The 54902-nt window shown below is 64.0% G+C and carries 58 protein-coding genes and 2 tRNA genes (1 of these 60 running past the window's edge); 33 read left to right on the forward strand and 27 right to left on the reverse strand.

Features of this window, described 5'->3' with window-relative positions; all coding sequences use genetic code 11:
- Positions 1-431 precede the first annotated feature (431 nt).
- A tRNA-Thr gene (locus tag VK804_RS18590) sits at positions 432-507 on the forward strand.
- A 213-nt stretch (positions 508-720) separates the two neighbouring features.
- Here VK804_RS18590 and VK804_RS18595 read toward each other — a convergent pair.
- Positions 721-1068 carry a hypothetical protein gene (locus tag VK804_RS18595; protein WP_325372900.1) on the reverse strand — a complete coding sequence of 116 codons (348 nt, stop codon included), beginning with the start codon at positions 1066-1068 and terminating at the stop codon, positions 721-723.
- Between the two features lie 224 nt (positions 1069-1292).
- Here VK804_RS18595 and VK804_RS18600 point away from each other — a divergent pair, with 224 nt between their 5' ends.
- A complete protein-coding gene (locus VK804_RS18600; RefSeq protein WP_325372902.1) occupies positions 1293-1742 on the forward strand; it encodes a hypothetical protein in 450 nt (149 codons plus the stop codon).
- A gap of 676 nt (positions 1743-2418) precedes the next feature.
- Here the strand turns inward: VK804_RS18600 and VK804_RS18605 are convergent.
- The 3 genes from VK804_RS18605 to VK804_RS18615 are packed head-to-tail and all read right to left on the reverse strand — an operon-like array spanning position 2419 to position 4177.
- Positions 2419-3162: a di-trans,poly-cis-decaprenylcistransferase gene (locus tag VK804_RS18605; protein WP_325372904.1), complete on the reverse strand. Its 744-nt coding sequence runs from the start codon at positions 3160-3162 to the stop codon at positions 2419-2421.
- Positions 3163-3192: 30 nt separating this feature from the next.
- Positions 3193-3573, reverse strand: coding sequence for a transcriptional regulator (locus VK804_RS18610; protein WP_325372906.1), 381 nt, complete (start codon positions 3571-3573; stop codon positions 3193-3195).
- A complete protein-coding gene (locus VK804_RS18615; RefSeq protein WP_325372908.1) occupies positions 3560-4177 on the reverse strand; it encodes a hypothetical protein in 618 nt (205 codons plus the stop codon). Before VK804_RS18615 ends, VK804_RS18610 begins: the two co-directional genes overlap by 14 nt.
- Before the next feature lie 216 nt (positions 4178-4393).
- Between VK804_RS18615 and VK804_RS18620 the strand changes: the two genes are divergently transcribed.
- Together VK804_RS18620 and VK804_RS18625 are read left to right on the forward strand one after the other, a co-directional pair.
- Positions 4394-4792: a hypothetical protein gene (locus VK804_RS18620; protein ID WP_325372909.1), complete on the forward strand. Its 399-nt coding sequence runs from the start codon at positions 4394-4396 to the stop codon at positions 4790-4792.
- 146 nt (positions 4793-4938) lie between these two features.
- Entirely contained in the window at positions 4939-5157 is a 219-nt protein-coding gene (locus VK804_RS18625) for a hypothetical protein (RefSeq protein ID WP_325372910.1), read from the forward strand.
- 106 nt (positions 5158-5263) lie between these two features.
- Here the strand turns inward: VK804_RS18625 and VK804_RS18630 are convergent, their stop codons facing one another.
- Positions 5264-6280 (reverse strand): polysaccharide deacetylase family protein, encoded by a 1017-nt coding sequence (locus VK804_RS18630; RefSeq protein WP_325372911.1) that lies wholly within the window; start codon positions 6278-6280, stop codon positions 5264-5266.
- A 244-nt stretch (positions 6281-6524) separates the two neighbouring features.
- Here VK804_RS18630 and VK804_RS18635 point away from each other — a divergent pair, with 244 nt between their 5' ends.
- The gene (locus tag VK804_RS18635; RefSeq protein WP_325372913.1) at positions 6525-6803 is read left to right on the forward strand and encodes a hypothetical protein; all 279 of its coding nucleotides are present in this window, start codon (positions 6525-6527) and stop codon (positions 6801-6803) included.
- Between the two features lie 106 nt (positions 6804-6909).
- The gene (locus VK804_RS18640; protein ID WP_325372915.1) at positions 6910-7119 is read left to right on the forward strand and encodes a hypothetical protein; all 210 of its coding nucleotides are present in this window, start codon (positions 6910-6912) and stop codon (positions 7117-7119) included.
- Positions 7120-7232: 113 nt separating this feature from the next.
- Here VK804_RS18640 and VK804_RS18645 read toward each other — a convergent pair whose 3' ends face one another.
- Positions 7233-8918 (reverse strand): MFS transporter, encoded by a 1686-nt coding sequence (locus VK804_RS18645; RefSeq protein ID WP_325372917.1) that lies wholly within the window; start codon positions 8916-8918, stop codon positions 7233-7235.
- Positions 8919-9071: 153 nt separating this feature from the next.
- Here VK804_RS18645 and VK804_RS18650 point away from each other — a divergent pair, with 153 nt between their 5' ends.
- The 7 genes from VK804_RS18650 (at position 9072) to VK804_RS18680 (ending at position 16804) form a co-directional block, all read left to right on the forward strand.
- Entirely contained in the window at positions 9072-10445 is a 1374-nt protein-coding gene (locus VK804_RS18650) for a hydrolase (RefSeq protein WP_325372919.1), read from the forward strand.
- Between the two features lie 83 nt (positions 10446-10528).
- On the forward strand, positions 10529-11869 hold the full coding sequence (locus VK804_RS18655) for a cytochrome P450 (RefSeq protein ID WP_414642811.1): 1341 nt from the start codon (positions 10529-10531) through the stop codon (positions 11867-11869).
- Positions 11870-11915: 46 nt separating this feature from the next.
- Positions 11916-13325 carry an adenylate/guanylate cyclase domain-containing protein gene (locus VK804_RS18660; RefSeq protein WP_325372923.1) on the forward strand — a complete coding sequence of 470 codons (1410 nt, stop codon included), beginning with the start codon at positions 11916-11918 and terminating at the stop codon, positions 13323-13325.
- A 125-nt stretch (positions 13326-13450) separates the two neighbouring features.
- Positions 13451-13927, forward strand: a complete 477-nt coding sequence (locus VK804_RS18665) for a TerB family tellurite resistance protein (protein ID WP_325372925.1) — start codon at positions 13451-13453, stop codon at positions 13925-13927.
- 273 nt (positions 13928-14200) lie between these two features.
- A complete protein-coding gene (locus VK804_RS18670; protein ID WP_325372927.1) occupies positions 14201-14983 on the forward strand; it encodes an SDR family oxidoreductase in 783 nt (260 codons plus the stop codon).
- A gap of 116 nt (positions 14984-15099) precedes the next feature.
- Positions 15100-15903: a glutamine amidotransferase gene (locus VK804_RS18675; protein WP_325372929.1), complete on the forward strand. Its 804-nt coding sequence runs from the start codon at positions 15100-15102 to the stop codon at positions 15901-15903.
- Between the two features lie 88 nt (positions 15904-15991).
- Positions 15992-16804 (forward strand): enoyl-CoA hydratase, encoded by an 813-nt coding sequence (locus VK804_RS18680; protein ID WP_325372931.1) that lies wholly within the window; start codon positions 15992-15994, stop codon positions 16802-16804.
- 108 nt (positions 16805-16912) lie between these two features.
- Here VK804_RS18680 and VK804_RS18685 read toward each other — a convergent pair.
- Positions 16913-16988 (reverse strand) — tRNA-Ala (locus tag VK804_RS18685).
- 193 nt (positions 16989-17181) lie between these two features.
- Here VK804_RS18685 and VK804_RS18690 point away from each other — a divergent pair.
- The 3 genes from VK804_RS18690 to folD are packed head-to-tail and all read left to right on the forward strand — an operon-like array spanning position 17182 to position 18707.
- Positions 17182-17472 (forward strand): YggT family protein, encoded by a 291-nt coding sequence (locus VK804_RS18690; protein ID WP_325372933.1) that lies wholly within the window; start codon positions 17182-17184, stop codon positions 17470-17472.
- A 28-nt stretch (positions 17473-17500) separates the two neighbouring features.
- Positions 17501-17821: a DUF167 domain-containing protein gene (locus VK804_RS18695; protein ID WP_325372935.1), complete on the forward strand. Its 321-nt coding sequence runs from the start codon at positions 17501-17503 to the stop codon at positions 17819-17821.
- Between the two features lies 1 nt (position 17822).
- On the forward strand, positions 17823-18707 hold the full coding sequence (gene folD / locus VK804_RS18700; RefSeq protein WP_325372937.1) for a bifunctional methylenetetrahydrofolate dehydrogenase/methenyltetrahydrofolate cyclohydrolase FolD: 885 nt from the start codon (positions 17823-17825) through the stop codon (positions 18705-18707).
- Positions 18708-18835: 128 nt separating this feature from the next.
- On the opposite strand, the gene VK804_RS18705 is transcribed toward folD, so the two are convergent.
- The 3 genes from VK804_RS18705 to VK804_RS18715 form a co-directional block, all read right to left on the reverse strand.
- Positions 18836-20317: a M20 family peptidase gene (locus VK804_RS18705; protein ID WP_325372939.1), complete on the reverse strand. Its 1482-nt coding sequence runs from the start codon at positions 20315-20317 to the stop codon at positions 18836-18838.
- Between the two features lie 145 nt (positions 20318-20462).
- A complete protein-coding gene (gene ppa, locus VK804_RS18710) occupies positions 20463-20993 on the reverse strand; it encodes an inorganic diphosphatase (protein WP_325372941.1) in 531 nt (176 codons plus the stop codon).
- Positions 20994-21083: 90 nt separating this feature from the next.
- Positions 21084-21593: a GNAT family N-acetyltransferase gene (locus VK804_RS18715; RefSeq protein ID WP_325372943.1), complete on the reverse strand. Its 510-nt coding sequence runs from the start codon at positions 21591-21593 to the stop codon at positions 21084-21086.
- A 287-nt stretch (positions 21594-21880) separates the two neighbouring features.
- Between VK804_RS18715 and VK804_RS18720 the strand changes: the two genes are divergently transcribed.
- Positions 21881-22780: an alpha/beta hydrolase family protein gene (locus tag VK804_RS18720; protein ID WP_414642810.1), complete on the forward strand. Its 900-nt coding sequence runs from the start codon at positions 21881-21883 to the stop codon at positions 22778-22780.
- Positions 22777-23199: a thiol-disulfide oxidoreductase DCC family protein gene (locus VK804_RS18725; protein WP_325372945.1), complete on the forward strand. Its 423-nt coding sequence runs from the start codon at positions 22777-22779 to the stop codon at positions 23197-23199. Before VK804_RS18720 ends, VK804_RS18725 begins: the two co-directional genes overlap by 4 nt.
- A 6-nt stretch (positions 23200-23205) precedes the next feature.
- Here the strand turns inward: VK804_RS18725 and VK804_RS18730 are convergent, their stop codons facing one another.
- From VK804_RS18730 to VK804_RS18750, 5 genes are all read right to left on the reverse strand, one after another.
- Positions 23206-24039, reverse strand: coding sequence for a DUF3883 domain-containing protein (locus tag VK804_RS18730; RefSeq protein WP_325372947.1), 834 nt, complete (start codon positions 24037-24039; stop codon positions 23206-23208).
- A gap of 18 nt (positions 24040-24057) precedes the next feature.
- On the reverse strand, positions 24058-24276 hold the full coding sequence (locus VK804_RS18735) for a hypothetical protein (protein ID WP_325372949.1): 219 nt from the start codon (positions 24274-24276) through the stop codon (positions 24058-24060).
- A 73-nt stretch (positions 24277-24349) separates the two neighbouring features.
- The gene (locus tag VK804_RS18740) at positions 24350-25597 is read right to left on the reverse strand and encodes an NAD(P)/FAD-dependent oxidoreductase (protein WP_325373006.1); all 1248 of its coding nucleotides are present in this window, start codon (positions 25595-25597) and stop codon (positions 24350-24352) included.
- A 132-nt stretch (positions 25598-25729) separates the two neighbouring features.
- Positions 25730-27556: a translational GTPase TypA gene (gene typA / locus VK804_RS18745; RefSeq protein WP_325372951.1), complete on the reverse strand. Its 1827-nt coding sequence runs from the start codon at positions 27554-27556 to the stop codon at positions 25730-25732.
- Positions 27557-27798: 242 nt separating this feature from the next.
- Entirely contained in the window at positions 27799-28557 is a 759-nt protein-coding gene (locus VK804_RS18750) for a Crp/Fnr family transcriptional regulator (RefSeq protein ID WP_325372953.1), read from the reverse strand.
- A gap of 188 nt (positions 28558-28745) precedes the next feature.
- On the opposite strand from VK804_RS18750, the gene VK804_RS18755 reads away from it, so the two are divergent.
- On the forward strand, positions 28746-29129 hold the full coding sequence (locus VK804_RS18755) for a response regulator (RefSeq protein ID WP_325373008.1): 384 nt from the start codon (positions 28746-28748) through the stop codon (positions 29127-29129).
- A gap of 73 nt (positions 29130-29202) precedes the next feature.
- On the opposite strand, the gene VK804_RS18760 is transcribed toward VK804_RS18755, so the two are convergent.
- Complete coding sequence (locus VK804_RS18760; RefSeq protein WP_325372955.1) at positions 29203-30552, reverse strand: TAXI family TRAP transporter solute-binding subunit; 1350 nt, start codon at positions 30550-30552, stop codon at positions 29203-29205.
- Positions 30553-30821: 269 nt separating this feature from the next.
- Here VK804_RS18760 and VK804_RS18765 point away from each other — a divergent pair, with 269 nt between their 5' ends.
- Both VK804_RS18765 and VK804_RS18770 read left to right on the forward strand, forming a co-directional pair.
- The gene (locus tag VK804_RS18765; protein ID WP_325372957.1) at positions 30822-31127 is read left to right on the forward strand and encodes a 4a-hydroxytetrahydrobiopterin dehydratase; all 306 of its coding nucleotides are present in this window, start codon (positions 30822-30824) and stop codon (positions 31125-31127) included.
- 345 nt (positions 31128-31472) lie between these two features.
- Positions 31473-31847 carry a YkvA family protein gene (locus VK804_RS18770; RefSeq protein WP_325372959.1) on the forward strand — a complete coding sequence of 125 codons (375 nt, stop codon included), beginning with the start codon at positions 31473-31475 and terminating at the stop codon, positions 31845-31847.
- A gap of 21 nt (positions 31848-31868) precedes the next feature.
- Here VK804_RS18770 and VK804_RS18775 read toward each other — a convergent pair whose 3' ends face one another.
- Positions 31869-33047, reverse strand: coding sequence for a TAXI family TRAP transporter solute-binding subunit (locus tag VK804_RS18775; protein WP_325372961.1), 1179 nt, complete (start codon positions 33045-33047; stop codon positions 31869-31871).
- Positions 33048-33070: 23 nt separating this feature from the next.
- On the reverse strand, positions 33071-33940 hold the full coding sequence (locus VK804_RS18780; protein ID WP_325372963.1) for a hypothetical protein: 870 nt from the start codon (positions 33938-33940) through the stop codon (positions 33071-33073).
- A 280-nt stretch (positions 33941-34220) separates the two neighbouring features.
- On the opposite strand from VK804_RS18780, the gene VK804_RS18785 reads away from it, so the two are divergent.
- Positions 34221-34685 (forward strand): hypothetical protein, encoded by a 465-nt coding sequence (locus tag VK804_RS18785; RefSeq protein WP_325372965.1) that lies wholly within the window; start codon positions 34221-34223, stop codon positions 34683-34685.
- A gap of 243 nt (positions 34686-34928) precedes the next feature.
- Here the strand turns inward: VK804_RS18785 and VK804_RS18790 are convergent, their stop codons facing one another.
- Positions 34929-35903, reverse strand: a complete 975-nt coding sequence (locus tag VK804_RS18790) for an NADPH:quinone oxidoreductase family protein (protein ID WP_325372967.1) — start codon at positions 35901-35903, stop codon at positions 34929-34931.
- A gap of 199 nt (positions 35904-36102) precedes the next feature.
- On the opposite strand from VK804_RS18790, the gene VK804_RS18795 reads away from it, so the two are divergent.
- The 6 genes from VK804_RS18795 (at position 36103) to argG (ending at position 42098) form a co-directional block, all read left to right on the forward strand.
- A complete protein-coding gene (locus tag VK804_RS18795) occupies positions 36103-36945 on the forward strand; it encodes an SDR family oxidoreductase (protein WP_325372969.1) in 843 nt (280 codons plus the stop codon).
- A gap of 180 nt (positions 36946-37125) precedes the next feature.
- Positions 37126-37695: an invasion associated locus B family protein gene (locus tag VK804_RS18800; protein WP_325373010.1), complete on the forward strand. Its 570-nt coding sequence runs from the start codon at positions 37126-37128 to the stop codon at positions 37693-37695.
- A gap of 168 nt (positions 37696-37863) precedes the next feature.
- Complete coding sequence (rlmN, locus tag VK804_RS18805; protein ID WP_325372971.1) at positions 37864-39063, forward strand: 23S rRNA (adenine(2503)-C(2))-methyltransferase RlmN; 1200 nt, start codon at positions 37864-37866, stop codon at positions 39061-39063.
- 143 nt (positions 39064-39206) lie between these two features.
- Positions 39207-39734 (forward strand): hypothetical protein, encoded by a 528-nt coding sequence (locus tag VK804_RS18810; protein ID WP_325372973.1) that lies wholly within the window; start codon positions 39207-39209, stop codon positions 39732-39734.
- A gap of 140 nt (positions 39735-39874) precedes the next feature.
- Positions 39875-40651 (forward strand): phosphatase PAP2 family protein, encoded by a 777-nt coding sequence (locus VK804_RS18815; RefSeq protein ID WP_325372975.1) that lies wholly within the window; start codon positions 39875-39877, stop codon positions 40649-40651.
- 109 nt (positions 40652-40760) lie between these two features.
- Complete coding sequence (gene argG / locus VK804_RS18820) at positions 40761-42098, forward strand: argininosuccinate synthase (protein WP_325372977.1); 1338 nt, start codon at positions 40761-40763, stop codon at positions 42096-42098.
- A gap of 261 nt (positions 42099-42359) precedes the next feature.
- On the opposite strand, the gene VK804_RS18825 is transcribed toward argG, so the two are convergent.
- From VK804_RS18825 to sdhC, 7 genes are all read right to left on the reverse strand, one after another.
- Positions 42360-44003 carry an OmpA family protein gene (locus tag VK804_RS18825; RefSeq protein WP_325372979.1) on the reverse strand — a complete coding sequence of 548 codons (1644 nt, stop codon included), beginning with the start codon at positions 44001-44003 and terminating at the stop codon, positions 42360-42362.
- A 199-nt stretch (positions 44004-44202) separates the two neighbouring features.
- Positions 44203-44493, reverse strand: coding sequence for a hypothetical protein (locus tag VK804_RS18830; protein WP_325372981.1), 291 nt, complete (start codon positions 44491-44493; stop codon positions 44203-44205).
- A 74-nt stretch (positions 44494-44567) separates the two neighbouring features.
- Positions 44568-45395 (reverse strand): FkbM family methyltransferase, encoded by an 828-nt coding sequence (locus VK804_RS18835; RefSeq protein WP_325373012.1) that lies wholly within the window; start codon positions 45393-45395, stop codon positions 44568-44570.
- Positions 45396-45642: 247 nt separating this feature from the next.
- Positions 45643-46425: a succinate dehydrogenase iron-sulfur subunit gene (locus VK804_RS18840; RefSeq protein ID WP_325372983.1), complete on the reverse strand. Its 783-nt coding sequence runs from the start codon at positions 46423-46425 to the stop codon at positions 45643-45645.
- Between the two features lie 132 nt (positions 46426-46557).
- Positions 46558-48396 (reverse strand): succinate dehydrogenase flavoprotein subunit, encoded by a 1839-nt coding sequence (gene sdhA, locus VK804_RS18845; RefSeq protein ID WP_325372985.1) that lies wholly within the window; start codon positions 48394-48396, stop codon positions 46558-46560.
- Between the two features lie 3 nt (positions 48397-48399).
- On the reverse strand, positions 48400-48774 hold the full coding sequence (gene sdhD, locus VK804_RS18850; RefSeq protein ID WP_414642812.1) for a succinate dehydrogenase, hydrophobic membrane anchor protein: 375 nt from the start codon (positions 48772-48774) through the stop codon (positions 48400-48402).
- A 29-nt stretch (positions 48775-48803) separates the two neighbouring features.
- Entirely contained in the window at positions 48804-49202 is a 399-nt protein-coding gene (sdhC, locus tag VK804_RS18855) for a succinate dehydrogenase, cytochrome b556 subunit (RefSeq protein WP_325372989.1), read from the reverse strand.
- Between the two features lie 265 nt (positions 49203-49467).
- Here sdhC and VK804_RS18860 point away from each other — a divergent pair, with 265 nt between their 5' ends.
- The 5 genes from VK804_RS18860 to VK804_RS18880 all read left to right on the forward strand — a co-directional run bounded on the left by VK804_RS18860 (position 49468) and on the right by VK804_RS18880 (position 54356).
- Entirely contained in the window at positions 49468-50316 is an 849-nt protein-coding gene (locus tag VK804_RS18860) for a sulfite exporter TauE/SafE family protein (protein WP_325372991.1), read from the forward strand.
- Positions 50317-50438: 122 nt separating this feature from the next.
- A complete protein-coding gene (locus VK804_RS18865) occupies positions 50439-51416 on the forward strand; it encodes an ABC transporter substrate-binding protein (RefSeq protein WP_325372993.1) in 978 nt (325 codons plus the stop codon).
- 44 nt (positions 51417-51460) lie between these two features.
- Positions 51461-52399, forward strand: coding sequence for an ABC transporter substrate-binding protein (locus VK804_RS18870; protein WP_325372995.1), 939 nt, complete (start codon positions 51461-51463; stop codon positions 52397-52399).
- The gene (locus tag VK804_RS18875) at positions 52396-53370 is read left to right on the forward strand and encodes an ABC transporter substrate-binding protein (RefSeq protein ID WP_325372997.1); all 975 of its coding nucleotides are present in this window, start codon (positions 52396-52398) and stop codon (positions 53368-53370) included. Before VK804_RS18870 ends, VK804_RS18875 begins: the two co-directional genes overlap by 4 nt.
- Positions 53367-54356 carry an ABC transporter substrate-binding protein gene (locus tag VK804_RS18880; protein WP_325372999.1) on the forward strand — a complete coding sequence of 330 codons (990 nt, stop codon included), beginning with the start codon at positions 53367-53369 and terminating at the stop codon, positions 54354-54356. Before VK804_RS18875 ends, VK804_RS18880 begins: the two co-directional genes overlap by 4 nt.
- Positions 54357-54614: 258 nt before the next feature.
- On the opposite strand, the gene VK804_RS18885 is transcribed toward VK804_RS18880, so the two are convergent.
- On the reverse strand, positions 54615-54902 hold the 3' end of the coding sequence (locus VK804_RS18885) for a CaiB/BaiF CoA-transferase family protein (RefSeq protein ID WP_325373000.1). Its footprint extends 906 nt past the window's final position; the window shows 288 of its 1194 coding nt (coding positions 907-1194); the start codon falls outside the window, past its right edge; its stop codon occupies positions 54615-54617.

The following is a 54902-nucleotide window of genomic DNA, read 5'->3' on the forward strand; positions in this document are numbered from 1 at the left end:
TGATCGCCTACAACCTGATCCGCATCCCCAAACTGGCTGCAGCCTAGCCAACAGACCTCAAACTCCCCAATACGCCATCCCAACAACCGAACCCCAACAGAAAAAACGCCTCATTCTTTACGTTTTTCAGCGGACTGTTAGCGCCAGAACGAGCCCGCCGGAACGCTATGGGCGTTTTGTGACGATAGCGCAAAGCGCAGCGCGCACGTCAAAGCGAGCAGCTAGTTCCCCCTTTCGTTTCGTCATGGCCGGGCTCGTCCCGGCCATCCACGTCTTCCTTGCCGCAATCCCGTCAAGACGTGGATGCCCGGGACATGCCCGGTCATGACGAGTTTCGCTAAGCAGGCCGCCGTTTTCCTTGCCAAATCGGGCGCTGCCCGATATCAGGTGCGGGCGTTTTCGGCGGCTTTCGCCGGCGCGCCGCTTGGTCCGCCGCAATAGCTCAGTTGGTAGAGCACGTCATTCGTAATGACGGGGTCACAGGTTCGAGTCCTGTTTGCGGCACCAGCCTTTTCGATCCCTGCGGTCGCCAACTCGTCCCTTCAGCGCGCCACGAAGAAAAAATCTGCGCTGCCGGCAAGCGTGCCCCAAGCTGCGTGTCGGGCCGAATAGCAGAAACGTATTCCGCCAATTCGAGGCGGTTGGCGCAATACGCTTCGCTATTGCGCCCGATGTTTCGGCTTGAGCCCGCGAAGCCATGAAGCCATTCGTGATCACCGACTAAGGAACGTTTCGAACGAGCCCCGGTTGTCCTTGGTAGCAATCAACCAGGGAAACAATCATGAAACTCGCAACGATAACGTTGGCATCGGTCCTCGCCTTGAGTTCCTCGATGGCGTTTGCGGCCGGTCCCGCCGCTGGCAGCGCCGGAACAGGTACCGGAACGACTGGATCGAGCACCACCACCACCGGCAGTGCAACGACGCCGGGCGGAAATATCGGCGCCAATACGCCGATCAACCCGTCCGGCAACACACTCAATCCCAACCCCTCGCCGAACGGGTCGACTTCGACGCCGAACGGCTCGGGCTCGGGGGTGAACCGAAACCAGCCGCGCTGATCCATCAAGGGAGAAATTCGAAAAAGCCCCGTGCAAACGGGGCTTTTTCTGTGTCATATCGAGAACGGGAACGCGTGGCTGCTGTTGCGGCAGCGGCGATTTCGCAGGTTTCTCCAAATAAATCCCGCGTGAGCGGGGTGGTCCATGCTCCGTCCGTTCGCCATCTTGGAATACGGTGCGTGACACGTCAGGGCAATTCAGTCTGGTGTCGCGTCGAAGCAAGGGAATGTTCTTGATCACTTCAATCGACTTCTTCGGGAGAAAGCCGCGACAGGCCTTATCGTGCTTCCCCGTGCTGCTGCTGTTGAGCGGCTGCGGGGAGACGGGACCCGACTGCGGTTCTTCCGACGTGCGCAGCTCCGTCGTCAGGAGCGTCGCCGACAACAGGAATAATCCGCTGCTGAATTTCGCGGTGCAGAATTCGGACGCGGTCGACGAGATGATGCGCAACGCGAATTCGCCGGCCGAAAAATCGGCGATCTTCGAAAAAGCGAAACAGGACGCGATCTACTCGCTGGACGACACCATCGTCTTGAATTCGAAAAAGGCCGGGGCTTCGTCCTGCACCGGGCTGATGTATGTGAAGGTCGGCGACACGGTGGCCCAGAAAGAGGTGGAATTCAGGGTGGAGCAGACGGCGGACGGGAAGATTTCCGTTTCAGTCAGTCCGTTTCTGTTCTGAGCGCGGGTAATTTTGCCCGTCGGGTTAATTTGTCGCAGCTCATTCTGCTTTTCCGAATACGTAAATCACCCTATATCCACCCCGTCCCGCCCCACCAAAGGGGCGTTGCGCAACGTCAACAACGCGGGGCGGGATGCGGTGGACGCGAATGGCGCTTTCAAGACGTGGGCGCCGGACGCGGACGGCCAAGTCGTGTGGTTCTGGCACCTCGACGCCGGTGTCAAGTTTGCGGAGGCAACTCCGCAGGCGACGGAGACAAACAAGCCCGAGCTCCGGGGAGATCACGAAGCAGCCGTTAAAACCATTCGCGTGCGGGAATGCCGGGTTTCTCCGGTGGACTCGTGGTGACTACGCTCGTGTGCTTTGTTTTATTTCGCACGCGAGGCTGCGGGTGCATCGAGCGCCCGGCATTCCCCACGCCCTTTGTTCAGAGGGCGGGAATAAATGGATACCTCGCGCAAAAAGTATGCGGCGAGAATGCGGTGGTATGCCCAGTCGTCATTGCGAGGAGCACTTGCGACGAAGCAATCCATCTCTCCGCTTGCCGCGCCATGGATTGCTTCGCTGCGCTCGCAATGACGAATCAACCGCAAGTCCGCGCCACCCATTCCACGTCGTCCCTGCGAACGCAGGGACGACAACTGTTGCGGATTGGCGACGGCGCGCCACGCGGCCGTCACCCCTCCTGCAAACTCAACGCCGCCTCGCCGGCGATTTCCGCCAGCTCCGGCTGCAAGCCGCCAAAGCGGCGTTCGCGGCCGTGGAAGGAGGTCAGCGCCTGGCGAAGCTCGTCTTCGCCGAAATCCGGCCACATGGTCTTCGTGAAATGCAGCTCCGCGTAAGCGCTCTCCCACAGCAGGAAGTCGGACAGCCGTTGCTCGCCGCTGGTCCGGATCACGAGGTCGACGTCGCGCATGCCTGCTTCGCCGGTGACGAGGCTGGAAAATGCTTCGCGCGTCAGCTCGCGCAGACTAGCGGCCTTCGCCGCGGCGTTGAGGATGGCGTCGCGGGCCGAATAGTCCACCGCGATGCGCAGATGCAGCACGTCGCCGTCGGCGGTCGCGGCCTCGGCGCGGCCGATGGCGTCGGCGATGCCAGAAGGCAGGCGGTCGCGGCGGCCGATCACGGTGAGGCGGACGCCGTTGCGCACCAGGCTCTCGACTTCGCTCGCCAGATAGAACCGCAACAGCTGCATCAGCGCCGACACTTCCGCCTTCGGCCGGCGCCAATTGTCGCTGGAGAATGCATAGAGCGTTAGCGTGCCGACGCCCTGCTTGGGCGCGGCCTCCACCACGCGGCGGATCGCCTCGACGCCGGCTTCGTGCCCGCGCAGCCGGGTCAGCCGCTGCCGTTTCGCCCAGCGGCCATTGCCGTCCATGATGATGCCGACATGCAGTTTGGCCGAAAGATCACTTTGCATCACAAAGTTTCCTTGCAAAAAAGGGGAGAGTCAAACCGGGAGGATGCGAAACCTGGCGGCGGGGGCGTCTTCCTTGCCGGCGGCCCTGGCGGCGTCGCGGACCAGGCCTTCGAGCACGGCGAGATAATCGAGAAAGCGGCGGCGGCCGGTCCTGGTCAGGCGGCACGAAGTATGCGGGCGGTTGCCCTCATAACCCTTGGTCACTTCGACGAGGCCGGCTTCCTGCAGCACGCCGAGATGCCGGCTGAGATTGCCGTCGGTCAGCCCGCAGAGCTGCTTGAGGTCGGCAAACGCCAGCCCCTTGGGATGGGCCATCAGCGAGGTCAGCAATCCCAATCGCGCCTTCTCGTGGATGACGCGGTCGAGACCGTCATAGGAAAACGGCGCGTGGTTGGCTTCAGTCTTCGACATCGTCTTCTCCGGAAGCAACATGCAGGATCGCGGCCATCAGCAACTGGCCGAACACGAACGGCAGGCCCATGGCCCAGGGCGACAGCGCGTGGCTCTGGCTCGACAGCAGCAAGGTCGCAAAGCCCGCGACGAAATACCACGCACCCGCAAACGCCACCGTGCGCGGCAGCGAGCGGACGGATGCGAAGATCCCGAGGCTCACCAAGAGCTGCCACAGGCCCGGCAGCATCCACAGCGTTTCGGGTGCGAACTTCCACAGCATCGCCGCCAGCAGCACGCCGGCCGCGCCGGCGGGGAGAAATTGCTCGACCGCTTGCAGGATCATGGCGTCGGCGAGGCCCGAATGATGCCGATGCGAGCGCGCCTGCATCTCGATCCAGATCAGCGCGCCCGAGACCACAGCTGCTGCCGCCCAGCCGGCGAAGAAGACCAGCGGATGGCCGGTCGGATCGTCGAGCCACCAGAATTGAACCAGCGTGGTCAGGAGCGCCAACGCGCCGGTAGCGGCGATCGCCGCCGGGCCATAGCCGCGAAACGCCGTGCCGGCGGCAATCTGGCTGCGAATGGCGAATATGTCGGCCAACGCCTTGTCGAGATCGCGCATCAAGTGCCCCATAACCACTTTGCAATACAAAGCATACGCGATTGCAAAGTAATGGCAAGCCCCCGGGCGGGCGATCAAGCCCCCAGACGGCCAAATCAAGAACCCCCGGCGCGTCGAGGGGGCGCTGTGCGTGATCTAGCTCACATAATCGAGGTTCAGATTGCCTTAACTTCCCCTCAACACCGGACAGCAACCGCCCACCACAGGAGACATCACATGCGCAAATTCGCCCTGATCGCATCGCTGGTTCTGATATCCGCAACCGCACAGGCCGGGGAAACACGCAACCTGAGCCTGGCCTCGGGTGACGAGATGACCGCCACGCAGCCGGCCAAGCCGGTCGAAGCGCTCACGCCCAAGATTTCGGCCGGGGAGTCCGCCGAAGCGACGGCGCCCGCCGAAGCGGTTGCGCCTGCGGAAGCGCCGAAATTCGTCGACCGGCCGTCGCCCGTGAGCCCGACGGCGGAGGCGCCGAAGGCCGATACGGCCACGCCCGCTGCCGCCGCCAAGCCGGTCGCCGACAAGACCGCGAAGGCCGACAAGCCGAAGCACCGGCACAATTGGTCGGAAGCCCGCATCATCGGCGAGCTGCATCGCTACGGCGTCTATTGGTAAGCCGACATCGCGATCCCGGTATCGGCCGATCCGCCAAAACGCGCGATCGGCCGATGCTTCAATTTTCCGGGAGATGTGAAGCCGTTCACATCGACAATACGCAGTCGGCTTATTGAAGGGTGCAAGCCTGCTGACAGGAGATGCCCATGTTGTCGTCACACGGTAGCCAGCGCCCCGAACATCGCGGCATCGATCGGCTGGCCGTTGCGCGAACCCTCATCGTGCAGGTCCTCGTCCTGGTCGCGCTGTCAGGTGCGTTCGTCCGCTATGTCGATTGGTCGTCGGCAAAGGCGTTGGCGGATTTCTCCGCCGCAACCAAGCTATCGGCCCCCGTCGCGCAAGCGCCTTGCGCCGGGAGCGCGTGAGAAATCATTACTTCCGTCATTGCGAGCGAAGCGAAGCAATCCATCGCGCCGCAAGCTGAGAGATGGATTGCTTCGTCGCTTCGCTCCTCGCAATGACGACCTCGCCCTATTGCGAAACCGTCTGCACCACGCTCGAGACCGGGCGGGTGCTGGCGACCGGCACCTTCAGGCTCTTGACCAGCGCCTCGTCATATTCGGGCAGCGTCTGCAGCGAGGTCTTCGCCTTGATCTGCACGACCTTGTAGCCGCCGGCCTTCAGCCGGTGCAGCAACTCCGGCAGCGCCTCGGCGGTGTGCTTCTGGAAATCATGCATCAGGATGATGCCCTTGCCCTGCTTGTCGAGCTTGGTCATGACGGTGGTGATGATCTGCTCGGGATTCTTCGCCCGGAAGTCGAAGGAATCCAGGTCGCAGGAGAAGATCGCGATGTTGCGCGAGGCGAGATAGGCCATCGCCGCCGGCCCATGCTGCAGCTCGGGGAAGCGGAAGAACGGCGAGGGCGCGGTGCCCAACGCGAGCTTGACCGCGCTATAGCCCTTCTCGATCTCGTCCTTGGCGATCTGCTCCGTCATCTTCCTGGTGTTGAGGTTGGCGTGCGACCAGGTGTGGGCGCCAACCGTATGGCCGGCAGCCAGCACCTGCTTGAGGATCTCCGGATGGTAGGTGGCGTGCTTGCCGATCGGGAAGAACAGGCCCCTGGTGCATTCGTCGGCCAGCGCCTTGAGCACGGCCGGCGTATTGCCCGGCCATGGGCCGTCGTCGAAGGTCAGCACGACCTCCTTGTCGGTGAGGAAATCGAGCTGCTTGAAATGCTCGAAGCCAAAGCCCGGTCCGCCCGTGGTGTCGATCTCGACCACCCGGGAAACGCCGAGCGCATCCGGATTGGCGCAGGCTGGGGCCTGCGGCGGCGCCACCGGCGCCTTGGCCGGAATGGCCGCGGTGACCTCGACATCGTCGCCGCGCGGCTTGGCTGATGCGGCTGCCGCCAACCGTTCGGCCAGCGGCGCGGTGACGGTGCTCGGAGCGGCCAATTCCAAACGCGGTGAGGCCTTCCACAACCAAACGCCGGCAATCGCCGCGGCCGTTACAATACTCGCCAATATCAGACCCAACGCACTACGCATCGCACCACTTTCCAAAAATTACCCGGCATTCTCGCCAAGTCATTAATGGGAAATAGTCGTTAAAGGTTCGCGAACGCGGCCCCGGTTTCGGGCCGCCAAATTCCGGCTCGGCGCAAAACCCTGAGTGACTGAGGTCACAGCTGCCCTGCCGGAGTGATGGTCATCACAGTCCATATCCGGCCGTTGCGGCACTAACAGGCATCAACAACGCGCCGCCACCCGCGGCAAACCCGAGGAGCCGACAATGACCGCTTCATTCAGCAAGACGATCCGCCAGGCCGGTTTGGTAGCGGCCTTCGCCGTCTCCTTCGCCGCCCTGTCGTCGAGCCCAAGCTTCGCCTTCAGCGCCGAAGCGCAGCAGATGTGCACCGGCGACGCCTTCCGCCTGTGCAGCTCCGAAATCCCGAACATCCCGGCAATCACTGCCTGCATGTATAAGCATCGCGCCGAGCTCTCTGCCGGTTGCCGCACCGTGATGGACCACGATGTCGCCGCGCAGCAGTCCAAGGTCGCCACGAAGTAAGCCGGCTGATACGGGCCGAGGCCGCCGCACGCAGACAAAAGGCGTTGCGGCGCCGGTGTGGGCGCATTAGAACGCGCTGGAGATCACGACCGGCAAGGCGTAACTCATGGCCCGATTTTTTTTCATTGTTCCGTTCGTCCTTTTGGCCTCCGCAGCGTCGGCGCAGCAAGGCCAGGACGCCTGCGCCCGCGACGTCTCACGGTTCTGCCGCGCGCACATGAATGACGGCGACCAGATTGTGCTGATGTGCCTCAAAGAACATCGCGCCAGGCTCAGCAGGGCCTGCGAAAAGGTCCTCACCGATCACGGGCAGTAGTTGAAATTCGTCATTCCGGGGCGATGCGCAGCATCGAACCCGGAATCCGGAAGTTGTCGATCGAGATTCCGGGTTCATCGCTACGCGATGCCCCGGAATGACAGTATGCAAAACTACGTGCTGCCGCTGGCGGCGGTGGCGACCGGCAGCACTTCGTTGGCGGCGCGGTCCGGCGTCTCTTCCTTCCAGCGCACCGATCCGAACGGCCGCTCCAGCATGCGGCGGACGCGCACCGGATCGGGCCCGAGATGAAAGGCTTGCGCGCTCTGGTGCAGGGCGCGCTCGGACTGCGTCGAGCGGCTGCGCTGGCGCAGATAGTCGAACCAGGTCGGGCAATGATAGCGCTCCGTCCACAGCTCGGGATCGGCGATGTCGCGCGCGATCGACCAGCCATAGGCGCCGTTGCGCTGGCGGCTGAGCTGCACATCCTGCATCACATTGTGGAAGGCGCGGGCGTTCTCCTGGGCGACGCGATATTCGATCTCGACCACCAGGGGTCCGCTGCGCCCCGTGATCGCCAATTGCACCTCGGGATCGGCGAGCACCTCGGCGTCTTCGTTGCGGGCGCCGACCCGCGGCATCGGCAGCCAGATCCCGAGCAATGGCGAGGCCAGCATCAGGCCGGCCGAAACCAGCAGCGCGGTTTCGACGCCCGCGGCGTCGGTCAGGTGACCCCAGCCCCAGCTGCCGATCGCGATACCGCCGGCAATCGAGGCCTGGAACGCCGCCAGCGAGCGGCCCGCGACCCAGCGCGGCGCAGAAAGCTGCACGCCGATGTTGAACAAGGCGACCGCCAGCATCCAGACCGCGCCGGCCACCACCAGCGCGGCGGCCGTCAGCACCGGCTCCCGGCTCAGGGCTACGGCTGCGATCGCGCCGCCCATCGACAGCGCGCAAGCGCGCACCGCGGCCTCGCCGCTCAGGCGCTTACGCACTTCGGCGATGTTGAGTGCGCCGATCACGGCCCCCATGCCGAAGGCGCCCAGCATGATGCCGTAGGTCTGCGCACCGCCATGCAGCAGGTCGCGCGCCACCAGCGGCATCAGCGCCGACAACGAGCCGCCGATCAATCCGGTCACCATCGTGCGCGTCAGCACGATCTTGATCGACGGCGAATTGGTGATGTAGCGCACTCCGGAGACCATGGCCCGGCTGAGCTGTTCGCGCGGCAGCCGCGACGGCAGGCTGACGCGATTCCACAGGAACAGCACCGTGAGCAGGGGGAGATAGAGCAGCGCATTCGCCGCGAAGGCTGCGACCGCGCCCGATGTCGCAACCACGATACCGCCGATCGCGGGCCCGAAGCTGCGCGCGATGTTGTAGCTGATGCCGTTCAACGCCACCGCCGACGGCAGCGTTTCCGAAGGCACCTGCTCGCTGACCGAGGATTGCCAGGCCGGCCCGAACAACGCCATGCCGCTGCCGACCACGAAGCACAACGCCAGCAGGACATAGGGCGTGATGAGGCCGAGCCACGCCAGTGCGGTGAGTGCGGTCGCGCCGGAGAGCGCAATCGATAGCGAGATCATCGCCACGATGCGGCGATCGTGCATATCGGCGATGGCGCCGGCCGGCATCGAGATCAGCATCACCGGCAGCATCAACGCGGTCTGCACCAGCGCCACCTTGTCGGCGGACGGCGTCATCTGCGTCATCGCCCAGGCCGCGCCGACGCCCTGGATCAGGATGCCGAGATTGGAGAGCAGGCTCGCCAGCCAGATGCGCCGGAATATCGTATGTCGCAGCGGAGCGGTGATCCCGTCGGCGGCTACGGTCGGTCGTTTCGGCTGATCGGTCATATCCGGTTCCGCTGACGCCGGTGCTGCACCGGCCCTGATTCCCTTACGATTTCAAGTGATGCCCGCGAAAGTCCTTCCCTGTCCAGTGGCAGGGCCTTAATAGCGGTCGCGCGCGGCAGCTAAGGTGCTGAATTATAACGAGGAGTGAGCAAAATGCGGATATCGCGGCGGACGGCTCTGAAGGGCGCAGCGGCGCTGCCCCTGGCAGCCGCGAATTTTGACCTGGCTGCGCTGGCGCAGCCGGCTCCCGCCGCGCCCGGCGCAAGCGAAATTCCGCCGATCCTGTTCGCTCACGGCAATGGCGAGCAGGCGCCCTTGTGGATGACCACGCTGTGGCGAATGGAATCCAACGGGGTAGCGCGCGAGCGCATGTTCGCGATCAATTTCACTGATCCGTTGGCGCGCGCTGACGATGGCGTGCCCGAGCCGAACAAATCCTCGACCGAAGATCAGCGCCGCGAGCTGGCCGATGCGATCCAGGAGCTGAAGCGCCGCACCGGCGCGCCGCGTGTCGCACTGGTCGGCAATTCGCGCGGCGGCTACCCGATCCGCAGCTACATCAGGAATGGCGGCGGCGCGGATGTCAGCCACGCCGTGCTCTGCAGCGTGCCCAATCACGGCGTGTCCGATTGGGACGACAATCCCGGCAGCGAGTTCAATGGCCGCGGTGCTTTCCTGCGCGCGCTGAACCAGGGCGACAGCGAAGTCACGTCGGGCACGGCGTTCCTGACCTTGCGCAGCGACGGCATGGATAAATATGCGCAGCCCGATGGCTTCGTTCTCGGCAAGCCGGGCACGCCGACTGGCGTTGGCTTCGACGGGCCGGCGCTCAAGGGCGCAACCAATCTTGTGATCGGCGCGGTCGACCATCGCGAGACGGCCTATTCGCCGCGGGCGTTCCGCGAGATCTACAAATTCATCGCCGGGCGCGAGTTGGACCGGATCGCGATCATACCGGAAACGGAAGTCAGATTGAGTGGCCTCGTCACGGATACGCCGGGCGGCGTCCAAACCAATCGCCCGGTGGCGGGCGCATCGGTGCAAATCTACCGGGTATCTCCCGATACCGGGGAGCGGCTCGGCGGTGCGGTTCATAGCTCGCAAACAGCCGCGGATGGACGCTGGGGTCCGGCCAGGGTCGATCCGTCCTGGTATCTCGAAATGGTGCTGACGTCGGCCGGTTCGGTCACCACGCATTTCTATCGTTCGCCCTTCCCGCGCACCTCGGACATCGTTCATCTGCGCGCCGCCCGGCCGCTGGGACCTTCGGATGCCGGTGCGGGCAGTGTCGTTCTGATGTCACGGCCGCGGGGATATTTTGGGCTGCCGCGCGATGTCGTGCTGTTCGACGGCAAGGAGCCAACCGACGTGAAGCCGGGGGTGCCGACCGATTCGATCAGCACCTTGCGCCTTCCAGCGGCGGAGGCCGGCCGTCCCGTCACCGCTCTGTTCAACGAGGAGCGGATCGTGGCACGGGCCTGGCCGGCGTCGGAAAATAGGATTGCGGTGGCCGAGCTGACTTATTAGCTGGTGTTGGCGTCATCATTTGCGCGAGGCCGCCCGTGAGCATTGCCGAAGCCTGGGAAATCGAGGTGGCGCGCCGGCCGTTGATGCCGCCGACCCCGCCGCGCGCGCCCGCCGGCATGACCGCGCTCGGGCGCCTGAAGGCGATGGGGGAGAACCCGATCAGCACCTGGGGCGACCGCGCCTATCAGGAAGACGTGGTCCGCGGCCGCTTCTTCCGGCGCAGCAGCTTCATCCTCAACACGCCGGATGCGATTCGGCATGTCTTGGTCGACAATTACGAGAACTATATCCGCACGCCGGCCGGCATCCGGGTGTTGCGGCCGATGCTGGGCGAAGGCCTCTTGATATCAGAAGGCCGCGCCTGGAAGCACCAGCGGCGAACGCTGGCGCCGGCCTTCACGCCACGCGCGGTCATGTCGCTGGTGCCGCACATGGTCGCCGCTACCGACGAGACGATCGCAAAGCTTCGGGCGGCCGGCAACGCGCCGGTCGATCTGCGCGAGGCGATGCAGCGGATGACGCTCGAGATTGCCGGGCGCACCATGTTCTCATTCGGCATGGAGCGGCATGGCGCGGCGTTGCGCGATTTCGTCGTCGAATATGGTACGCGGCTGGCGCGGCCGCATTTTCTCGATCTGGTGCTGCCGCTGAACTGGCCGACCCTGCAGGATTTTGCCCGCGCCCGCTTCCGCAAGCGATGGACGCGGTTCGTGAGGATGCTGATGGCGGAGCGCCGCGCCGCCGGCAAGACCGAAGGCGCGCCGCCGCGCGACCTGTTCGATCTGATGGTCGCCGCGCGCGATCCCGAATCCAATGAAGCCTTCAGCGACGAGCAGCTCGGCGATCAGGTCGCGACCATGATTCTCGCCGGCCATGAGACCACCGCCACCGCGCTGTTCTGGTCGCTGTATCTCTTGGCGCTCGATCCCGCGACCCAGGATGAACTCGCCGCCGAGGTGGCGAGCGCAGCTACAAACGGAATGCTCGACGTCGAGCGGCTGAGATTCACCCGTGCGGTGGTCGACGAGACGATGCGGCTCTATCCGCCGGCCTTTCTGATCGCACGCGCTGCCGCCGGCCCGGATACCGTCGCCGGCATGCCGGTCAGGAAGAACGATGTGATCCTGATCGCGCCGTGGCTGTTGCACCGGCACGAAAAGCTCTGGCGCGACCCGAATGCCTTCATCCCGCAGCGCTTTATGCCTCCCGCGCCGCCGCCGGATCGCTTCGCCTACCTCCCGTTCGGCGTCGGCGCGCGGGTCTGCATCGGCGCGCATTTCGCGCTGGTGGAAGCCACCCTGGCGCTCGCCAAATTGATCGGCGCATTCCGCGTCACGCTGCTCGACGAGGCGCCGGTGATGCCGGTCGGCGTGGTGACCACGCAGCCCGATCGCTCGCCGATGTTCCGTATCACGCCCCGTTGACGAGGCATTGCATGTAGGTTCCCGCGATCCCATTTAGGTTGCCGGCATGAGCGAGATCCAGGCCCAGATCCAGGTATTGAAGCAGACCGCCGATCCGGCGGTCGCCGATGCGATCCTGCGGCTGATCGAAAAGGGCGAGGATCACGAGCTCAACCGCATCAATCTGCTGGATTTTGCAAAGCAGACCGGGCTTGACGAGGAGCGGGTGATTTCCGGCTTCCTGCATGCTTCCCGGCTCGGATTGTTCGATCTCTCCTGGAACGTGTTGTGCCCCGGTTGCAGTGGCGTGCTGGATGCCCACTCGACGCTGAAATCGCTCCGCCACGAGGACTATCATTGCGGGCTCTGCGCCTGCGGCTACGAGGCTTCGGTCGACGAGCAGGTCGAGGTCGCCTTCACGGTCAGTCCGCGGGTCAGGCGGATCGCCGCGCATGATCCGAACTCGCTGCCGCTGTGGGAGTATTTCAAGCAGGTGTTCTGGAGTTCGGGCGTCGATTTCGACAAGGAATCCTTCACGTCGCTGAGCGACGAGGTGACGCTGGATGCGCTCGAACTGCCGGCGGGCGAGAAAGCGATCCTGTCGCTGCAGCTGCCGCCGCAATTCGTCATCGTGTTCGAGCCGGTGACGCATTCCGCGCAGTTCATCGATGTGCAGGGCGAGCCGACCAGGGAGCGCCAGCAGCTGTCGCTGATCTACAACAAGGTAAAGGCGCCGGTCGGGACCACGATCATGCGCCCGGGACCGCTGCGCTTGTCGCTCGACAATCAGGCGGGCGTGCGGACGCTGCCGACCGTGTTCATCGCGGCCGACGCGCTTCATCATTTGATCGGCAAGCGCAAGCCGTTCCTGACCGCCAAACGGATGCTGAGCAACCAGACCTTCCGCGACGTGTTCAAGGCCGACAATCTCAACATCGATCAGCGGCTGAAGATCACCTCGCTGACCTTCCTGTTCACCGACCTCAAGGGCTCGACCGCGCTGTACGAGCGGGTCGGCGACCTCGCCGCGTTCGACCTGGTGCGCGCGCATTTCCATGCGCTGTTGGAAATCATCTCCTCGGAGAAGGGCGCAGTGGTGAAGACGATCGGCGATGCCGTGATGGCGACCTTCGTCCGGCCGGAACACGCGATCGTGGCGGGCTTGCGGATGCGCGCCGCCATGGATGCGCTCAACGTCGAGCGCGGCCGGAACGACCTGGTGGTCAAGATCGGCATCCACGAGGGCCCGTGCCTTGCCGTGATGCTGAACGAGCGGCAGGATTATTTCGGCCAGACCGTCAATATCGCCGCGCGCGTCCAGGGCCTGTCGACCTCGCAGGCGATCCACATCACCGGACCGGTGATCGACGCGCCCGAGGTCGCCGCCCTGCTCGACAAGGAGGCAATCCGGCCGATTCAAAAGCAGGCGGCGTTGCGCGGGATCGCCGACAAGATGGTGGTCTACGAGATTCCCTGAGATTGCCGAAACGTAATGCGGCGTGGCCGGAACCGGCGATTGCGCGTGTCGATTTTCCAATCCATATAATGGGCATCGCCGCTGATGGCGGCCAACGATGCCTCACACGATTTGGGTAGCAAGCGATGCTGGACGGACTGCGCCAATTCATTGCCGACGTCGTTTCGCCAACCGCTCATGCCGAGCGGTCGTTCGACGACACCGGCTATCGGCTGGCGGCGACCGCGCTGCTGGTCCATGTCATTTCGCTCGACGGCGAGCCGTCGGAGACCGAGAAGCGCAAGCTTCACAGCCTGATCGAGAGTCGCTTTGGCCTTGATCCCGGCACCGCGGACAGGTTGATCGCGTCCGCGATGAAGGTCGAAGGCGAGGCGGTCGATCTCTATCATTTCACCAGCGTCATCATGCGCTCGGTGGACGAGGCGGGCCGGCTCCGCATCGTCGAGATGATGTGGGAGCTGGTGTATGCCGACGGCCGGGTCAGCGAGTTCGAGGACAACGTGGTCTGGCGGGCGGCCGATCTGCTGGCCGTGTCTTCGCGGGAACGGATCGATCTCAAGCATAGCGTCGCAGCCAGGCAGCCGGCGGCTGCGGGCGGCTGAGATATCGCAAAGGCGCGGCAATGTGCCACGCGGCAGCCCGCGCATTTCGAGCCGTCCATGGTGCGGCGCACGACATAACCAAACTTTAATGTGCCGGCAATTGGCGGCCGGCTGGCGCGCAGAGCCCCAAAATGTCGCGCTCAAGACCGCAGCATTGTGCGTTTGAGCACGTCGATATGCTTGCAGGTGGCTTGCATCCCACCTAGGGCGTATGCTCTTTCCTTGGGACGCGTTAGCCTCATATCCCTGCAATTGATTTAAGAGAATTCAATCGTGACCGAGCGTGTGACGCTGATTACCGGTGCCTCGGCGGGAATAGGCACCGAGCTGGCGCGCGTTTTCGCATCGAACGGCCACCGTCTGGCCCTGGTGGCGCGCCGCGCCGATCGGCTGGCCCAGCTGGCCCACGAAATCGCCGCCGGCGGCGCCGTTGCGCCGCTCGTGATCCCGTGCGACCTCGAACAGCCGGATGCCGGCGACAAGATTGCCGCGGCCCTGGCGGAAGCGGGGGTGGAGGTCGAGTATCTCGTCAACAATGCGGGCTATGGCTTGTTCGGCAACGCGGTCGAGCTCGATCGCGCCGGACAACTCGGCATTATCGCCGTCAATATCCGCGCCCTGACGGATTTGTCGTTGCGGTTTGCCGATCAACTTATCCGCAATCGCGGCGGCATCCTCAATGTCGGCTCGATTGCCGGCTTCCTGCCGGGCCCCGGAATGGCGGTGTATTACGCCTCCAAGGCCTATGTGCTGTCATTCTCGGAGGCGCTGCGCGGTGAACTCGCCGCACAGGGTGTGCGGGTGACCGCGCTGTGTCCCGGTCCGGTGCCGTCGGAGTTTCAGGCCCGCGCGGGCTTCAAGCCCGGCTTCGATTCCGCGATCCTCAATGTCAGCGCGTCCGATGTCGCCAAGGCCGGATATCGCGGGCTGATGGCCAACAAGCGGGCGGTGCTGCCCGGCCTCGGAATCAAGATCGTGCCGTGCCTGCTGCGGCTGTTTCCGCGCGGGTTCATCCTGGCGGCGGTCGGCCGATTTCAGCTCCGCAAGCGCCCGTAAGGGCGCCGGCCGCGCGTCTCTGGCCCGCAATTTGCTTTTCATTCATGTGACGCTCATACGAAATTAACGATTGATTAGGTAACATTTTGGTCTGAGGACCGCCTGAAGATAAGTCGATGCCGGATCGATCGATCAATACCCAGAATGTGCTGCCTTTCCACGGCAAGGCCGCGGCCGCGCCGGTCGCGCCCTCGACCGCCAAGCCTTTGCCCGTTCTCATCATCCTGCACCAGGAAAGCTCGACCCCGGGGCGGGTCGGCAATGCCTTGCGCGCGCTCGGCCATCCCCTCGATATCAGGCGTCCGCGTTTCGGCGATCCCCTGCCGGAAACGCTCGACGGTCATGCCGGCGCGGTGATTTTCGGCGGTCCGATGAGCGCCAACGATCCCGACGATTACGTTCGCCGCGAGATCGACTGGATCGCGGTGCCGCTGCGGGAGCAGCGGCCGTTCCTGGGGATTTGCCTCGGCGCCCAGATGCTGGCGCGGCAGCTCGGCGCGCGCGTCGCGCCACACCCGCAAGGCCGCGCACAGATCGGATACTACCCGATCCGCCCGACGCCGGCGGGGCTTGCGATTTCACCGGATTGGCCGGACCACGTCTACCACTGGCACCGCGAGGGATTCGAGCTTCCGGCCGGCACCGAATTGCTGGCGGAGGGCAGCGATTTTCCGGTCGAGGCGTTCCAGCTCGACCATTCGTTCGGCTTCCAGTTTCATCCCGACGTCACCTACGCGATGATGCATCGCTGGACCACGCGCGGGGATGCGCGGCTCGATCTGCCGGGCGCGCGAGCCCGTCATCATCACTTCGCCGATCGCGCGGTGCACGACGTCGTCGAACGCGCCTGGCTGAGGCATTTCATCGAGGGCTGGCTTGCGCGCGTGCCCTATTCGGTGATGTCGGAAGCGGCCGAGTAGCGCCGGGCCCGAAAACCCTTTCAATTCCTCGGATGTGATAATGTCGGCCCCAGGCTCGCGGGCTCATCGCGAGCACAGGGAGATCGCCGTGACCTACCAGCATATTCTCTACGATGTCAGCGAGAAGATCGCGACCGTCACGCTGAACCGGCCCGACCGCATGAATGCGTGGACGCCGATCATGGAGCGCGACGTGCGTCATGCCATGGAGGCCGCCAGCGCCGATGACGATGTCCGCGTCATCGTGCTCACCGGCGCGGGGCGCGCGTTCTGCGCCGGCGCCGACATGGAGGCGCTGAAGGGGCTCGATCCCGACGATATCAGGCGCGCCCAGAGCCTGCCTTCATTCGACATGAACCGCAGGCCCGACTGGCAGGCGCGCTATGCTTATTACCCGTCGATCCCCAAACCCGTGATCGGCATGCTGAACGGCGCCACCGCCGGCATTGGCCTGGTGCATGCGCTCTATTGCGACCTGCGCTTTGCCGCCGACAACACGGTGTTCACCACCGCGTTCGCGCGGCGCGGATTGATCGCCGAGCACGGCATCAGCTGGATGCTGCCGCGCATCGTCGGTCATGCCAATGCGATGGACCTCCTGATGTCCGCGCGCCGCGTCTCGAGCGACGAGGCGCTGCGCATCGGCCTCGTCAACCGGCTGTATCCGCCGGATGAGCTGCGCGAGCAGACCTATGCCTATGCGCGCGATCTCGCCGACTTCGTCTCGCCGAGCGCGATCGCGGTGATCAAGCGGCAGCTTTACGACGTTCCGTTCCAGACGCTGGCGGAAGCGACCATCGACGCCAACAGGGAAATGCTGGTGGCATTAGGCGGCCAGGACTTCAGGGAAGGCGTGGCGAGTTTCATGGAGAAACGGCCGCCGCGATTTACGGGGAAGTGAGTCTTGACAACCTCAGCCCGTCTACGCCCAAGAGGGCTTCGCCGGGCACCACGCTTCGTCCTTCGGACAACTCGTGGCTGCGCCACGCGTAGCCCGAAGGGCGAAGCGTGGTGGAGCCAGGCGGGATCGAACCGCCGACCTCGTCATTGCGAACGACGCGCTCTCCCAGCTGAGCTATGGCCCCATCGCGGCCGGGCCCCGCGAACGAGAACGGCCAGCAATTGGGGCCATTTACAATCCGCGCCAAGCTCAAGTCAAGAACGGCGAAATCACCGTTTCCGGCTTATTTGGCCGGGACTTCCCTTGTTTGCAGGGGGTGGAACCGATATTTAGCAGGAAGTCGAATCCGCGACCGAACCGCGAGTAAAAACCTGCCCATGCGTGCCATTCTCGACATCGTCCTCATCGTTCTCGATCTCTATGTCTGGCTCCTGATCGCGGCCGCCATCCTGTCCTGGCTGATCGCCTTCAATGTCGTGAACACGCGCAACCCGTTCGTCTCCGCGGTCGCCGAGTTCCTGTACCGGATCACCGAACCGCTGCTGGCGCCGATTCGCTCGTTCATGCCGAATCTCGGCGGCCTCGATATCTCGCCGATCATCCTGATCCTGATCATCATGTTCATCCAGCGGGTGATCACCTATTACATCTATCCCGTGGTGTTCTGACCGCCGCACGGTGCCTGATGGACGCTCGATGGATCCCTGGCGCTATTCCACCGATGGCATCAGTGTCGCGCTGCGGGTGACGCCGCGCGGCGGCCGCGACGATATCGACGGGCTCGAGACGCTCGCCGACGGCCGCAAGGTGGTGAAGGTGCGGGTCCGGGCCATCGCCGATGGCGGCGAGGCCAATCGCGCGGTGACGGAGCTGCTGGCCAAGGCGCTTCGCGTGCCAAAGGCCAATGTGCGGATTCTCTCCGGCGCGACCTCTCGTCTCAAGCAAATCGCCATCGAGGGCGATCCGGCAGAGCTCGGCGAGGCGTTGCGCGTGCTGACGGCGACAAAGAAGGACTGAAATGCCCGCGCGGATCATCGACGGAAAGATCATCGCTTCCGAGCTCCGCGCCCGCGTCGCCGGCGAAGTCACGCGGGTGCGGCGCGAGCACGGGCTGACGCCGGGGCTTGCGGTGGTCCTGGTCGGCAGCGATCCGGCGAGCCAGGTCTATGTTCGCAGCAAGCACAAGCAGACCGAGGCCGCCGGCATGGCGTCGTTCCAGTACGTGCTGCCCGAGGACGTCGCGCAGGACGATTTGCTGGCGCTGATCGCAAAACTCAATCGCGACCCGGCCGTGCACGGCATTCTGGTGCAATTGCCGCTGCCGAAGTCGCTGCACACCGAAACCGTCATCAACGCCATCGATCCGGCCAAGGATGTCGACGGGCTGCATCCGCACAACGCCGGACGGCTCGCCGGCGGCTCTGCGGCGCTGTCGCCGTGCACGCCGCTCGGCTGCATCATCCTGACCAAGAGCGTGCATGCCTCGCTGGAGGGCATGAACGCCATCGTGATCGGCCGCTCCAACCTTGTCGGTCGCCCGCTGCTGCAACTGCTGCTCAACGAGAACGCCACCGTAACATCAGCGCATTCGCGCTCGCGCGAGCTGGCAAAATTATGCGCGCGCGCCGATCTGGTCTATGCCGCCGTCGGCCGACCCGAAATGGTGCGCGGCGACTGGATCAAGCCGGGCGCCACCGTGATCGATGTCGGCATCAATCGGCAGCCCTCCGCCGACGGCAAGACGAAGCTGGTCGGCGACGTCGCCTTCACCGAGGTATCAGATGTCGCCGGCGCCATCACGCCGGTGCCCGGCGGTGTCGGGCAAATGACCGTGGCCTGCCTGCTGGTAAACACGTTGCGCGCGGCGTGCGCGATTCACGGCCTGCCGAAGCCGGCGGTGTGAGGCGGCGTGCCGTCATCCTGAGGTGCGAGCATCTTCGGCGAGCCTCGAAGGATGACAGGCGACGGTGCAAGCCGCATCCTTCGAGACGCGCGCTGTAAACAGCGCGCTCCTCAGGATGACGTTCCCGCTCACCCCGCGCTGTTCTCGATCAGCCGCCGGTAGAACCGGATCATGTCGGCATAGCCCTCGATGCTGAGGCGCTCATTGGTGCCGTGAAACCGTTTCAGATCCTCCGCGTTGGCGCGGACCGGTGTAAAGCGGAAGATGCTGTCGGCGATGCCGGCGTAGTGGCGCGAATCGGTGCCCGCCAACATCAGGCCGGGAGCCACGACGACGTCGGGAAAAATCTCCCGGATGGTCCGGTTCAGCGTCTGATAGGATGGGCTCGTGGTGCTCGACGCCGGCGTCGGTTCGGCATTGCCCGGAAAAGGCTCGATCGAGATTCGATCGTCGTGGATGGTGCGGCGGACATGGTCGATGATGCCGGCCTGGCTGTCGCCCGGCAGCAGCCGGAAGTTGACGCTGGCGCTGGCGTTGCCGGGCAGCACGTTATCCTTGTCGCCGGCGTTGAAGATCGTCAGCGCGGTGGTGGTGCGGATGGTCGCTTCGGTCGGGCCGTTCTTTTCGAATTCGCGCAGCAGCAGCGGCTCGAACAGCCACCGATTGGACAGCACGACGCGATTGAGACCGGCCATTTCCGGCGCCAGCGTGTCGAACATGTCGGCCACCGCCCCGCTCACCTGCATCGGCAGGCGGTGCTCTTCCAGCCGCGTCAGCGCGGCGCTCATCATGCCGATTGCGGTATCGTGCGGCGGCATCGACGAGTGGCCGGGGGCCGTGTGCGCCGTCAACACCAGCGTGACATAGCCCTTTTCGGCGACGCCGATCAGTGCGGCCGGCTTGTCGAGGCCCTTGACGAGGCCTTCGGCGATCACCAGCCCCTCATCGATCACGAAGTCGAGCCTGACGCCGCGCGACGCCAGCGCGGCTGCGATCATCCTGGCGCCGCGGGTGCCCGCGACTTCCTCGTCATGGCCGAACGCGAAATAGATGGTCCGTTTGGGATGAAAGCCCTCCTTGGCCATCGCCTCGGCGGCTTCCAGGATCGAATAGAGGTTGCCCTTGTCGTCCCAGGAGCCACGGCCCCAGATGAACCCGTCGGCAATCACGCCGTCATAGGGCGGCTGCTGCCAATCCTTCTCGGTGCCCGGCGCCACCGGCACCACGTCCTGGTGCGCGAGCAGCGCGACCGGCTTTGCCTTCGGGTCCGAGCCCTCCCAAGTGTAGAGCAGGCTGTAGCCGCCGATCAGCTCGCGCCGCGTGGCGGCATGAAACGCCGGAAAGCTGCCTGCGATGTGCGCCTGCAGGCCGCGCAGCGCTTCGGTGTCCTGGTCGGGATTTTCAAAACTCGAAATGGTGCGGAAGCGAATCGCCTCGGCCAACCGCCGCGCGGCGCCTTGCGCATCGACCGCCGCGCGCGGCACGGCGGCGACCTGAAGCTGCCGCGAGCCGTGGGTTGCGACATTGAGGCCGAGTACGCCGGCGAGCATGACGATCGCCGCGATCGCGAGCAGCGCGATGTTGCGGATGATTTTGATCGGTCGGCGCATGGGAGACCTCAGATTCATCGTCATGGCCGGGCTTGTCCCGGCCATCCACGCCTTCTTGCGCATGCTATCAAAGACGTGGATGCCCGGGACAAGCCCGGGCATGACGAATTTCAAGATCAAGCGCCAAGTCCGTCGAGCTGAAGCCCTATTTGCCCTTCGCCCGCGCGATGCCTTCGGCGATCAGCTGGTGGGCGTCCTCGGCGCCGCCCCAGCGCAGCACCTTGACCCATTTGCCGGGCTCGAGGTCCTTGTAGTGTTCGAAGAAGTGCTGGATTTGGGCCAGCGTGATGTCGGGCAGGTCGCTGAAGGTCTTTACCTTGTCGTAGCGCTGCGTCAGCTTCGAGGACGGCACCGCGATGATCTTCTCGTCGCCGCCGGCCTCGTCCTCCATCAACAGCACGCCCACCGGCCGCACGCTCATGACCGCGCCCGGCACGATGGCGCGGGTATTGGCGACCAGCACGTCGCAGGGATCGCCATCGTTGGAGAGCGTATGCGGGATGAAGCCGTAATTGCCGGGATAGCGCATGGCGGTATAGAGAAACCGGTCGACCACCAGTGTGCCGGCCTCCTTGTCCATCTCGTATTTGATCGGCTCACCACCAACCGGCACTTCGATGATGACGTTGACCTCGCGCGGCGGATCCTTCCCGATTGAAATGGCGTCAATGCGCATGAGAGGCCCCGCAAGTTCCTGCAGTTAGGTCCTGAAGGATCGCCGGGAGGCGCGGCGCGAGCTTGGGCCCATTCGAAGCCGCGGCCGAACTCAGCTGGTCCAGGCGAAGGCGACCTTGTCGAGCGACTTCGGGCCGAATTTTTCGGAGCTGCGGGCCACCATGCGGCCGCCCAGCGCCCGGTAGAACTCGGTCGCCGGCTCGTTGTCGGACAGCGCCCAGATCACCATGCTCTTCAGGCCGCTCTGCAACAGGTCGCGCCGTGCCGAGGTGAACAGCCGGCGGCCAAAACCCAGTCCCTGAAATTCGGGGCGCAGATAAAGCTCGTAGATCTCGCCTTCGAAATGCAGGCTGCGGGCGCGGTTGCGGCCATAATTGGCATAGCCCGCGACCTTGTCGCCGAACACCAGCACGCTGACGCGGCTGCCTTTGCGGATCGCGCTGTCCCACCATTGCGGGCCGCGGCCATTGATCAGCTTCTCCAGTTCCGAGCCGGGAATGATGCCCTGATAGGCCGAACGCCAGGCTTCGTCATGGGTGGACGCCACCGCCGCCGCATCCGCAGCTTTGGCCGGCCGAACCTCGATCAGGGTTGTGCTCATGGACGCAATCAAAGCAAGTCAGCGCGCCGGCTTCAAGGTCTATCGTTAATTATCGGTTAACCTGTGGATTTTCTGCATCAGTATTGCCGCCCGCCTGTACCGAAAGAGGACAAAGGCCTGCTTTTGGCGGCTCGCCAGCGGTTCGTAGGCGGGATTTGGCCGGTAGCGGCGGCACGAGGTCCGGGCTGGCGAGGCCGCTTTCACGGAAAAATGCGCTGGATTTGATTCGCCGTGCGTATTCTGCTCGCGGACCCGTTCCCGCCGCTTCCGTCGTGTCAGGCCAATCCATGCAAGGGTTAAAGCCGTTTCTTGCCGCGGTCATGTTGATGGCGCTCGCTCCGCAGAACGCGGCGGCGCAAGGCCCGTTCGGCGCGAAGGGCGCGGAAGCCGAGCCTAATCGCGAGCAGCCATGGCTGGTGCCCTCGCCCGATCCGGACACGCCCGCGCATGCGGTGCTGTTCCGCCCCGCGGGCGACGGGCCGTTCCGGCTGGCGGTGATCGCGCATGCCTCGACGCAGAACGTGCTGCGTCGCGCGCAAATGCCGCAGCCCGAATACCGGCCGCTGGCGGCGTGGCTGGTGGCGCGCGGTTTCGCGGTGCTGGTGCCGGAACGGCCCGGCCATGGCGCCACAGCGGGAAAATATCTCGAGGACCAGGGCGGCTGCGACGAGGCCGACTATGTCAAGGCCGGGCGCGCCACATCAGGCGAGATCGCGGCCGCACTTTCATACATGCGCCGGCAACCCTTCATCCGGCCCGACGGCGCCGTGATTGTCGGCCACTCGGCCGGCGGCTGGGGCGCGCTGGCGCTGGCCGGCGAGAATTCGCCTGACGTGGCCGCCATCATCGCCTTCACACCTGGCCGCGGCGGCCACGCCAATGATTTCCCCAATCACGTCTGCGCGCCACACACGCTACTGTCGGCGGCGGCCGAATTCGGCCGTGGCGCGCGGGTGCCGGTGACCTGGCTGGTGGCATCAAATGATACGTATTTCTCGCCCGATCTGTCGCGGCAACTGGCCGACGCTTTCCGCGGCGGCGGCGACAAGGTCGAGTTTCGCGTGCTGCCGGCATCCGGCAGCGAAGGTCACTGGCTGGCGGAGACGGAGGCCGGCGTAAGAAGCGCTGGACCGGACCTCGATCGAGCGCTGAAGCTCGTTTCCCCGGCCACCGCGAAAAAGCGATGACGGCGCGCGCGGCCCACCCATGGCCGGACGACGACGTGATCCTCTATGACGGCGTCTGCGTGTTCTGCTCGCGCTGGGTCCGCTTCGTCGCCGCGCGCGACGTGGCCCAGCGCTTCCGCTTCACCGCGATCCAGTCGCCTTATGGCACGCGGCTCGCGCAGGCGTTCGGCATCGACCCGGACGATCCTGATACTAATGCGGTGATCCACGGCGGCGTTGCGTATTTCAAATCCGACGGCGCGCTGATGGTGCTGGGTGGGTTGCCGGGATGGGGCTGGGTTCGGGTATTGCGGGCGGTGCCGAAAGCGCTGCGAGACGCGGTCTACAATCTCGTCGCGCGCAATCGCTATCGGATTTTTGGGAAGTACGAGGACTGCTTTGTGCCGGATGCGGGGCTGAGGGCGAGAGTGATGGAATAGGGGTGGCTAGGAAAACGATGCCTCATAGCTGAGAGGCGAGAGGTGTACGAACTTCTTCAGCGGAGGCGCCAACTCGAACATTCGAGGATGCGCCGTGAAGTCAAACACTCGGCAGAGCCGGAAGGCGTCTGGCCGTTCTTCAGCCAGAGACAGTTCATTTCTTGTTATGTAAAACGGCGTGATATCTGCGCCCACGGTTGTCTTGACCTCAAGTAGTCGTTCTCGGCCTTTGGTATCGAACGACAGAATGTCATAGCCGGCTCCGTCCCCGAGTTCCTCCGAAATCCATCGGATCTTTTTGGCGAGATCGGGACGATCCAGTTGTTGGAGTCTTTCGCGCTCGAAATGAAATACCAACTCCTCGCCTTCGCGACCGAGCTTGCGGTTTCTGAAGTCTCGTTCAACAGGATTAAACTTACGTATCAGCCGTTCCATATCCTGCTTTGGAGGTGTGATGGGCAGGAGTGGCGGCGGCTTATCAACGAATAGTCCTTGTCGCTCGGACAAGCCCTCGACCACCCTTTCGGGATGCAGTGCAAGAGGATGCAGGGAAAGATATCTGTCTATCGCTGGGATGATGGCTTTTTGATAATTGGCTGCCGGAACGTAGCCAGTGATCCTTGGAAGCCCAAGTTTAAGGAGCACCGCGGAGATATTCTGGTGCTTGAATTCGATCGACCCCTCGGTCCGATCAATATCTCGTTGGAGAAGGCGGTTATGCCCAGCCTTGCTGTAGGGCATATTGGCGGCTTCGTCGTTGAGCATCGCGAAATAGTCAGCGATGATGAGATCAAGTTCATCATCGGTCCAATTGCGGCGCTCTTTGGGCTCTTCTGCCATTGCCGCTACAACGATCCCTCAACGGCCAAGGGTTTGAATAGGCATTGGTCGCCTGTCGAGATCGTACTTATTGCCGAACCACTCAACAAAGTGAGATGGCGTTTCTTTCGATTTCCAATGACGAATCAAATATGGCTCGTCAAAGCCGACATCTTCTATGGTGACGCAATAGATCTCGTTTAGTCTATGTGCAACAGTTTCACGCCAAGTGATATATGCCTTGTTTGCTGCTGTCATTGCCCGACCCCAGACCTGTTTCCACGAGAATGGCCCGACAGTCTAGACGATGCAAGGCCATGCGCGGCAAAGATCAAGTCTGACTCTTTGTAGCCAACACCTCCTCCGCCGCCCTCTCCCCGCTGTCCCGCGCCCCATGCGCGGTGGAGAAAAAGTTCGGCGAGGTCGCTTCCCCCGCAAAGAACAGCCGGCCATCGACCGGCGCGGCCAGCACCGCGCGCTTTCCGGCGTGACCCGGCAGCGCGTGCGAATAGCCACCGCGGGCGAAGGGGTCGTGGCCCCAGCGCGATTCGGCGAGCGGCGTTAGCTTGCGGCGGAAATCCGAGCCCAATAGAGCCACGATCTCGTCGATCGCTTCCGCCGCCAGCGCGCCGTCGCCGGCGTTTTCCAGTTCGCGCGCAAAGCTGCCGCCGAAGAAACCTTCGATGCAGGGCTGCCCGAACGGGCGCAGATGGAAGCTGCCCATCGCGGTGCGCATGGTGGCGCCACGCAAATTGCCATCCTTCGGCAGTGCGTCCGATTCGGACAACGCGAGCATCACCTTGTTGTCCAGACCCAGCGGCAGGCCGCGCGCGGCGTCGACTTTTTCATGCAGCGCGGGGTGGAAACGGATCGCCTCATCGGCGATCAGATTGGTCGGCACGGTGACGATGGCCTTGGCGGCTGAAAGCGTGCCACGCGAGGTCTCGATCCGCAGACGTTTTCCGGAATGATCGATCAGCGTCACTTGCGTGTTCAGCGCAAGCGGACAGGACGCGCCATAGGCCGCCATCAGCGCGCCATAGCCGCGCCGCACCCGCCAGTTGATCTCGCTGTCCTCATAGGCCTCCATGTCGAGTATCGAGATACGGTCGAGCTCCGCGCCGTTCACATAGGTCGAGATCGCGTGGATCATCGGGTTCCAGCGATTGCCGGGCTCGAGACAGGTGCTCGCGGCGCTGTCGTGGCCGCTTTTGGCGGCCCGCTCGGCGCGATCGTAGAAGGCGTCGATCGCCCGAATGAAGTCGAGGCGTTCCTGGAGCGGGAAACCGGTATCGAAACTCTGTTCGCGCCACGGCGGACGCGTCTTGTCGATCTCGAAGTTCAGCCGTTCGGCGATGGGCACGAACGAATTTCGGTCGGCCGAATGCAGCCAGCCGCAGCCGAGATCGAAGGTGATGCCGGGCGCGGCCATGATGGTGTGGCCACGGCCGCCGACGCGGTCGCGCGCTTCCAGCACGATGGTCGAGAGGCCGGAATCCTTCAGCGCATGCGCCGCCCCGAGGCCGGCGGCGCCGGCGCCGACGATGGCGATGTCGATGGAGGAGGGGAGGGAGGACATGAGATCGTTAGCGTTGTCGTCATGCCCGGCCTTGTGCCGGGCATCCACGTCTTTCTTTCCCAGTATCCAAGACGTGGATGGCCGGGACAAGCCCGGCCATGACGGTATCTTGGTTCAACTGTGCGGGAGGGCTTACGCCACCGCCTGCTTGGACTTTTCCGCGCGCTTGCGGTCGTTGGCGTCGAGGAATTTCTTGCGCAGCCGGATTGATTTCGGGGTGACCTCGACCAGCTCGTCGTCCTCGATATAGGCGAGCGCCTTTTCCAGGGTCATCCTGATCGGCGGCGTCAGCCGTACCGCTTCGTCCTTCGAGGTGGTGCGGATGTTGGTGAGCTGCTTGCCCTTGAGCACGTTGATCTCGAGATCGTTGTCGCGGGTGTGCTCGCCGACGATCATGCCCTTGTAGACCTTCCAGCCCGGCTCGATCATCATCGGGCCGCGGTCTTCCAGCTTGAACATCGCATAGGCCACCGCCTCGCCCTGGTCGTTGGAGATCAAGACGCCGTTGCGGCGGCCCTGGATCTCGCCCTTGTAGGGCGCGTAATTGTGGAACAGGCGGTTCATGACCGCGGTGCCGCGGGTATCGGTGAGCAACTCGCCCTGATAGCCGATCAGGCCTCGCGTGGGCGCGTAAAACACCAGCCGCAGCCGGTGGCCGCCGGAGGGGCGCATCTCGATCATCTCGGCCTTGCGTTCGCTCATCTTCTGCACGACCACGCCGGAATGCTCCTCGTCGACGTCGATCACGACCTCCTCGATCGGCTCCTGCCAATCGCCTGATGCTTCGTCCTTCTTCAAGACGACGCGCGGGCGCGACACCGAGAGCTCAAAGCCTTCGCGGCGCATGGTCTCGATCAGGATGCCGAGCTGCAACTCGCCGCGGCCGGCGACTTCCATCGCATCGCTGTCATCGGATTCGCGAACCCCCAGCGCCACATTGCCTTCGGCTTCGCGCAGCAATCGGTCGCGGATCATGCGGCCGGTGACCTTGGTGCCTTCGGTGCCGGCCAGCGGGGAATCGTTGACGCGAAACGTCATCGCCAGCGTCGGCGGATCGATCGGCTGCGCCTGGATCGGCAATTCCACCGAGGGATCGCAGATGGTGTGAGCGACGGTGGCGTTCGGCAGGCCGGCCAGCGCCACGATGTCGCCGGCTTCCGCCTCTTCCACGGCGGTGCGTTCAATGCCGCGGAACGCCAGCACCTTGGTGATGCGGCCGGTCTCGATCAGCTTGCCGTCATGATCGAGTACCTTGACGCTCTGGTTCGGCTTGACCGATCCCGAACTGATGCGTCCGGTGATGATGCGGCCGAGATAGGGATTGGCTTCCAGGATGGTGCCGAGCAGGCGGAACGGGCCTTCCTCGACCACCGGAGGCTTGACATGGCTGAGGATCAGATCGAACAGCGGCTGCATGCCGTCGTCGTGCGAACCCTCGAGCGACGTCGCCATCCAGCCCTGCTTGGCGGAGCCGTAGAGAATCGGGAAATCGAGCTGCTCCTCGCTGGCGTCGAGCGCCGCGAACAGGTCGAACACTTCGTTGATGACCTCGACGGGGCGCGCGTCGGAGCGGTCGACCTTGTTGATGACGACGATGGGCTTCAGCCCCATCCGCAGCGCCTTCGACACCACGAATTTGGTTTGCGGCAGCGGACCCTCGGCGGCGTCGACCAGCACCAGCGCGCCGTCCACCATGTTGAGGATGCGCTCGACCTCGCCGCCGAAATCGGCATGGCCCGGGGTGTCGACAATGTTGATGCGGGTGTCTTTCCACTGCACCGACGCCGCCTTGGCCAGAATGGTGATGCCGCGCTCGCGCTCCAGGTCGTTGGAATCCATGGCGCGCTCAACCTGGCGCTGGTTGTCGCGGTAGACGCCGGATTGCTGCAGCAGGCGATCCACCAGCGTGGTCTTGCCGTGGTCGACGTGGGCGATGATGGCGACGTTGCGAAGTTTCATAGCTCTTCTTCTGGGTCGGACAATGGCTGGAGCGCGATCTCACGGGAAAACCGGGACCCACTTTTCCGGATCACGCTCAAAACCTGGAATTCGAAAGGGCGCCATAGCGCCCCAAAAAGGAAGCCCGGCCAAAAGGACCGGGCACACCCTACTCGTTGCGCTGCAATATAGTCAGAAATCGCCGAAAAACAATGCGTTGTTTGCGGTTTGGTTAGCCGAATTTCGCGTCAAACCGTCCTTCTTCAGGGGCCATGGGCCTCTTCGGTCGGATAAACCCCGCGCAGCACTTCCTCGAAGTGATTTTTCACGGATTCGTTGCAAAGGCAGGCGCGCAGCTTCAGCGCCTCGGGGTTGAGGACCAGGATCGAGCCGCGGCGGGTTTCCAAAACTCCCTCCGCCTTGAAGGTCTGGATCACCCGGCTGGTATAGCTGCGGCCGACGCCCAATAGCGTCGCCAACTGCTCATGGGTCAGCGGCACCACATCCTCGCCTTCGGTGCGCTCCATCGCCGAGATGATCCATTTCGCCGTGCGCTGCTCGATCGAATGAATCGCATTGCAGGCGGTCGCCTGGAACATCTGCGCCAGCATGCAGTCGGCATAGCGCGCGAACACATTGCGTAGCGTTGCTGACTTCGTCTTGGCCGCATCGAGCTTTCCGATCGGCAGGTGCACGAACGGGCCGCCGAACTTGACCACGATGCGGGTATAGGCCGGCAGATATCCCTGGCTGACAATTCCGCCGACGGCGCCTTCGCGGCCGACCAGGATGGTCTCGACGTCGCGGCCGTCCTCATTGGCAACCAGATAGGTCGCGAGCGCCGGGCCGCAGGGAAAGTGCACGATCTCGACGTCGTCGCCGGGATTGTAGAGCAGGTCGCCGGGCTGCGCCTCTTCGTGCCCGAGGTGCGGCGCTATCAGCGCAAAGTCGCCCGGGCTCAGCCGCCGCAACAGATTGTTGTAGGGCCGGTCGGCGCCATCCGGGTTCTCGCTTATGACCATTCAGGTTCTCTCGCAGTTTCCACAATAACAGCATCTGCCGGATTGCTATGTGCACAAGTGCACAGACAAACGAAACCGCGATGTGATGGTTTCATCCTTGGAACCGGCCGATACGCTTTTCGCGCAAACGGCAGACAGGTTCGAGCTTGGTTCGGATTTCGGCCTTGGGAAGTCTTGTCAAAGAGATCATGGAACCCGCCTCCTTCGACCGCATGCCCGAGGACGTGCTGATCGTCGAAGACGATCCGATCATTGCGCTTGATTTCGAGGACACGATTCTCGGCTTCGGGGTGAAGACGATCCGGACTGCGGGAAGCGTGGCCAAGGCGCTCGACATGATCGCCGAGCGCGCGCCGGATTTCGCGCTGCTTGACGTCGGGCTGGTGCGGGAAAAGAGCTTTGCGATCGCAGAAAGGCTGGCAGCGCTCAAAATTCCGTTTGTCTTCGTCACCGGCTATGGCGCCGACGTCAGGCTTCCCGCCGCATTCGCGGACAGGCCGAGGCTGCCAAAACCCTATTCGACCGACGCGCTGCGCGCCTTGCTGAGCAAGTCCGGCGGCGCCAGACGTTGATACTGAGAGCGCCCCACCGCGCGATCGCGCACCCGCGCCATCGGCGTGACGGCAGGATTGCGGCAATTGCGGCTTACAAGGTGCCGGTGGCCCGGAACTGCGCGCCCGCCCGTTGCAGGCTTTGCGGCATGCTCGCCAGCACCGCCTTGCGGTCGGCGACCGCGTTGTGGAATTGATCGAGCACGATATTGAAGGCGGTCAATGCGCCTTCCTCGATCGCGCCATTGTCGAAGCACTGCAGCGTATCGCGCATGATATTGTCCGCCTCGGCCTGCATCTGGTCGAGTTCCTCGGTTGAATCGCTGCGGCGCGCGGTTGCGAGCATGTCGAGCAGTCGTTCGCGCAGATGCGTGTTGTTGTTGCGCTGGTCCTTCTTCAGGTAACCCGCGAACCACGCACCCGCCGAGCCCATCGCCGACAGCGCCATCAGGCTCCACCAGATGTAATCGCTGTAGCGGTCAAGGAAGGTCTTTTCCTCGCCGTCGACAAAGGCCGCAGCGCCCGGATGCACCGGAATGGCGGCATCCTTGTCGGTATCCGGGGTCTCGATTTTCGCAGCCAGCGGGAATTCCGCCATCAGCTGCTGCCGGATCGCAAACAATTGCCGGGTGAAGGCGGCAACCGTGGTCTCCGAGAGGCCCTTCCGCGCGACGATGTGGTGCGAGAAGCTGATGGTCTTGACCTCGTCGTCGGGCCGGTCGGGCGAGCCGCCGAAGGCGCCGGCCGGAATTTCGGAGGCTTCATACATCGGATGGTTCTGCGCGATCGCCTCCGCCGTATCGATGCCGAGGAAGGTCGGCGTGCCGCCGTCGCGCATCGATGCGTTGATCGCATCCGTGGTGATCTTGCTGTTGACGGGACCCGCGGCGAGATAGGCATCCGCCTTCTGGTTCCTGATGGCATCCACCGCCTCGGAGGCCGGGAACTGGACGATCTCGACCTTGGCGGGATCAACGCCATATTGTTGCAGGATCACCTTCAGCAAATTGACGTTGGCCGGTGTGCGGCCGACGACGCCGATCTTGCGCCCGGCGAGTTGCGATATCTTCGTGATCTTCGGTCCGGATTTCTTGCCCTTGCCCTTCGCTGGCGGCGGCACCCACAGCACCGCGACGTTCTTGCGCAGCGTCGCCACGGCCTGGGCGTTCTTCGGCACGTCGAGATCGCCGCGGATGATGGCAAGATCGACGCTGCCGTTTTCAAGCGCCTTGGCGCTCTCGGTCGCGCCGTCGGTCTGGATCGGGCGCAAGCGGACATAGCCGTGTTTCTGGGCAAAGGCCTGGGTCAACGCCTGGACCACCTTGAGGTCATCGCTGTTGGCCGGCCCAACCGCGATCCGCAGGGTCACCGGCCGCATCGCAAAATAATAGGCGCCCGCGACGGCGCCTATGATGGCGAGGATGCCGGCCAGTATGACGAACATCGTCTGCTGCCTGGGCGAGCGCGCCGACGCTGGCGCCGGCTGTGCCGGCGCTCCGGCCGGCTCAAAGCCGCCGGTCATCGATCTGGCAAATAATCGTTTGAGGTCCAATTTCATATTGCCAAGGCGGTTAGAGCAATATTGTAGCAAATTTCCTGCCAGCGCGGAGTTACATCTCCGTCATGGTTACCGGCGGCCATGGCTCCCTCTGGGTCATGGCGCGATGCCGCCGGCTGGTTCGGTGCTAGGGTGGGGTGGAACAGGAGGTTGACATGGTGGAGCGGCTGACGGCGGAAGCGCGAAAATCGGCGCTTAAGGGGTTGCATGGCTGGGTCGAGACGCCCGGCCGCGAGGCCATCGCGCGGACCTTCGTTTTCAAGGATTTCAACGAGGCCTTCGGATTCATGGCGCGGGCCGCGCTGGTGGCCGAAAAGAATGACCATCACCCGGAATGGCGCAACGTTTACAAGACGGTGGAGGTCGTGCTCGCGACCCACGATGCCGGCGGCGTCACCCTGCGCGACATCGAGCTTGCGAAGGCGATGAACGCCATCGCGGGCCAGCTCGGGGTTTCCTGATCCAGGAGAAGCTTTTACCTCTCCCGCTTGCGGGGGAGCATAGGCCGCCGTCGGCGGCCGTCCTTAGAGCAGAACGCCGAAGCGGAGCTTCGCCTATGGCGCTCGGCAGAGCGCGGCGGGTGGGGGAATGCAACGGACACCGTCCCAGCGGAGACACCCCCACCATAGCCGATGCTTCGCATCGGCGTCCTTCTCTCAAAAACGGCGCCCGTAGGGCGCCTATGCCCTCCCCCGCGAAGAGCGGGAGAGGGAGATGTCGCTCAATCTTGAAGCGGCGGTAGCACGTCCCCATCTCGAGCCACGTCTGCCGCGACGATTCACCGCGCGGGTCCCAAGGGGCTTATGATGGCGACCGAACATACCGTCGGATTTGAGCCGGCCGACCGGCTGGCGGAAGATCCCGAAAACCTGCGCCGGCGCTTCTGGATCAAGCTGAAGCGGGTGATCGCAAAAATTCCCTTCGCCGAGGATTTGCTCGCCGCCTATTACTGTGCCTTCGACAAGCAGACGCCGCGCCACGTCCAGGCGGCGCTGCTCGGGGCCATCGCCTATTTCATCCTGCCGTTCGATTTCATCCCGGACATGTTGCCGGTGCTCGGCTACACCGACGATGCCGCCGTGCTCGCTACCGCGATCCGACTGGTCTCGAGCCACATCACGGCGGATCATCGCGACGCCGCCCGCGCCGCGCTGAAGCGAGGGCTTGCGCCGGAGGATTGAGCGCCGTCGGCAGCTCGACCGCTACTTCTGCTTCTGCGCCGGCGCTGCCTGGGCGCGCGCGTTCTGCTCGGCTTCCCAGGCCTGGAACTGCTTGAACAGCGCTTCCTTGTCGGCATTGGCCGGCAGCTTTCCGGCCGCCGCGTTGCTCTTGAGGAATTCGTCGAACCTGACCTTCGCAACCGGTTCGATGCCGTGGCTGTCCAGCCATTGCTTGGCGGCCGGGAAGCGCTGCCAGTCCGGCAGTTGCGCCGACAACGAGACCTCCTTCCATTTCGGATGGAAGGGCGGGTTCTGGAAGGCGGGAAATTTCGTGAAGAAATTGTCCACGAACAGCGCGACCTTGCGGTAACGGTCCGTATTGGGTGCCCAGTTATAGGCGGCGAGCACCGCCGGCACCGCGATGGTGTCGACCTTCTGTTCGTCGTTCGAGATCAAATTGGGATAGTCGGCGGCGGTCAGCGTCGCCGGCAGATAGTCGCCCTGCAGCGGCTTGTCGTAGTCGACGGTGACGAGGTGAAAGCGATCGTCCTTGAAGCTGGAGACGGACTTGTACGGCTTGCCGCCGACCACGATCACGGCGTCGATTTCGCCTTTTTTCAGCTTCTCCATCGCGATGCGCTGCTCGATATAGACGACGTTCGGCTTCAGCCCGAGCCGCTCGAACACGGTCAGCGCCGTGACGAAGGTGCCGCCGTTGGGAAGGTCGACGCTGATGGTCTTGCCGTTGAGTTCCTTCAGATTATGCACCGACCTCGAGGCAATGACGTGCATCTCTTCGTTGTAGAGCTTGGTGACATAGGTGAATTGCTTCTTGATGTCCTTGGCAAAACCCTTTCGCTCCAGATAGTCGAGCGTGTCGGCGCGCACGATGCCGAGATCGACGCCCTGCAGGAACAGGATGTCGGCGACGCTCTGCACCGAGCCGCGCCCGACGATCGGCAGTACGCGCAACTTGTTGCCGTCGTCGAGCACGGAGGCGAGGTCGGCGCCGAATTGCACATAGGTGCCGCCGATGGTGCCGGATATCAGCGTCACCGTGTTGGCGTTGAGCGCCTGTTTGGTGGCGGTGGATCCGAACTGGAAGATCGCCTTGAGGCTGTCGCTGACCTTGGCCGGATCGAATTCCGTCTCCTCGGCCACGGCCGCGAAGCCAAGCGCCATCATCATGGCGAAAATCGCCATCCCGATTAATCGTCGCATTGAAGTCCCCTGCTTTTTGAAAATCAGTTCTGCATTTGCGCCAGTCGTTGTTGCGCATCCGGTGAACCGAACCGGGCTGCCTTCTGGTACCAGTCGCGCGCCATCGCCGGATCGGGCGTGATGCTCCGCATGTCCTGCGTCCCGAGCACGGCGGGGTCGTAGGTCTGCGCCAGCAATAGCGCGGCGCTGGGCTCCTGCGCGTCGGCCGCACGTTCCAGCAACAGCCGTGCCGCCGCGATGTCACCGATCTCGATCAGGCTCTTGGCCCGCTTGAGCAGGGTTGCAAGTTCGTCGGGATCGATCCGCCGTGCCGGCGCGGCCACCGGTTGCGGCGGCACGATGGGCGCCTGCACGGCTTCGGCCTGGTTCTGATGAGCGGTCTTGAGCGCGAGCGCGATATCGTCGCGTGTCGGCATGACCCTTACGGACGGTGCCGTGTCCCGATCGGTGGCTTGCGCGACCACCGGCATCGGTCGATTGTTGCTCACCAGCCGCACCGCTGGTATCGGCTGCGCCGGCTGGGTTGCGGCCGACTGATCCGCCGACGATCCGATCAGCGAAGCCTTGGCATTGGCGAACAGCGACAGCGGATTTTCCACCGATATGGCGGCAAAGGCGATCGCTGCCGCCGACGCCACGAAAATGCCGGCCTTCAGAATGCGCGGCAAAACCGGATGGTTGCCGTCCCCGCCGCTGCCAAAGCCCCGCGGCCGATATTCTTCCTCGTCATGGCTGGAGAGAAACAGCGGCATCGGATCCTCGGTAAGATATTCATCTTCCGTCGCCATCGATGGCGCCGATCCGTAAGCCATGTATTGGGCGCCATCGGCGCCTTCGTCATACTCGTCGAGTATTTGTTCGTCGTATGGTGTGAGCCTGATTTTACGCGCCATGGGTGATGCCTCCACGCTACTACGCAACATCAGGGCATCCCGGCATCCACTTCTTCTTATTCTTGTCGGCCAAGCGCCCCGCTACCGAGGCCTTAAAACGCATTTCGAATCGGACCAAAAAGCGACGATCACCGGCACGATTTGGGAGATATCTTGATTTCATTGCGGCGTGACGTACGCTGCCCACAGGCATTTCGTCGCAATAGGGGGAGAAATATGGGGAAATATGATGAGCGCTAACGCAAGAGTTGCACGCAATTTGATTTTAATTGCAGGCCTGATGTTTTCGACGCAGGCGACGGCGCAGACGGCGGTCGCCAAATTCCACATCCATTTTTCCGGCACCGTGGATTGCCAGCAGCCGGTTCAGGCCAACAACATTCCGATCAGCGGTGACGGCACCGGCGCGATCTTCACCGACGGCGGCGCCTATGCCGACGTCACCGAAACCGCCTTCATCTTCTCCAGCACGATTCACTTCGATGGAAGGCTCGGCGCGCGGCCGACGGCGGCGCCCGGCGGCAGCGCGCAGGTCCGCGTCGCCGGCCGCAACGGTCTCAAGCTGATTTGGAATCTGCCGAACAACGCGCTGGTGGTGAACATCGCCACCCACGGGCAATCCTGCTCGGCGAGTTTTGGCGCCAATCTGTTTCCCGGAAAGCGGCAATACACGCTGTTCGACGGCTCGACCATCCACTACTGCGGCCGGCCGCGGGTCGAACAGACCTCGTGCCAGGTGCAGTAGGGCGCGCGACGCGTCGGGAACGCTCAGGCCGGGACCGTCATTGCCGGGCTTGACCCCGGCAATCCATCCGCTTCGAAAAGATCTTGCGAAGATTGATGGATGCGCGGGTCACCCGTCTACGCCAACCGCCTTCGTCCGAAGGCGGACTTCGGCGCTCAAGAGGCTTCGCCGGGTCTTCGGTATTTGTCCGCCGAAGCTTCAGCGAAGGCGGAAGCCCGCGCATGACGTTCAGAGTTCGGCCCATCACGGATGCAGGATCACCTTGCCCATCGCCTTGCGGCCCGCCAGCACCTTCAGCGCATCGGCGGTTTGCGCCAGCGGAAAGGTGCGGTCGACATGCGAGGAGATCTTGCCCTCCGCCGTCCACTTCACCAGCTTTTCCAGGTTGGCGCGGTTCTTCTCCGGATTGAGCCGCGCCCAATGGCCCCAGAACACGCCGCGGATGTCGCAGCCTTTCAGGAGCGCGAGGTTGAGCGGCATCTTCGGAATGTCGCCGGCGGCGAATCCGATCACGAGAAAACGGCCCTCCCATGCGATCGAGCGCAGCGAGGCTTCGGCATAGCTGCCGCCGACGGGATCGAAGATGATGTCGACGCCCTTGCCGCCGGTGAGCTTACGCAGGCCTTCCTTCAAATCATCCCTGGCGTAGTTCAGACCGAGTTCGGCGCCGTGCTGCCTGGCGAATTCGAGTTTTTCGTCCGACGAGGCGCAGGCGATCACCTTCAGGCCCATCAGCTTGCCGAGTTCGCAGGCCGCCAGCCCCGTGCCGCCGGCCGCCCCCAGCACCGCCATGGTCTCGCCCGGCTTGAGGCTCGCGCGGTCTTCCAGCGCATGCAGCGCGGTGCCGTAGATGATGATGATTCCGGCGGCGCGGTCGAAATCCAGATTGTCGGGAATCCTCACGATCGAATTCGCCGGCAGCGCGATCTTCTCGCGCGCGCCGTTGTGCCCGCAGGAGGCCACCACGCGGTCGCCGACCTTGAGGTCGGTGACGCCAGCACCGACGCTCTCGATCACGCCGGCGACCTCGGCGGCTGGCGAAAACGGAAATGGCGGCTTGATCTGGTACTTGCCCTGGATCATCAGCAGGTCGAAGAAATTCAGCGCCGCGGATTTGATCGCGATCACGGCCTCATTGGCCGCGGGCACCGGATCGGGCACTTCGCTCAGCACGAGATCGTCGGGACCGCAATATTGCGAGCAGAGAATGGCTTTCATGGACACACCTGGTTTTCGGCCGCACAGTCGGGGCTGGCAAGCTTCTTGCCGGATTTGAGGCCGGGCGACAATCGGATTCGACACCAACGCACCACCGCCGTCATTGCGAGCGCAGCGAAGCAATCCAGCTTTCCGGATTGCGGAGCGATGGATTGCTTCGCTACGCTCGCGATGACGGTGGTAAATGAGGAATCGAACGATGTTTGAAAAGAACCTGCTTGAGGGAAAGCGCATCCTGGTCACCGGCGGCGGCTCCGGGCTTGGGGCGGCGATGGGACGCCGCTTCGTCGAGCTCGGCGCCGAACTGATCATCTGCGGCCGCAGGCTCGAATTGCTGGAGGCAACCGCGGCGCGGATGCGCGCCGACCTCGGCGGCAACGTCAGCGCGCTCCGGTGCGATATTCGCGACGGCGCCAGCGTGGACGCCATGCTGGAGGCGATCTGGCAACACGCCCCGCTCGATGTTCTCGTCAACAATGCCGCGGCGACCTTCATCGCGCAGAGCGAGCAGATGTCGTTTCGCGCCGCGGACGCGATCCTTGCGCCGACCCTGCACGGCACGATGTATTGCACGCTCGGCTCGGGCCAGCGCTGGATCGAGGGCAAGCACAAGGGCGTGGTCCTGAGCATCCTCTCGACCTCGACCATCACCGGCCGCGCCTTCACGGTGCCCTCGGCAATGGCGAAATCCGCCATTCTCGCGATGACCAGGAGCCTTGCGGTGGAGTGGGGGCCGAAGGGCGTTCGCACGGTGGCGATCGCGCCCGGCGCGTTTCCGACCCCGGGTGCTTCCGGCCAGCTTCGTCCCGAAGGCCGCGACGAAAACTGGGCATCGAGAAATCCGCTCGGCCGCGTCGGCGAACATCGCGAACTCGCCGATCTCGCCAGTTATCTCATCTCCGACGGCGCGGGCTTCATCAACGGCGAGATGGTGGTGCAGGATGGCGGCGCGCATTTGCGCAGTTCGGGTGCGGAGGATCTGCTGCAATGGACCGATGCGCAGTGGGAGAGCCAGCGGGCGGCGCGGTCGAAGGGCTCTTGATGAAATGAGCTGGACGCCCCGGTTTGCAGGCTTCCGCAACGGTCTTTCCAAAAGAGTATTTCCCCGCTACCCCGTGTGACGCTACGGTGTCGGAGCCATCATCCAGTCACAATAATGAGGGAACCAGATTCGGTCATGTCCGTGCGGCGAAATCTGACAGCTCTGGGGCTAAGCGTGCTGATGTGCGGGGCATCGGGCCTTGCGCATGCGCAGAGCGCGCCGCCGAAAGCCTCAAAGGCTGCGGCCAAGCCTGCGGTGGCCAAACCGGAAACCAAGCCTGCCGCCGCCGTGACGGGCGATGCCGAACCCACGCTGATTGGCCAGTTCGGCACCTGGGGCGCCTATACCGCGACGCCGAACGGCAAGAAGGTGTGCTTCGCGCTGGCAAAGCCCGCGTCGTCGAAAACCAATCCGCCCAACCGTCCGCGCGATCCGGCCTATGCCTTCGTCTCCACCCGTCCGGCGGAGAAGGTCACCAACGAAGTCTCGATCATGATCGGCTACACGCTGAAGCCCGGCTCGGAATCGACACTGGAGGTCGGCGGCGCCAGTTACGCGATGTATACCCAGGGCGACGGCCTCTGGATCAAGAACGCCGCCGAGGAAGAGCGGATGGTCGAAGCGATGCGCAAATCCGCCGACGTCACCGTCAAGGGCGTCTCCGCCAAGGGCACCGAGACCACGGACACCTTTTCGCTGAAGGGCCTCGCTCAGGCGCTCGACCGGCTGGCGCAGGATTGCCGGCGCTAGGCGGTTTTTGAGCTCAAATCGACGTTGTTTGGGAACCCCGGAAAGCCTATCTAAGACCGTCGTAGGGTGGGCAAAGGCGCGTCGCGCCGTGCCCACCATCGACATTCGTGGTGGGCCCGCTTCGCTTTGCCCACCCTACGTTTCAACCACTTACTCCGCGTGTGATTGATGACGCTTGCATTCACTTCGGCGCCCCTGGAAAAGATCGCGCTCGAGACCTACGTGCCGCCGGCGAAACCTTCGCTGGTCGGGCTGTCGCGCGCCGAAATCGCGGAGCGGCTGGGCGAAATCGGCGTTCAACCTTCGCAGCGCAAGATGCGCACGCAGCAGCTCTGGCACTGGATCTACGTCCGGGGCGCGGAAAACTTCGACGAGATGACCAGCATTTCCAAGGAAATGCGCGGCGAGCTCGAGGCGCATTTTACCGTCGCGCGCCCCGAGGTGGTCGCCGAGCAAATCTCCAATGACGGCACCCGCAAATGGCTGTTGCGGCTGCCGAGCGGCGATGATGTCGAAAAGGCGCATGAGGTGGAATGCGTCTATATCCCCGAGACCGATCGCGGCACGCTGTGCGTTTCCTCGCAGGTCGGCTGCACGCTGAATTGCTCGTTCTGTCACACCGGCACCCAGCGGCTGGTGCGCAACCTCACGTCAGGCGAGATCGTCGGCCAGGTCATGGTGGCGCGCGACCGCCTCAACGACTGGGCCGACCGCGAGACGCCGACCGGCAGCCGCCTCGTCACCAATGTGGTGATGATGGGCATGGGCGAGCCCCTGTACAATTTCGATGCGGTGCGCGACGCGCTGCTGATCGTGGCGGACAATGAAGGCATCGGCATCTCCCGCCGCCGCATCACGCTGTCGACCTCGGGCGTGGTGCCGAACATCATCCGCACCGGCGAGGAGATCGGCGTGATGCTGGCGATCTCGCTGCATGCGGTGCGCGACGAATTGCGCAACGAACTGGTGCCGCTGAACCGCAAATATCCGATTGCCGAATTGCTGCAGGCGTGCCGCGACTACCCCGGCGCCTCCAATGCGCGGCGCATTACCTTCGAGTATGTGATGCTCAAGGACGTCAACGATTCGCTCGACGACGCCAGGCTGCTGGTGAAGATGCTGAAGGGGATTCCCGCCAAGATCAACCTGATTCCGTTCAATCCGTGGCCGGGCACGCGCTACGAATGCTCGGACTGGGACAGAATCGAAAAATTCTCCGAATACATCTTCAACGCCGGCTACTCCTCGCCGGTGCGCACCCCGCGCGGCCGCGACATCCTCGCTGCCTGCGGCCAGTTGAAGTCGGAGACCGAGAAATTGTCGGTGCGCGAGCGCCAGGCGCTGCGCGCCATGGCGATGACGGATTGAGGCACAAATAGACGTCGTCATGGCCGGGCTTGTCCCGGCCATCCACGTCTTCGGTGTCTCGACAAAGTAAGACGTGGATGCCCGGGACGGGCCCGGGCATGACGGTTGAGAGAGTTTCGGCTCGCGTTGTTGGATTTGTTAACATGGCACTGATCGGCCGCCTGTTCGTGATCCTGTTCGCCTTTTTCGCCGCTTGCCTGGTGGCGGGGATGATCGTGATCGTCGCGGTGCTGTTTCCGGAACTGAGCGATCTCGGCGCCGGCCCGGTGGATCAGGGCGCGCTCAACATCGTGCTCGGTTTCGGCTTCATCTTCATCTCCGGCTTTGCGTTGCTGCCGGCGATGCTGGTGGCCTTGATCACCGAAGCGTTCTATATCAGGGGCGCGCTGACCTATGCGATCGGCGGCGGCCTGATCGGTCTTGCCTGCTATCTCGGCCTGGTGCCGTTCGATCCCGATACGCTGCGCTTCGAGGGCATCGTCCGGCGGCATCTCGAAATCATGACCGGCGCCGGCATTGTTGCCGGCATGGTTTACTGGATGATCGCCGGCCGCAATGCCGGCGCCTGGCGCGAGCCGCCGCGCCAGCTGAGGCCGCCGCCTCCGCTGCCCTCGCAAACACCCGCGCCGCCGGCGCATTCTCCGCCGCCGCAATCACCGCCGTCATCCTGAGGTGCGAGCCTCTTCGGCGAGCCTCGAAGGATGACGAAGGGCCGGTGCCTGCTGCTCATCCTTCGAGGCTCGCAAGTGCTCGCACCTCAGGATGACGACTGCCCTTTTCATCCCCAATCGCCTCGGCTAAACCCCGCGCCATGAACCGGACTGGACTTTTCATCGCGCTCGGCCTCGCGCTCGTGGTTGGGCTATTGTTCGGGATTTTCCCCGAACTCGACCTCAAGCTCGCCGGCCTGTTCTACGACGCTACGACGCACTCGTTTCCCCTGAAACTCAATGCGCTGGCCGCGATTGCGCGCGACGGTGCGATGTGGATCGCCTGGGCGCTGGCGGCGCCGGCGCTGATCGCGCTGGTGGTGAAACTGATCCGGCCGGACCGGCCGCTGTTGATCTCCGGGCGTGCGATCGTCTTCCTGCTCGCCACCTTGCTCCTTTCGGCGGGCGTTCTCACCAATCTCACCTTCAAGAGCTATTGGGGCCGGCCGCGCCCGGTGGTGGTGAGGCAGTTCAACGGGCCGGATCAATTCGTGGCATGGTGGGATCCGCGCGGCGCCTGCGCGCGCAATTGCTCGTTCTTCTCCGGCGAAGGCGCCACCGCGTTCTGGACCTACGCGCCCGCGGCGCTGACGCCGCCGGCGTGGCGGCCGCTGGCGTTTGCGGCGGCGACTTTGTTCGGCGTCGTCACCAGCGTGCTGCGAATGGCGTTCGGCGGGCACTTCTTCACCGACGTGGCGGCCGCGGGCCTGGTGACGTTTTTGGTGATCTGGCTGGCCTATGGCTATATCTATCGCTGGCCGCAGACGCGCCTCACCGACGAGGGCATCGATGCCGCGCTGACGAAACTGGCCTGGCCGGGCTATCGCTTCTTCCAGCGCTGGTGCGGCCGCGATGTGGGGCCAAAGCCGTCCCCGTGAGCGGCATCATTACGCCAGCCATTACTAAACGCGTGCCCAAGCCTGCGAAATTTGATATTCGCGCATTCAATTCGTCAGACATCAGCCATTACGACCGATTGGAAACTCGATGAGTACGATCCTGAAAGGCCTGCCCAAAGGGGAGAAAGTCGGCATCGCCTTCTCGGGCGGTCTCGACACCAGCGCGGCGCTGCTATGGATGAAACAGAAAGGCGCCCGCGTCTTCGCCTATACCGCCAATCTCGGCCAGCCCGACGAGGCCGACTACGACGAGATTCCGCGCAAGGCGCTGGGCTTCGGCGCCGAAAAGGCCCGGCTGGTGGATTGCCGCACGCAATTGGTCCACGAAGGCATCGCCGCCATCCAGTCCGGTGCTTTCCACATCTCGACCGGCGGCACGACGTACTTCAACACCACGCCGCTCGGTCGCGCCGTGACCGGCACCATGCTGGTCGCGGCGATGAAGGAGGATGGCGTCAACATCTGGGGCGATGGCTCGACCTACAAGGGCAACGACATCGAGCGGTTCTATCGCTACGGCCTGCTGACCAATCCGAGCCTCAAGATCTACAAGCCCTGGCTCGACCAGCAGTTCATCGATGAGCTGGGTGGACGCGCGGAAATGTCGGCGTTCCTCACCGCCAATGGCTTCGACTACAAGATGAGCGCCGAGAAGGCCTATTCGACCGACAGCAATATCCTCGGCGCGACCCATGAGGCCAAGGATCTCGAGAGCCTGAATAGCGGCATCAGGATCGTCAATCCCATCATGGGCGTGCCGTTCTGGCGCGACGATTGCGTCGTCAAGTCTGAGCCGGTGACCGTGCGTTTTGAGGAAGGCCAGCCCGTCGCGCTGAACGGCCGGACGTTTGCCGATCCGGTTGCGTTGTTTCTCGAGGCCAACGCCATCGGCGGCCGGCATGGCCTTGGCATGAGCGACCAGATCGAGAACCGGATCATCGAGGCCAAGAGCCGCGGCATTTACGAAGCGCCCGCCATGGCGCTGCTGCACATCGCCTATGAGCGGCTGATCACGGGCATCCACAACGAGGACACCATCGAGCAATACCGCATCAGCGGCATGCGCCTGGGTCGTCTGCTCTACCAGGGACGGTGGTTCGATTCGCAAGCCCTGATGCTGCGCGAAACCGCGCAGCGCTGGGTGGCCCGCGCCATCACCGGCGAGGTCACGCTCGAGCTGCGACGCGGCAACGACTACTCCATCCTGAACACGGAGAGCCCCAATTTGACCTATCAGCCGGAGCGGCTGAGCATGGAGAAGGTAGACGATGCGGCGTTCACGCCGGCGGACCGCATCGGCCAGCTGACGATGCGCAACCTGGACATCACCGACACCCGCGCCAAGCTCAGTCTCTACGCGGAGGCAGGCCTGCTATCGATCGGCGATGACTCACCGATACTCAAGCTGGATGGCGACAAGAGCTGATAACGGCATAGCTGCGTAGGGTGGGCAAAGCGAAGCGTGCCCACCATCTCGTTACAACCGAGATCGTGATGGTGGGCACGGCGCGAAGGGCGCCTTTGCCCACCCTACGGCCGCATGCATCCGTCATTGCGAGCGCAGCGAAGCAATCCATCCATCGAGCAGCAAGCAAGAAAGCTGGATTGCTTCGCTGCGCTCGCAATGACGGAACAAAAATCGCCGGGATTGCTCCCGGCCATTTTCATTTCGCGATCGCCTTGCAGCTCACCTCGGCGGCGCGATGCCGGGCGGCGGTGGCGGCAGCGAGGCCGCGCCGCCGTTGAGCAGCGGCGTGATGCGGCGGATGGTGACGCGGCGGTTGATGGCACTCGGCCCTGGCGTCTGTTCCTTCAGATATTGCGAACCGTAGCCCTGCGAGGTCAGGTTTTCCGGCGGCACGTTGAATTGCTGGGTCAGCAGCTCCGCGGCCGCCTCGGCGCGGCGGTCCGACAGCGACAGATTGTCGACGTCGTTGCCGACCGCGTCGGTGTGACCCTCGATCAAAAACACCTCGCGCGGATTGCGCTGGATCGCCCGGTTCAGTCCGTCCGCGATCACCTGCAGCTTCGCCGCCTGGTCGGGGGGAATTTCCCACGACCCGGTCTCGAAGTTGATGGAGTTGAGATCGATGCTCGGCATCAACGCGCGCACCGACGGGCTGTAGCGGATTTCGTCGAGCGAATAGCGCCGGTCGATCCGTTCCACCGGCGGCGCTTCCATGGTGTCGTAGATCAGGTCCGGCGGCGCATCCCCGGCGTCGACGATATAGCGGTCATAGGGAATCCCAATCACCGGCGGCGGCAGGTCGACATAGAAGCCGCCGACATCGCGCGGATCGCGGTAGCTGTTGTCGATGATGATGATCTCGCGGCCATCCCGGTCGCGCCGAATCCGGCGCAGCAACTGGCCGTCGCCGCCGACAAAGGTGATGATCTGCGAACCGTCGGGACGGACCACGATGGTCTGTGTCTCGCCGCCGACTTGCCGGGTCTGGATGTCACGCGCGCCGAAGCGGAATCGATCCTCCTCGTTGTGACGGATGAACGACTGGCCGGAGGGATCGACGACGATGACGCGGCCGGGTTCGGTGAAGACCTTTCGGCCGCCCTGATCGCTCTCCTGCCGCGCGCCGCGGAAATCTTCCATGCGGCGCGGTCCCTGGGCGGCTGCTCCCGGCGCAATCGGGGTCATGGCCTCGCGAGGCGGCTGCGGGATCGGTGCGGTAACCGTCGGCGGCGGACGACGGGCCAGCGGCTGTCCGCCGGGCGGCAGCGCGCTCTGTCCGGGACGTCCAGGCGGCGGTGCAGCCGCGCCGGCCGGCGGCGGTGGGGCACTTGCGCCCGCGGGAGGCGGTCCGACCCGTCCTGACGGCGGCGGGGGTGGCGGCGGCGTTGGCGCACCCTTCTGCTGCTGTTGCTGTGGCTGCATGGCCGGCGCGCCGCTTGGCGGGGCCGGTGGCTTCGGCGACGCAGGCGGAGGCGCTGCCGCCGGGGGAGGAGGCGGCGCGGGACGCTGCGGCGGGGTTGGTGGCGCTGCCGGCGGCGGGACATGCGGAGGTGGCGCCACGGGCGCCGCCGGATGGGGCGGCGGCGGTGGAGGTGCCGCGGGATGCGGCGGGGGTGGCGGCGGAGCGGCGGGCCGAGGCGGTGGCGGCGGCGGAGCCGCGGGTCTGGGCGGTGGCGGCGCGGGCCGCGCGGCGGGCGGAGCCGGGCGCGGCGGCGCAGCCTTCGGCGGCTGCTTTGGCTTTCCTTCTTCTTCCTTGGCCTGGGCCATGACCTGCGGCGCGGTCTGCGCGTGCGATGGCGGGGCGATCAATTGCGTCGCCGTAAGAGCGGTCGTGGCAAGCAGCAACAGGCGAAGGTTTGTCATGATGGTCTGGATCCCCGGAAAATTCTTGGCAGGAAGGCTTGGCAGGTAAGCTTGGCAACAAGGCGTGGCGATCAACGAATAGACGTTAGGCCGGATTGTGGCGGCACTCAAAGGCGGACCTGTATTTATTTCTCGATGCGCAAAGCCCCGATTCGGTCCTGTTCATTGCGTATTCAGGGCATGCTTTCAAACCGCCATTTCACATTGTCCCTCCAAGCGCATCCGATGCACCCGGATTCAGATCGGGTCCGGAACCCATTGGACCGTCCATTCCGTCGGTCGCGGGCGAGGGCGTGCGCGGACCTTCCGGTCCTCGCACCGGCAATTCTTCCGGCGTGCGGCCCGGCAATTCGTCGGGCTGTGGCGGCTCGCCGGGCTCCCGCACCGGCGGCGGCACCTCGGGCCGAGGGTCGCCGGGCGGGCTTTCCTGCGGCGGCTCGGTCGGATTGCCCGGCGTCGCCGGCGGGATTTCGGGCGGATCGATCGGCATCTGTTGCTCTCTTTGCGGAAACGCAACCTCGTGCGTCAACGGCGCGGCGGGGGCAAGGTTCCGGGGCGGCTGTCCTACCCGCGCAGCAACAGCGTATTGCTGCGGGTCTTGCCGGCCTCGGCATAGCCGTGCCTGCACATGTCGTCGATGCAGTCGTCCTGCCATTCATCGCGCGACAGATGTTCAATCACGACCGCGCGCGGCCACAAGCGTTCTGCCGCCTCCCTGAAGAAGCCGGTCAGAACGCGGTCCTCGAAACCTTCGACATCGATCTTCAACGCGTCCACGCGGCTCACGCCGGCATCACCGAGAATGCGCTGCAGCCGCAGCGACGGCACGGCGATGGCGTTGCCGGAAGGTTCGCCAGAGGCGATGTGGCTGGCGCCGAGATTGTCGCCATCGGTCTCGATCAGGAGTTCGCCGTCGGAAGGCCCGGCGGCAGCGGCGACGAGCGCGACCTGGCTGAAGCCCGAGGCGGCGCGGTTGAACGCCAGCCGCGCATGGGTGACCGGATGCGGCTCGACCGCGATCACTTTCCCCGTAGAGCCCGTGTGGCGCGCCAGCACCATGGCATAGGTGCCGACATTGGCGCCGACATCGACGAACACGCCGCCCTGGGGCGTGTGCTCACGCAGGAAAGCCAGTTCCTCCAGATTATAGTCCGGGTTGAACAGCGCGCCGCGCTCGGTGGCGCTGGCCTGATGGTAGAAGCGGAACGATGCCCCCTGATAGGACACGTCGACGGGACCTGCGCGAAGGAGATTGACCAGCCGCGACAGCATCGGGCGAAACGCGCCGCGCCTCAGCCGCGAGCGATGCGCAAGCGCGATGACCGCGGCCTGTGCGCGCGTCGGCGCGAAGGCGCCGAACGGCGGTGCCGCCGGATCGTTGGCCGCGGCGATGCCGGAAAGAGGGACGGAGTTTGCCAAGGTTTTCTCGAAGACGCGATTGCCGCGCCTACATAGCCGGTTTTGGGGGCAGCTCCAACGTCACCTGCCGAGCCGGCGAGTCTTTCCGGGCTACGGCACTACCTGCAGCGTTCTCCGTCATGGCCGGGCTTGTCCCGGCCATCCACGTCTTACTCGCTCATGTCGCCCAAGACGTGGATGCCCGGGACGAGCCCGGGCATGACGACTTGATAAAGGCGTATCAGATCTGCCGCTCGACCAGCATCAGCTTGAGTTCGGCGATGGCTTCCGACGGATTGAGGTTTTTCGGGCAGGCCTTGGCGCAGTTCAGGATGGTGTGGCAGCGGTAGAGCCGGAACGGGTCCTCGAGATCGTCGAGCCGCTGGCCGGTGGCCTCGTCGCGGGAGTCCTTGACCCAGCGTGTTGCCTGCAGCAGCGCGGCCGGGCCGAGGAAGCGTTCGCTGTTCCACCAATAGCTCGGGCACGAGGTCGAGCAGCAGGCGCAGAGAATGCACTCATAGAGGCCGTCGAGCTTCTCGCGATCCTCGTGGCTCTGCCGCCATTCCTTCTGCGGCGTCGGCGACGTCGTCTTCAGCCACGGCTCGATCGAGGCATACTGCGCGTAGAAATTGGTCAGGTCCGGCACCAAATCCTTGATCACGGGTTGATGCGGCAGCGGATTGATCTTCACCGCGCCGTCCTTGACGTCGTCCATCGCCTTGGTGCAGGCCAGCGTGTTCTGGCCGTCGATATTCATGGCGCAGGAGCCGCAGACGCCTTCGCGGCAGGAGCGGCGGAAGGTCAGCGTCGGGTCGATGTGGTTCTTGATCCAGATCAGCGCGTCCAGCACCATCGGGCCGCAATCATTGGTGTCGATGGTGTAGGTATCGACGCTCGGATTCTTGCCGTCGTCCGGATTCCAGCGATAAATCTTGAACTCGCGCGTCGCGGTGGCACCGGCCGGCTTCGGCCAGGTCTTGCCGCCCGTGATTCTCGAATTTTTCGGCAGTGCGAATTCAACCATTATTCTAACCTTTCGTCATTCCGGGATGGTCCGAAGGACCAGACCCGGAATCTCGAGATTCTCTGATGTGCAATTGCACATCATAGTTCGATGCTTCGCATCGCCCCGGAATGACGGGCTGTTTGTGGTCGCTCAATACACCCGCGCCTTCGGCGGGATGTACTGCACGTCATTGGTCATGGTGTAGTCGTGCACCGGGCGGTAGTCGATCGAGGTGTTGCCGCCCTGGTCGATCCACGCCAGCGTGTGCTTCATCCAGTTCTTGTCGTCGCGGTCCGGAAAATCCTCGCGCGCGTGGGCGCCGCGGCTTTCACTGCGGTTGGTGGCCGAATCCATCGTCACCACCGCCTGCACGATCAGATTGTCGAATTCCAGCGTCTCGACCAGGTCGGAATTCCAGATCAGCGAGCGGTCGCTGACGGCGATGTCGGTGATGCCGCCATGCACCTTGTGGATCAAATTGTGGCCTTCGTTCAGGATCTCGCCGGTGCGGAACACCGCGCAATTATTCGTCATGACATGCTGCATGCTGTCGCGCAGTTTCGCGGTCGGCGTGCCGCCGGCGGCGTGGCGATAATGATCGAGCCGCCCGAGCGCCTTGTCGGCGGAGCCCGCCGGCAGTTCCGCCTGACTGCCGTTAGGCGTCAGCTTTTCCGCGCAGCGCAACGCAGCGGCCCGGCCGAACACCACGAGATCGATCAGCGAATTGGAGCCGAGACGGTTGGCGCCGTGCACCGAGACGCAGGCCGCTTCGCCGAGCGCCATCAGGCCGGGAACGATCGCATTGTCGTCACCGTTGACCTTGGTCAGTACTTCGCCGTGATAATTGGTGGGAATGCCGCCCATATTGTAGTGCACCGTCGGCACGATCGGGATCGGCTCCCGCGTGACGTCGACATTGGCGAAAATCCGCACCGATTCGGAAATGCCGGGCAGGCGTTCGTGCAGCACCTTGGGATCGAGATGGTCGAGGTGCAGGTAGATGTGATCCTTCTTCTTGCCGACGCCGCGGCCCTCGCGGATTTCGATGGTCATCGCGCGCGAGACCACGTCGCGCGACGCGAGATCCTTGGCCGACGGCGCATAGCGCTCCATGAAGCGCTCGCCCTCGGAATTGACGAGATAGCCGCCTTCGCCGCGCGCGCCTTCGGTGACGAGGCAGCCGGCACCATAGATGCCGGTCGGATGGAACTGGACGAATTCCATGTCCTGCAGCGGCAGACCGGCCCGCAGCGCCATGGCGCCGCCGTCGCCGGTGCAGGTATGCGCCGAGGTGCAGGAGGCGTAGGCGCGGCCATAGCCGCCGGTCGCCAGGATGGTGGTCTGGGCGCGGAAACGATGCAGCGTGCCGTCGTCGAGCTTCAGCGCGATCACGCCGCGGCAGGTGCCCTGGTCGTCCATGATCAGGTCGATGGCGAAAAACTCGATGAAGAATTCCGCGGCGTGGCGCAGCGCCTGGCCGTACATGGTGTGCAGCATGGCATGGCCGGTGCGGTCGGCGGCAGCACAGGTGCGCTGCGCCTGGCCCTTGCCGTAGTCCAGCGTCATGCCGCCGAACGGCCGCTGATAGATCTTGCCGTCCTCGGTGCGCGAGAACGGCACGCCCCAATGCTCGAGCTCGTAGACCGCTTCCGGCGCGTTGCGCACCATGTATTCGATGGCGTCCTGGTCGCCGAGCCAGTCCGAGCCCTTGACGGTGTCGTACATGTGCCAGCGCCAGTCGTCCGGGTGCATGTTGCCGAGCGCCGCCGAAATGCCGCCCTGGGCCGCGACCGTATGCGAGCGCGTCGGAAATACCTTGGTGATGCAGGCGGTGCGCAGGCCCGCCTCGCCGCAGCCGACCACGGCGCGCAGCCCGGCGCCGCCGGCGCCGACCACGACCACGTCATAGCTGTGGTCTTCGATCGGATAGGCTTTTCCATTGCTGGCGGGACCGCCATTGGGGGCCTTGCCGTTGCCATCAGCAGCCATGGGCTACACTCCGGATGACAGTTTGAGGATGGCGTAGATCGAGGCCAGCGCCACCGCGACCGAGAAGAAATTGTTGGCCATGATGGCGGCGAGTTTCGTCATGTCGCCATGGATATAGTCCTCGATCACCACCTGCATGCCGATCTTCATGTGCCAGACGCTGGCGACGATGAACAACAGCATCACGATCGCGACCAGCGGCGAGCCGAGAATCTGCGCGGCGCCGGCCTGGTTGCGGCCGAGCAGCATCATGACCACGATGATGACGGGCAGGATCAAGAGCACCATCGCGACCGCGGTGAGCCGCTGGCGCCAGAAGTCGCCGGTGCCGGAATGCGAAGCGCCGAGCGCGCGGACGCGGCTGAGCGGCGTGCGCATCGATCGGGGAGCCGCCGAATCAGGTCCGCTCATCGTCCGCCTCCGATCGCGTAAGCGGCGATCCACACCAGGACCGTCAGCGTAATGCCGCCGATCAGCGCGCCCCAGGTCAGCGCCTCGCGCTCGTTCGGCTTGAAGCCATAGCCGAGGTCCCAGACGAAATGCCTGACGCCGCTGAGCAGATGATGCAGCAGCGCCCAGGTATAGCCGAACACGATCAGCCGGCCGATGAAGCTCGACGTGAAGGCCTGCACGTTGGCATAGGCGCCAGGCCCCGAAGCCGCCGCGATCAGCCACCACGCCAGCAACAGCGTGCCGAAATACAGCGCGATGCCGGTGACGCGATGGACGATGGAAAGCGCCATCGTCAGGGTCCAACGATAGGTCTGCAAGTGCGGCGAGAGCGGTCGTTCGATCCTGGCGGTCATTGGCGGCTTTGACGGTTTTTAAGGCCCACGCACGGACCCCTTGAGGGGGCGCGCTGGACGAAGCTTATTTACGAAGTCGAAACAGCCAGCGCAACGACGAAATCCGACGTTTCCGAACGAATGTTCATCCTTTCAGATGAGCCTTGCAAATGAGCCGTGCATTGCCGGGGATTGACAGCGACCGGGCATCGCTGATGGCTGGTATACCTGAAGCACGATTCATGAACGCGCACCGCTTCGACGCGACGACAGGACAAAGGCCGGCATGGCGGGACTGGACCTCCGTGAGCTTCTTCAATTGGCGGCGCTGCTGGTTGCGGTCGGCGCGCTGTCCGGTTTTCTGGCCGGGCTGTTCGGAATCGGCGGCGGCGCCGTCCTGGTGCCGGTGTTTTATGAATGCTTCCGGCTCGCCGGTGTGCCGCTGGAAGTGCGGATGCCGCTGTGCATAGGCACCTCGCTTGCCATCATCATTCCGACCGCGATCAGTTCCTATCGCGCCCATCATGCCCGCGGCGCGGTGGATATGGAGATTCTCAGGGCGTGGTGGCTGCCGGTCCTGGTCGGCGTGATCGCGGGCAGCGTGATTGCGCGCTATGCGCCGGAGCGGCTGTTCAAGATCGTGTTCGTGGCGGTGGCGTATTCGGCAGCGGTACGATTGTTGTTTTCGCGCGAGACCTGGAAGTTCGGCGCCGACTTTCCTAGAGGCGTGTTGATGAATGCGTATGGTTTCATCGTCGGGCTGCTCTCGACCTTGATGGGCATCGGCGGCGGACTTTTTTCGAACCTGCTGATGACGTTTTACGGCCGTCCGATCCATCAGGCGGTCGCGACTTCCTCCGCCTTGGCGGTGCTGATCTCGATTCCCGGGGCGATCGGCTATGTCTATGCCGGCTGGCCCGCGGCGGCGCGCTTTCCGGAAGTGGCGGCGCTGCAATGGCCATTCGCGCTCGGCTATATCTCGCTGATCGGCGCCGTGCTGGTGATGCCGACCGGCCTGTTGACCGCGCCGCTCGGCGTGCGCGCCGCGCATGCGATGTCCAAACGCGCGCTGGAGATGGCGTATGGGGCGTATCTGGTTATCGTCGGCAGCCGCTTTGCGATCAGCCTGATGTAGCCAGAGCGCAGAACAAAAGTTCCATCGATTGCAACTAACGGACGCCGCTTCGCATCGTTGCCATCCACCGCGATTTGGATGATGGTCGCGAGCGGCGAGATCGCTCGGGGCGGGGGACATCCATGAAGCGGCGCGAGTTCGTAACATTGGTTGCCGGCGCGGCGGCAAGTTTGCCGCTCGGCGCACGCGCGCAGCAAGCGGACAAGCTGCCAACCATCGGCATTCTTGGCTCAAGCTCCGCCGGTTGGAGCCATTGGCTCGGTGCATTTGTACAACGCTTGCACGAGCTTGGCTGGATCGAGAATCGCACTGTCACGATTGAATATCGCTGGACCGAAGGACGCAATGAACGCTATGCGGAATTTGGCGCCGAGTTCGCCCGCCGGAAAGTCGACATCATTCTGCCGCTCGGAACGCCGGCAACCATCGCCGCGAAAAACGCGACATCAGTCATTCCCATCGTCTTCCCGATCGCCTCCGACCCGGTCGGCGAGGGCCTGGTCGCCTCCCTCGCGCACCCGGGTGGCAACATCACCGGACTATCAAACCAGCAGCCCGATCTTGCCGGCAAGCGACTCGGGATTCTGCGCGACATCATTCCCGGCCTCAGCCTGTTGGCAGTCCTGAACAATGCTAACAATCGCACTGTCTCGTTGTCGGTGGCCGAAGTTCAGCAGGCGGCGCACAAATTTGGTCTCGACATCGTGTCCGCGGGCGTCAAGCGTGCGGACGATATCGCCCCCGCGATCGAGAGCGTCAAGGGCCGCGCCCAAGCGCTCTATGTCGTTGGCGATCCATTGGTCGCTGACAACCAAATTCAGATCAATACGTTGGCGCTGGCCGCACGGCTGCCGACGATGCATGGCTCGCGAGGATATGTCGATACCGGAGATCTCTTGTCCTACGGTCCGGACTTCTCGGCCTTATTCCGCCATGCCGGCGATTACGTCGACAAGATTCTCAAGGGCGCCAAACCGGCCGACCTTCCGGTCGAAGAGCCCACCAAGATCGAACTGGTCGTCAATCTCAAGACCGCGAAGGCGCTCGCACTGACGATTCCGGAACCTTTCCTGCTGCTCGCCGACGAGGTGATCGAGTGAGGCGGCGCGAATTCATCGCGCTGCTCGGCGGCGCGGCGGCAAGTATGCCGCTCGCGGCGCGCGCGCAGCAGAAGACGGTCCCGGTGATCGGCCTCCTCAGCCCCGGTCCGCCGGGCGCGGGTGGACCACTGATGGACGGGTTCCGCCTGGGACTGCGCGAAGCCGGCTACATCGAGGGACAAAACGTCACCATCGAATATCATTGGGTGGAGGCGAATGACCGGCTGTCAGCGATGGCCGCCGATCTCGTCGGCAGCAAGGTCGATTTGATCCTGGCCATCACCGACCCCGTGGCGCTCGCGGCGAAAGGCGCCTCCTCGACGGTACCGATGGTTTTCTTCATCGGTGGAGACCCCGTGGCCAATGGCCTCGTCGCCAGCCTGGCTCGACCCGGCGGCAATCTCACCGGCGTCACGCTGTTCGGCGACGAACTCAATCCCAAGCGGTTGGAGCTGCTGTCGGAGTTGGTTCCCGAGGCCAGGGCGATCGCGCTGCTCGTGAACCCCAACAATCCATTGGGCGGGCGCGCGCCGATCATATCCAGCAAGATGCAGGAAGCGGCGCGCGCGAAGGGAGTGCAGCTTCGTATCGTGAACGCGGCGTCCGAAAGCGAGATCGACGCTGCCTTTGCCGCACTGCCCGGACAGCAAGTACGCGCGGTCATTATCGATACCGATCTGTTCTTCTTTGGCCAGCGTCAACAGATCGCAGCATTGGCGGCACGCCATTCCGTTCCTGCGATCTATTACCGGCGCGAATTCGTCGCGGCCGGCGGCCTCATCAGCTATGGACCGAGCTTTGCAACGGCCTACCAGCAAGCCGGCGTGTACGCAGGAAAGGTCCTGGGGGGCGTCAAGCCGTCCGATCTGCCCGTGCTGCAGCCGGCCAAGTTCGAACTGGTCATCAATGCCAAAGCCGCCAAGGCGCTCGGCCTTAACGTGCCGCCGACGCTGCTCGCGACCGCCGACGAGGTGATCGAATGAGGCGGCGGGAGTTTATCACCCTTCTCGGCGCGGCGGCGAGTTTGCCGCTCGCGGCGCGCGCGCAGCAGAAGGCGATGCCGGTGATCGGCTATTTTCACTTTGCGACGCCGGAATACACGCCGATGGCGGCTTCGTTCCTGCAGGGACTGAAAGAAGCAGGCTACGTCGCGGGACAAAACGTCGCGATCGAATATCGCTGGGCGGAGGGTCAGTATGATCGGCTGCCGGCCATGGCCGCCGAGCTCGTCGGCCGCAAGGTCGATTTGATCGCCGCCTTCGGTCCTCCTCTCGCCCGCGCGGCGAAAAACGCTACCGCGACGATCCCGATCGTTTTCGAGGTCGGTAACGACGCGGTCGCGGCCGGATTGGTCGCCAGTCTCGCCCGGCCGGGTGGAAACGCCACCGGCCTGAGCATTCTCTTCACCCAGTTGACGCCGAAGCGGCTTGAGTTGCTGTGCGAGCTGGTTCCTCAGGCCAGGACGATTGCCCTGCTTGTGAATCCGAACAGCCCGACCGCCGAGCCCTCGATCCAGGGCACTCAGGAAGCGGCGCGCGCGAAGGGCGTGCAGCTTTCGGTACTGAACGCGAGCACCGACGGCCAGATCGACGCCGCCTTCGCGACATTCGCGACGACGCCAGCCGACGGGCTCGTTATCGCCGCCGATCCATTCTTCGATACGCGGCGCGAACGGCTCATCGGGCCGGCGGCGCGCAGCAGGATGCCGACCATCTACTTTTCGCGCGAGTCGGTCGCGGCTGGCGGCCTTATCAGCTATGGAAGCAGCCTTGGCGATGTTTATCGCCAGATGGGCATCTACGCGGCAAGGATTCTCAAGGGCGAAAAGCCCGCCGATCTGCCGGTCGAACAGCCCACCAAGTTCGAGATGGCGATCAATCTCAAGACCGCCAATGCGCTGGGATTAAGGGTGCCGCCGAAGCTGATATTCACCGCCGACGAGGTGATCGAATGAGGCGGCGCGAATTCATCACGCTTGTTGGCGGCGCGGCGGCGACGTGGCCGCTAGCGGCGCGTGCCCAGCATGCCGGAAAGATCTGGCGCATCGGCGTTCTCTCCGGCAATGCCCGACCGGCCGCGATCGAAACAAGCTTTTTGGGCGGGCTTGCGGAGGGAATGCGGGCACTCGGATATGTCGAGGGCCGGGATTTTGTCATCGAATGGCGTTTTGCCGAGGCAAAGCCGGAACGCTACGCGGAATTTGCCGAAGAGCTGGCTCGGTTGAACGCCGATATCTTCGTTGCCGGCGCACCCGAGGCGGTGCGCTACTTTCAAAAGGCCGCGCCGCAAACTCCCATTGTCATGGCGCTTTCCACCGATCCCGTCGGTAATGGTTTTGCAACCAGTCTCGCGCATCCCGGCGGCAACATCACCGGTCTGGCGACCTCGCTCGACGACACCGCGTCCAAGCAACTCGAATTGCTCATGGAAGCCGTGCCGCATCTCGCCAGCATCGGCATCCTCGCCAATTCCAGCAGTCCGAACTACGCTTCGGTGGCGAGAAACCTGTTCGCGGCGACCCAGGCCAGGGGCTTGAACGTCGCGATGGCCGATGTCCGCACCGCGGAAGAGTTCGACACGGCCTTCGCGCGGCTAAAGGGGGAAAACGTTCAGGCGCTGATGTTGGGATCGAACGTCCTGTTCAATCTCAATCGAGTGCGGATCGCGGAATTTGCGATCAAAAACCGGCTGCCGTCCGTGTTCGGCGTCCGCGAATATGTCGAAGCGGGCGGCTTGATGAGCTACGGGGAAAGCTTTCGCGATTTCTTTCGGCGCTCGGCCGGCTATGTGGACAAGATCATCAAGGGAGCGAGGGCCGGCGATCTGCCGATCGAGCAACCCAATCGTTTCTATTTCACCATCAATTTGAAGACCGCCAAGGCGATCGGACTGGAGCTGCCTGCCGCCCTGGTTCTGCGCGCTGACGAAGTGATGGAGTGAAGTGGCGGGACTTCATCGCGTACCCTCAGTACGGGAGCGGTCCTTGCAATGGAATCGGCCCATCCTCGTCGTCATTGCGAGGAGCGCAAGCGACGAAGCAATCCAGCTTTCTCACGATGAGATGGATTGCTTCGCTTCGCTCGCAATGACGGTAAATGCGCAGTGCATAGGGGTAGGCAAAGCGCAGCGTGCCCACCATTTCAAGCAAGATGGTGGGCACGGCGCAACCGCGCCTTTTGCCCACCCTACGCGATCCCGCTAGATGGTTTTGCTGCGCGCCAGTTCCTCGACTTCGCTTTTGCTGTAGCCGAGCAGGCCGGTCAGGATCTCGCTGGTATGCTCGCCGAGCCGGGGCGGGGCTGCATAGGTATCGAGCGGTGTGTCGCTGAGATGCATCGGATTCTTGATGTTCTTGACGATGCCGACTCCCTTTCCGGCATGTGGCATCTCGGCGATCATGTCGCGCGACTTCAACAGCTCGCTCTCGCAGACTTCGCCGACGGTGCGGATCGCGCCGCTCGGAATCCCCGCTTCATCCATCAGCGG

It is taken from the genome of Bradyrhizobium sp. (genome assembly GCF_035484855.1).
Taxonomy (GTDB): domain Bacteria; phylum Pseudomonadota; class Alphaproteobacteria; order Rhizobiales; family Xanthobacteraceae; genus Bradyrhizobium.

Excerpts from the sequence above, each read along its gene's own strand:
- VK804_RS18840 (WP_325372983.1), bottom strand. The coding sequence starts at position 46,425 with ATGGTTGAATTCGCACTGCCGAAAAATTCGAGAATCACGGGCGGCAAG.
- VK804_RS18825 (WP_325372979.1), bottom strand. The coding sequence starts at position 44,003 with ATGACAAACCTTCGCCTGTTGCTGCTTGCCACGACCGCTCTTACGGCG.
- argG (WP_325372977.1), top strand. The coding sequence starts at position 40,761 with ATGAGTACGATCCTGAAAGGCCTGCCCAAAGGGGAGAAAGTCGGCATC.
- VK804_RS18625 (WP_325372910.1), top strand. The coding sequence starts at position 4,939 with ATGTTGTCGTCACACGGTAGCCAGCGCCCCGAACATCGCGGCATCGAT.
- VK804_RS18705 (WP_325372939.1), bottom strand. The coding sequence starts at position 20,317 with ATGCGCCGACCGATCAAAATCATCCGCAACATCGCGCTGCTCGCGATC.
- folD (WP_325372937.1), top strand. The coding sequence starts at position 17,823 with ATGCCCGCGCGGATCATCGACGGAAAGATCATCGCTTCCGAGCTCCGC.
- VK804_RS18795 (WP_325372969.1), top strand. The coding sequence starts at position 36,103 with ATGTTTGAAAAGAACCTGCTTGAGGGAAAGCGCATCCTGGTCACCGGC.
- VK804_RS18780 (WP_325372963.1), bottom strand. The coding sequence starts at position 33,940 with ATGGCGCGTAAAATCAGGCTCACACCATACGACGAACAAATACTCGAC.
- VK804_RS18810 (WP_325372973.1), top strand. The coding sequence starts at position 39,207 with ATGGCACTGATCGGCCGCCTGTTCGTGATCCTGTTCGCCTTTTTCGCC.
- VK804_RS18755 (WP_325373008.1), top strand. The coding sequence starts at position 28,746 with ATGGAACCCGCCTCCTTCGACCGCATGCCCGAGGACGTGCTGATCGTC.
- VK804_RS18630 (WP_325372911.1), bottom strand. The coding sequence starts at position 6,280 with ATGCGTAGTGCGTTGGGTCTGATATTGGCGAGTATTGTAACGGCCGCG.
- VK804_RS18830 (WP_325372981.1), bottom strand. The coding sequence starts at position 44,493 with ATGCCGATCGATCCGCCCGAAATCCCGCCGGCGACGCCGGGCAATCCG.
- VK804_RS18800 (WP_325373010.1), top strand. The coding sequence starts at position 37,126 with ATGTGCGGGGCATCGGGCCTTGCGCATGCGCAGAGCGCGCCGCCGAAA.
- VK804_RS18610 (WP_325372906.1), bottom strand. The coding sequence starts at position 3,573 with ATGTCGAAGACTGAAGCCAACCACGCGCCGTTTTCCTATGACGGTCTC.
- sdhC (WP_325372989.1), bottom strand. The coding sequence starts at position 49,202 with ATGACCGCCAGGATCGAACGACCGCTCTCGCCGCACTTGCAGACCTAT.
- VK804_RS18620 (WP_325372909.1), top strand. The coding sequence starts at position 4,394 with ATGCGCAAATTCGCCCTGATCGCATCGCTGGTTCTGATATCCGCAACC.
- VK804_RS18790 (WP_325372967.1), bottom strand. The coding sequence starts at position 35,903 with ATGAAAGCCATTCTCTGCTCGCAATATTGCGGTCCCGACGATCTCGTG.
- VK804_RS18765 (WP_325372957.1), top strand. The coding sequence starts at position 30,822 with ATGGTGGAGCGGCTGACGGCGGAAGCGCGAAAATCGGCGCTTAAGGGG.
- VK804_RS18750 (WP_325372953.1), bottom strand. The coding sequence starts at position 28,557 with ATGGTCATAAGCGAGAACCCGGATGGCGCCGACCGGCCCTACAACAAT.
- VK804_RS18605 (WP_325372904.1), bottom strand. The coding sequence starts at position 3,162 with ATGCAAAGTGATCTTTCGGCCAAACTGCATGTCGGCATCATCATGGAC.
- sdhD (WP_414642812.1), bottom strand. The coding sequence starts at position 48,774 with ATGCGCACGCCGCTCAGCCGCGTCCGCGCGCTCGGCGCTTCGCATTCC.
- VK804_RS18735 (WP_325372949.1), bottom strand. The coding sequence starts at position 24,276 with ATGACAGCAGCAAACAAGGCATATATCACTTGGCGTGAAACTGTTGCA.
- ppa (WP_325372941.1), bottom strand. The coding sequence starts at position 20,993 with ATGCGCATTGACGCCATTTCAATCGGGAAGGATCCGCCGCGCGAGGTC.
- VK804_RS18880 (WP_325372999.1), top strand. The coding sequence starts at position 53,367 with ATGAGGCGGCGCGAATTCATCACGCTTGTTGGCGGCGCGGCGGCGACG.
- VK804_RS18730 (WP_325372947.1), bottom strand. The coding sequence starts at position 24,039 with ATGGCAGAAGAGCCCAAAGAGCGCCGCAATTGGACCGATGATGAACTT.
- VK804_RS18775 (WP_325372961.1), bottom strand. The coding sequence starts at position 33,047 with ATGCGACGATTAATCGGGATGGCGATTTTCGCCATGATGATGGCGCTT.
- VK804_RS18650 (WP_325372919.1), top strand. The coding sequence starts at position 9,072 with ATGCGGATATCGCGGCGGACGGCTCTGAAGGGCGCAGCGGCGCTGCCC.
- VK804_RS18615 (WP_325372908.1), bottom strand. The coding sequence starts at position 4,177 with ATGCGCGATCTCGACAAGGCGTTGGCCGACATATTCGCCATTCGCAGC.
- VK804_RS18740 (WP_325373006.1), bottom strand. The coding sequence starts at position 25,597 with ATGTCCTCCCTCCCCTCCTCCATCGACATCGCCATCGTCGGCGCCGGC.
- sdhA (WP_325372985.1), bottom strand. The coding sequence starts at position 48,396 with ATGGCTGCTGATGGCAACGGCAAGGCCCCCAATGGCGGTCCCGCCAGC.
- VK804_RS18770 (WP_325372959.1), top strand. The coding sequence starts at position 31,473 with ATGGCGACCGAACATACCGTCGGATTTGAGCCGGCCGACCGGCTGGCG.
- VK804_RS18875 (WP_325372997.1), top strand. The coding sequence starts at position 52,396 with ATGAGGCGGCGGGAGTTTATCACCCTTCTCGGCGCGGCGGCGAGTTTG.
- VK804_RS18690 (WP_325372933.1), top strand. The coding sequence starts at position 17,182 with ATGCGTGCCATTCTCGACATCGTCCTCATCGTTCTCGATCTCTATGTC.
- VK804_RS18695 (WP_325372935.1), top strand. The coding sequence starts at position 17,501 with ATGGATCCCTGGCGCTATTCCACCGATGGCATCAGTGTCGCGCTGCGG.
- VK804_RS18725 (WP_325372945.1), top strand. The coding sequence starts at position 22,777 with ATGACGGCGCGCGCGGCCCACCCATGGCCGGACGACGACGTGATCCTC.
- VK804_RS18635 (WP_325372913.1), top strand. The coding sequence starts at position 6,525 with ATGACCGCTTCATTCAGCAAGACGATCCGCCAGGCCGGTTTGGTAGCG.
- VK804_RS18815 (WP_325372975.1), top strand. The coding sequence starts at position 39,875 with ATGAACCGGACTGGACTTTTCATCGCGCTCGGCCTCGCGCTCGTGGTT.
- VK804_RS18715 (WP_325372943.1), bottom strand. The coding sequence starts at position 21,593 with ATGAGCACAACCCTGATCGAGGTTCGGCCGGCCAAAGCTGCGGATGCG.
- VK804_RS18675 (WP_325372929.1), top strand. The coding sequence starts at position 15,100 with ATGCCGGATCGATCGATCAATACCCAGAATGTGCTGCCTTTCCACGGC.
- VK804_RS18760 (WP_325372955.1), bottom strand. The coding sequence starts at position 30,552 with ATGTTCGTCATACTGGCCGGCATCCTCGCCATCATAGGCGCCGTCGCG.
- VK804_RS18655 (WP_414642811.1), top strand. The coding sequence starts at position 10,529 with ATGCCGCCGACCCCGCCGCGCGCGCCCGCCGGCATGACCGCGCTCGGG.
- VK804_RS18860 (WP_325372991.1), top strand. The coding sequence starts at position 49,468 with ATGGCGGGACTGGACCTCCGTGAGCTTCTTCAATTGGCGGCGCTGCTG.
- typA (WP_325372951.1), bottom strand. The coding sequence starts at position 27,556 with ATGAAACTTCGCAACGTCGCCATCATCGCCCACGTCGACCACGGCAAG.
- rlmN (WP_325372971.1), top strand. The coding sequence starts at position 37,864 with ATGACGCTTGCATTCACTTCGGCGCCCCTGGAAAAGATCGCGCTCGAG.
- VK804_RS18870 (WP_325372995.1), top strand. The coding sequence starts at position 51,461 with ATGCCGCTCGCGGCGCGCGCGCAGCAGAAGACGGTCCCGGTGATCGGC.
- VK804_RS18660 (WP_325372923.1), top strand. The coding sequence starts at position 11,916 with ATGAGCGAGATCCAGGCCCAGATCCAGGTATTGAAGCAGACCGCCGAT.
- VK804_RS18785 (WP_325372965.1), top strand. The coding sequence starts at position 34,221 with ATGTTTTCGACGCAGGCGACGGCGCAGACGGCGGTCGCCAAATTCCAC.
- VK804_RS18665 (WP_325372925.1), top strand. The coding sequence starts at position 13,451 with ATGCTGGACGGACTGCGCCAATTCATTGCCGACGTCGTTTCGCCAACC.
- VK804_RS18645 (WP_325372917.1), bottom strand. The coding sequence starts at position 8,918 with ATGACCGATCAGCCGAAACGACCGACCGTAGCCGCCGACGGGATCACC.
- VK804_RS18865 (WP_325372993.1), top strand. The coding sequence starts at position 50,439 with ATGAAGCGGCGCGAGTTCGTAACATTGGTTGCCGGCGCGGCGGCAAGT.
- VK804_RS18720 (WP_414642810.1), top strand. The coding sequence starts at position 21,881 with ATGCAAGGGTTAAAGCCGTTTCTTGCCGCGGTCATGTTGATGGCGCTC.
- VK804_RS18640 (WP_325372915.1), top strand. The coding sequence starts at position 6,910 with ATGGCCCGATTTTTTTTCATTGTTCCGTTCGTCCTTTTGGCCTCCGCA.